The following is a 55,600-nucleotide window of genomic DNA, read 5'->3' as shown; positions in this document are numbered from 1 at the left end:
AATGGCATTGCCCACGCCCTGCGCGCCGCCGGTGACGATGGCGATGGTCTCACTGTGCCGCATGGAGGATCTCCGCGAAGTCCTGGTCGGGTCCGGTCAGGCGGATCGTCTGCCCGGTCTTGAGCGAGGCGGTCGCCGCCTCGGCGAGACAGGCCGCCATGTGCCCGTCGATGGCGTTCACCGGCATGTCGCGACCTTCCCGGGCGCAATCGAGGAACAGCCGTATCTCGGCGGAGTAGCTCGGCCCGTAGCGTTCCATGAAGAACTCGAGGATCGGTGCCGCAGTGCCCGGGCTTGCAGCCGAATAGGTGGTGAAGCCCGACTGGCGCGGATTGTCCGACAGGAGCATGCCGGTTTCCCCGAAGGCCTCGATCCGCTGGTCGAAGCCGAAGGCGCAGCGCCGCGAATTGAGAATGGTGACGATCACGCCCTCGGTCGTGACCATGGTCACCGAGGCAGTGTCGACATCGCCCAGCTCGCCCACCCGCGGGTCGATGATCGCCGAGCCATGGGCAGTGACGCTGGCGATCTCCTGCCGGGTGATCGAGCGGGCCATGTCGAAATCATGGATCATCATGTCCCGGAACAGCCCGCCGGAGCGCGGGACGTAGTCGAGCGGCGGCGGCGACGGATCGCGGCTCGTGATCACAAGCTGCTCCAGCCGCCCGATGGCCCCGGCATGAACGCCCTCGCGCACCGAGGCATGGCCGCGGTCGAAGCGGCGGTTGAATCCGAGGAACACCTTCCTGGCAGCGGCCTCGCCCACCGAGGCGATGAAGGCGCGGCTCTCCTCGTAGCTCGCCGCCAGCGGCTTCTCGCAGAGCACGGGCTTGGCCGTCGCCACCGCCTGGGCCAGCAGCGAGACATGCGTGTCCGAGGAGGTCGCGATCATGATCGCGTCGACATCCGCCAGCGCCATCGCCTGTTCCGGACTGGCGCAGACCTGCCCCCCGGTCTGCGCGGCCAGCGCCTCTGCCGCCGCGGTCACCGGATCGTAGATCGCCGCGACGCGCGCCCCGGCGCCTGCGATGGCGGCGGCATGGACCTTTGCCATGCGGCCGGCCCCCATGATGGCAATGCCGGTCATCGTCATTCTCCTGCCCTCAGCATTCCTTCGGCCCCGTGGCCGGTCCGTGTCCTGGTGCCGCTGGCGGCCGAGGCCTCCATCGCGGCGATGATCGACTGGTTCTCCAGCCCGAAGCGGAAGTCGGGGAAGCAGCCCTGCCCGGCGATGCCGTGGATCAGGTCGCGCACCTCGATGACCTTGACGTCGAAATAGCCCAGGCCGCCGCCCGCGAAGTCGAAGCCGAAGAAGCCGTTGAACTGCTCCACCTGGCTGCCCGCGAGGATCGTCTTGAAGCCGCGATCGGCCTTGGCCTCGGAATAGCGGGCGATCTTCAGCTCGTTGAAGCGCTCGCCATCCATGACGATGGTGCCTTCTGTCCCCGAGACCTCCCAGTAGATGCCGAAGACCTTGCCGGCGGCGATGCGCGAGGACTCGATGGTCCCGCCCGCGCCATTGGCGAAGGTGACGAGCGCCTGGAACTGGTCCTCGTTCTCGACCGCGAGACGCTTGCCCGATGCGTCCGCGGCCGCGCCGTAGCCCGATCCGCCGCCCGGTGCCGGGCGCGTGGCAAAGAAGGTCTGCTCCTGTCCCAGCACGCTCTCGACCGGTCCCATCAGGAACTGCGCGACCGACACGACATGGCTGCCGAGATCGCCGAGCGATCCCGATCCGGCCTCGGTCCGCGAGCAGCGCCAGGACCAGGGCATCTCGGGATCGTTGAAGAACCCCTGGTCGAACCAGCCGCGGAACCGCGTGGGGGTGCCGATCTCGCCTGCCTCGATCAGCTTCTTCGCCAGGAGCGCCGCGGGCGTCTTGATGTTGTTGAAGGCGACCATCGTCTTCACGCCCTTCGCCTCGGCAGCGGCGGTCAGGCGGCGGGCATCCTCCAGCGTGACGGTCAGCGGCTTCTCGCAATAGACGTGCTTGCCCGCCTCGATCGCCGCCAGCGCCATGTCCACATGCATGGCATTGGGCGTGGTGATGTCCACGAGGTCGATCTCGGGATCGGCAACCATGGCGCGCCAGTCGCCGGTCGACTTCGCGAAGCCGAAGCGCGCCGCGGCGCGCGCCGCAAGCTCCCCGGTGGCATCCGCGAGCGTGTGCAGGACCGGCAGCATGGGCAGGTCGCGATAGAGCAGGCCGGCACGGCGGAACGCGTCCGCATGGGCCTGCCCCATGAAGCCCGACCCGATCAGGCCGACATTCAGGGGTTTCGGTGTCATTGGGGATCCTCCGGCAGGCGTCAGACGGCCTGGGCCTGCAAAATCTGGTCGGTCACGAAGCGGAAGGCGCGGGAAACGGTCTCTGCCGGGGACGCCTTGGCAGGGTCCTGCTCGGCCTCGACCACTAGCCAGCCGCTGTACTGGCCGGAGGCGAGGAAGCGCGCGAGCGGGGCGAAATCGACCGAGCCGTCGCCCGGCACCGTGAACATGCCCATCCGCACGCCGTCATTGAAGCTGAGGCTTTCGGCGCGGACGCGGGCGAAGACATCGGCGCGGACATCCTTCAGATGGACATGCCCGATGCGCGGCCCGAATTCCGTGATCAGCGCGGCGTAATCGAAGCCGCCCGCCGCGGCATGGCCGGTGTCGAGCAGGAGCCCGACCGACGGGCCGGTCGCGGTCATGACGCTGCGTACCTCGTCCAGCGTCTCGGCCACCATCATCAGGTGATGGTGATAGACCAGCCGCAGCCCGAAATCCGCTTCCAGCCAGTCGGCGAATTCTGTCAGCCGGGCGCCATAAGCCGCAAAGTCACCAAGGGTCAGCCGCGCCGGAAGCGGCACGTCGAGCGCATCCTCCGCCATGTGCCCGCATTCGCCATAGACCAGGACCTCCGCGCCGAGCGCCTTCAGGAGCGCCGCATGCGGCCGGACCGCTTCCTTCTCGGCTTCGACGTCCCGCTCCGCCAGGAAGCCGGAATGCCAGCCGGAGACGAAGCTCAGCCCATGGCGCTTCAGGAGCGCCGCCAGCGCGCCCGCCTCTGCGGGAAAGGCGCGGCTCATCTCGACGCCCGCGAAGCCGGCGGCCTTCGCCTCGGCCAGGATGGTTTCGGCCGAGATGCCCTCGCCCAGATCGGCCAGCACCTCGTTCACCCAGGACAGCGGGCTGACGCCCAGCCTGATCCTGCCGCCCAGATGGGCGCTCCTGTCGTTCATCTGTGATCCTCCCATTCGTTGAGGAAGGTTTACCTGAACCAATCCCGTCAATGCAGCTTGCAAAAAGAAGGGATCCTTTCAAAATGGCGCCCATGACAAGCAAGACCACCCTCACCGCCATTGCCGAGGCTGCCGGCGTCAGCCTCTCCACCGTCGACCGGGTCATCAACCGCCGCGGCGGCGTCTCGCCGAAGGCCGAGGCCAGGGTGCTGGAATGGGCCTCGAAACTGGAGCTCGACCGCCGCCTGTTCCGCGCGCACCTGCCGCTCCTGCGGATCGCCGTGGTCATGTACCCGCCGGAGAACCCGTTCTTCGCGGCGCTGCGCGAGGCCTTCTCGGCACTCGACACCTCGATGGCCGATCTCAGGATGAGCCTCGCGGTCAGCTGCCTGCCCCCGACCGAGATCGAGGCGATCGAGCGCCGGATCGCCGAGGCGGCGGCCAGTCATGACGGGCTGGTGATCTGCTGCCCCGACCATCCGCGGCTGGCCGACGCGCTGCGCCGCGCCTCGCAGCGCATTCCGGTGGTGACGCTGGTGACGGATGTACCCGCGTCGGGGCGGATCGCCTATGTCGGGCCGGACAACCGCCAGATCGGCCGGGTCGCGGGCGAGCTGATGGGCCGGTTCCTCGGCCGCGAGGGCGGCAAGGTGCTGGTGATGCTCGGGCTGAGCCGCATCCAGGGCCACCAGGACCGCGAGATCGGCTTCCGCTCCGTGCTGCGCGAACGCTTTCCGGCCTGCCGCATCGTCGAGATCCTGGAAAGCGAGGAGGACCGCGACCGCGCCGGGCGGCTGGTGCGCCGCGCGCTGGCGGACGATTCTGAGATCCGCGGCATCTACAACGTCTCCGCCGGAAACCACGCGATGGCGCAGAGCCTGCGGGCGCTGGGACTGGAGGCGCAGGTGACCTTCATCACCCACGAGCTGACCCCGGTCAGGCGGCAACTCCTGCGCGACGGGCTGCTCGACGCGGTGATCGACCAGAACCCGCGGCTGGAGGCCATCCGTGCCGTCGACATCCTGGCTGACCATTTCCGCCGAAGCGAGAAGCCGCTGGCGGAAACCCCGTTCACGCCCTTCGAGATCTACCTGCGCGAGAACTGCCCAGGGGAATGACAAGGATGGCTGCGGCGGACCGTTTTTATGTGGTTGCTGGTCGGGCGCGCTGCGCCGCCGCATGTCCGCCTGCCGCGATGGCTCATCTTTGACACGTCGAGCCCGGCGCCGCCGCTACCGGCAGGAAAGGGGCTGAGCGCGGGCGCTCCAGGAGGCAGGCGCGACCGGCTGGTCTCGCCCTTCTGCTCGGCATCGTGAAATCCGATGAACCATCGGCGCCGTGGCCAGGCTTCCGCGCTGCCGCAAGGCTGGTCAGAGCCCCAAAGCGGTCATTTGGACGCTGTCGGAGCCAAGCTCATAGTGCGATTTCAGCACCCTGCCGAGCGACCGTTGCCACATCGAGGCTGAGTGCAAGTTCCTCTCCCTCCAGCGCGTTTAGCGGAAACCAACGAGCCTCCAAGGCATCATCACCGGCAATTGGCTCACCAGATACCCAAGCGCAGAGGACTGCCACAAGGACGTAGTGATGGCGCACTATTCCGTTCTCATCATGATCGAGTGCATCGACTGCCGTGAAAACGCGCTGCGCTGTCGCCCGTACTCCAGTTTCCTCGAAAAGTTCCCGGGTTGCGGCATCTTGGAGGCATTCCCCGAGGTCTACTTTTCCTCCGGGAAAGCCCCACTTACCTACATCTGGCGGATTGGCGCGGCGCACCAGCAGTACGTGACCATCCTTGAATACTGTAGCGATTGTCGCGACGACAGGCCGGACCGGAACAGGATCTATATTGGTCACGTCCGTTAGCATGCTGAATCCTTTGCTCTAGACCAAGCGGACCTTCCGCTAGCAAGGGAGAGAGGCCGACGCGCACAGAAACGCATTTGTTAATGAATGGCAAGTTTGTGGGCGCCCCATCGGCCAGCACGCCGGGTGCTGCGGGGCGGGCCGAGCGGCTGCTTCAGGGAAGGCCGCAGCGCGGCGGCGTCGAAATATGAACGACTGGACTGCAGTGTGGCCACGCGATCCTCGGGCTGGCTTGGGCAGTTCCCGAGCGACCGCTTCCTGCGCTCATCCGCCGGACAGGGGTGCGCCGGCGAACGGCAGGTCATGAGACGCGTGCAAAACGCCCAAGAATCTGGCATGGGCGAGGTCGAAAGATACCGCAATCAAGAAATCTGCGCCAAAGCGACCGCCTGTCAGTCTCCCGAGCGCTCTGCGCAGCTCAAAAATCTATATTGAGTCTTCTCCTCCGAATCATCGAATTTTTCGAACGTTGTCAGTCCTGTGTTCGTTCGTATAGAGAATTTAGAGGATATAGGATATACTTCCCGGGCTACGACGCGCGCGGCGCCGACCTGCCGCCCCCGCCGGTCTGCTGGGAGACCTGGCATGGCGCGGTGCTCGAGGAGATCGGTCCGGTCCCCCTGCGGCTCGTCATCGGCGGCTACGCGATCAAGCGGCATCTGGGGCTGAAGGGCCCGCTCTCCGGCATCGTCTCCGGCTGGCGCGCCCATGCGCCGGGCACCTTCGTGCTGCCGCATCCCTCCTGGCGGAACAACGCCTGGCTGAGGCGCAACCCCTGGTTCGAGGCCGAGCTCCTCCCCGCCCTGCGATCGGCCGTCCGGGACGCCCTCCGCGGCTAGATGCGGCCCTCCCCGCGGCATGCGGGAGCTTGCCGGACATCCGGTGGCCTCAATGTGCCGCCGGACGCAGCCGGGACATGCCCTTGACCTACCGGATGCCCGCGAACCGCAGCGTCGCAAATGCCTGGCCTTGCTGGAGTGCGGCGCACGGACCCGTCGCGGCGAACGGCTCGCGCCGAAGACAATCGCCGCCAAGATCTACCGCGTCTGCGCCATGTACGCATGGTTTGCCGAGAAGGGCTGGTTCCGCGGCGATCTTGGCCCCAGCGCGCTCCGCAAGCGCGGGTATCGCCGTGGCAGAGCGTCAGGCGGGGCTCACTCCCGCACGGGCGGCAACGAGGGAACGTTGCTCGGCCCCACCGGCTCTGCCTTGGCAGTGGTGCGGGGAAGGAGCTCGGCCGGACTCCCGCGAACCCTGACAGCATCCGATCTGCGCAAGCTGGAGGACACCCTCGCCAGGAGCATCGCCGCGGCGGATGAGGGCAGCGCGCGCCGCGACCAGCACATGCGCGACCAGCGCGTCTTCTCCGCCGGCCGTATCGCCGGGCTCCGCGTGTTGGAGATCCCGCGGCTGCGCCTCGAAAGAACCGGCCAGGACAGCTCGCCGAGATCGAGCCCCCCGTCGCATGACCCTTGGCGAGGATGAAAGAACGCGTCCGGCGCCGTCGCGACGGCATTGCATCGCGGACGTCCTCGACCGGGAGAAGAGCCGGGACGACGATCCCCGGGCACATGCCTGGATCGTGGAAGGGCCCGGCGGGGAGAGCCGGCTGCAGGCCCGCACACCGGAAGGCGGCACGGCCGGCGCGCAACCTCTCCTTCCTCGCGGGTCAGGGCCTGCGCGCTGTGTCCGGAGCCGGGCATCTGCACCACATGCGTGGCGATCCGGCATAAGGAGCAGCTGGTCATGTGGCCCGGGACAGGCGCGCTGCGCCCGGAACACGCGCGCCGGCCGAGCCCCCTCCGGTCTCTGGCAGGGGGCTGAAAAAGGACTCCAGTGCCTCGTCGTGGAGGAATTCGTTCCGGATCTGGTCAGGTGATTTCTTCAGGGATGGGCAAGTCCAGCCGATTTTAGGACGATTGTTCCAGTCTTGCCCCAGCTCATCGGCCAAACGGACCTTTTCAGCATCCTGCCAGGCAATCGCATTTGCCTCCGGGCCGCGCATCTCGGCAACGCCGGGCGCCGCGACGGTGCCCGGCGTGCCGCCCGGGTCTCGACGCGGCGGCCCTGAGCGGCAAGCTCGATCCGGGCAAAGCGAAGGCGGCCAGCGCCGTCCGCAACCTGCCGGTCCTCCGGACCCGGCCAAGTGCGGGTGCCGGCCCTCCGCGCCCCCCCGCCTTGGCGGCGACGGGAGCGGAAGAATTGCCGTCCGGCGCCCGGCTCATGGCCATATTGCGGGTGGCGGCGGAGATCATGGAATGTCACGGAGCGGCGGGATGCCGACCTGCACTGGGTTGCCGCGGCTGCCGAACGCCCGGACCCGGCAGAGCCGCCGCCCGCGTCCGAAGATCTGCGGGCCGGCCGGCGGAACACCATTGCCCGGACCGACGGGCGCCGTTCCAGTGCGCGGCGGGCGGCCGCCTCTGCAATCTGACGAGGCGGAGGCCCGGAGCGGCGGCCGGGCCGCATCGCCGGACGTGATGGCCGCGATCAGCAAATGGCATTTGACGGATCCCGGAAAGGGCGGCATTGCTGACCCATGACACGCGCCCCCCTCCTCACGCCGGTCCTGATCTCGGGCTGCATCATCATGCTCGTGAGCTTCGCCATCCGCGCGAGCTTCGGCGTCTTCCAGATCCCCATTGCCGAGGAATTCGGCTGGCTCAGGACGGATTTCTCGCTGGCCATCGCCATCCAGAACCTCGCCTGGGGCATCGGGCAGCCCTTCTTCGGCGCCATCGCCGAGAAGATCGGCGACCGCAAGGCGATCATCATGGGCGCCGTGCTCTACGCCTTCGGGCTCGTCGCCTCCTCGCTCTCGACCCTGCCGATCCAGCACCAGCTCTTGGAGGTGGCAGTCGGGTTCGGCATCGCCGGGACCGGCTTCGGCGTGATCCTGGCGGTCGTCGGCCGCGCCTCGGCGCCCGAGCACCGCTCCATGTCGCTGGCCATCGCCACCGCCGCGGGCAGCGCGGGCCAGGTCGTGGGCGCGCCGGTCGCCGAATGGCTCTTGTCGATGATGGCCTGGCAGCAGGTCTTCCTGGTCTTCGCCGCCGCGATCATCGCCGTGCTCGCCGCGCTGCCGCTGATGCGCGCGCCGGTGGCGCCGAAGGCGGAGATCGAGGAGAGCCTCGGCCAGATCCTCAAGCGCGCGCTGCGCGACCCGAGCTATGCGCTGATCTTCTTCGGCTTCTTCTCCTGCGGCTACCAGCTGGCCTTCATCACCGCGCATTTCCCGGCGCTCGTTGCCGAGATGTGCGGGCCGATCGCCGACGGCTCCCTGCTGGCCGCGATCGGGGTCAATACCACCTCGGCGCTCGGCGCGGTCTCGATCGCGGTGATCGGCCTGGCCAATATCGCGGGCACGCTGACCGCGGGCTGGCTCGGCAACCGCTTCCAGAAGAAGTACCTGCTCTCGGCGATCTATGTCGGGCGCACGGCGATCTCGGCCTGGTTCATCGCCATGCCGATCACGCCGACGACCGTGCTGGTCTTCTCGGTCATCATGGGCGCGCTGTGGCTTGCCACGGTGCCGCTGACCTCGGGGCTGGTCGCGCATCTCTACGGGCTGCGCTACATGGGGACGCTCTACGGGATCGTGTTCTTCTCCCACCAGCTCGGCAGCTTCCTCGGCGTCTGGCTGGGCGGGCGGATGTACGACCTGACCGGCGACTATACCGCCGTCTGGTGGGTGGGCGTGGGCGTCGGCGCCTTCAGCGCCATCGTGCACCTGCCGGTGCGCGAACGCCCCCTGCCCGTGCCGGCCTGATCTAGGCCGCCTCCGCCGCGCTCAGGAGCCCCTTGGCAACCAGGGTCTCCGCCCAGCCCTCGGGGCCGGTGAAGTGGTGCACCTGCCAGCCGCGCGCGGCGGCCGCGGCGATGTTGTCGGCGCGGTCATCGGCGAAGAGCAGGCGGCCGGGCGCCAGGCCGCAATCCTCCTCCACCATCTCGTAGATCCGCGGATCGGGCTTGATGACCTTCATGTGGCCCGAGATGTAGCGGCGGTCGAACTCGCCGAGGAACGGGTACTGGGTCGCGGCATAGTCGAAGCTGCCGATGCCGAAATTGGTCAGCGCGAAGACCGGCACGCCCTTGGCGCGCAGCGCCCGCAGGAGACGGACCGAGCGCGGGATCTCCGGGCTCGCCAGCTCGATCCAGTTGTCGTGCCATTGCCGGATCTCGGCGCGGAAGGCGGGATGGGCCTCGGCGGTCTCGTAGATCGTGGCGGTGAAATCCTCGCCGCGGTCGACCCGGTCGTTCATCGCGTGCAGATCGACCGCAGCGAACATCTCGCGCCGCCGCGCCTCGCCCGCCACGCGGTCGTAGTACCGCTCGGGCTGCCATTCGATCAGCACGTTGCCGATGTCGAAAATCACTGCATCCACCGTCATCGCCACCTCCTGCATCGTTCCGGCCGCTCCGTGATAGCGCGGCGCCGCCGCCGGGGCAGCGGGCATCGGGTCGCGGGGGCCGCAGCGGCTGCACGGTCCGATTGAACCAGGCAGTTCACTTCAACTCGCGAACCGGACATACTATCTGGAAGGAGCAGGCTCCGCCGGGGATGCCGGATGCCTGCCGAATAGCCGGAGGACCGAGCTTGAACGACATGAGCCACGAAGTGAAACGCGGGCGCAAATACGACCAGGTGGTCGCGGGCGCCCGCGAAATCTTCATGCAGCAGGGCTATGAAGGCGCCAGCGTCGATGCGATCGCGCGCGCTGCGGGAGTGTCGAAGGCGACGCTCTACAGCTATTTCGCCGACAAGCGGCAGCTTTTCCTGGAGATCGCCAGCTGCGAATGCCAGCGCCAGAGCGAACAGGCCCAGGCACTGGCCCAGAGCGGGCGGACGGTGCGCGAGACGCTGACCGACATCGCCGAACGGCTGACCGGCTTCGTGCTGTCGGAATTCGGCCAGAGCGTGTTCCGGCTCTGCGTTGCCGAATCCGAGCGCTTTCCCGAGCTCGGCCGCGCCTTCTACCGCTCGGGCCCCGAGCAGGCGCGCCGTTGCATCGCCGAATATTTCCGCAATGCGGTGGCGGCGGGCGATCTGGACATCGACGACTGCGAGTTTGCCGCAGAGCAGTTCACCGAGCTCTGCAAGGCGCATCTGTGGACCCGGCTGATGTTCAACATGGTCTCCGAGGTCACGCCGGAGGAGGTCGACCGGATCATCACCGCGGCGGTCGACATGTTCCTGGCGCGCTACGGCACCGGCAGCGCGCGCTGAGACCGGGGTGGCGCCTGCGCGGGGGCAGGCGCGGGACAGGGCCTGGCCCTGCCCTCCCGGCAGCGGGGCCGGACCGTCGGCCCCGCCGCAGGCGACCGGAACAGGCGCCCTAGTCGAGCGACTCGAAGAAGGCCCAGATGTCGCGGGCGTCCTCTTCCTTGCGCAGGCGGAAGGTCATCTTGCCGCGCGACTTGTGCCCGAGCACCTCCGACAGGAAAGCGCTGGGATCCTGGACATAGGTGACGAAGGCCTCCTCGTCCCAGGCCGTGCCGGCCGCATGCGCCTCTTCGAAGGCGTCGGAATAGGCGAAATCCTCCACCGAGCCCATCACCCGCCCCGGCAGCCCGTAGAGATTCGGACCGGTCCGGGCATTGCGCCCGGCCAGCACCTCGCCTGCGTCATTGCGGACCACATGGCAGGCCTGGCACTGCTTGAACGCGGCCTCGCCCGCGGCGGGATCGCCCTCGGCCAGGGCGGGCGCCGCGAGGAGCAGGAGCGCGGCAAGGGGGGAAACGGTACGGTAGGGCATGTCGGGCCTTTCCTGTCATGGGGAGATGGGGGATTGCGCGATCTACCGCGGCACGTTAGCCGGCCTGCCGCGCCGGGCCAGCGCAAACGGCGCGGCGGCCGCGAAAAAGCGACCAAAGCACCAGCCCGGCCGCTGCGGGCGCCACCTTGGTGGCGAAACCGGGCCGCTGGCAGGATATGCCGCAGGGGCAATGCCTTAGCCTGTGTCATGATGTCGGCGTGCAAACCCGGTGCAACCCCGCTTAGATTGCTGGCAGCCGGTTAGGCGACCAAGACCTCCGCCGCTCGCGGCTTTCCGGGCTGACGCCCTCCGACCAGTTAGAGTCCCGCAACCAAGACCGACCGCATGACAGACAAGATCCCGGCATGGGTCAATGGCAAGCTGACGCCTCTCGACAAGCTCGAGGTGCACCGCAACGGGCTGAAGCACCCGGCGGTGTCGGTCTTTGTCATGGACGGACAGAACGTGCTGATCCAGCGCCGCGCGATGTCGAAGTACCACACGCCGGGGCTCTGGGCGAATACCGTCTGCACCCATCCGAAATGGAACGAGAAATCCTCCGACTGCGCCGTCCGGCGGCTGCGCGAGGAGCTTGGCATCACCGGGCTCTACCCGGCGCTGCGCGACACGGTGGAATACCGCGCCGAGGTCGGCAACGGCATGATCGAGCACGAGGTGGTCGACATCTTCATCGCCCATGCCAACAAGCAGATCCCGGTGAAGCCCAATCCCGAGGAAGTGATGCAGGTCGAATGGATCGGCATCTACGACCTGGCCGCCGAAGTGGCCCGCCGTCCGGCGCGCTTCACCCCCTGGCTGCGGATCTACATGGACGAGCACAAGGACCGGATCTTCGGAACGCTGGTCAAGGTCTGAGAGGAGGACCGGCATGGACCGCCAGGCGATCGACGATCTCTATCACGCGCATCACCGCGACGGCTGGGGCTCGGTGGCCGAGGACGAGCTGGAATTCTTCCAGTCGGTCATCGCCGCCGACCGCCCCGGAAACTTCATCGAGGTCGGCACCGCCTCGGGGCTCTCGGGCGGGTTCCTCGCGCGCTTCCTGGCCGAGAATGGCGGCAGGCGCCTGGTCACGCTCGATTTCGAGGAGCAGTTCTTCGGCGACCGCAGCCGCCAGGTCGGGTTCCAGATCGACCCGGTGAAGGGCGACGCGGCAATCGAGGTGGCGCGCTACCGCGGCATCACGCTGCTCGACCTGCCCGAGGACGTCACGGGGTTCGACATGGGCTTCGTGGATGCCAACCACCAGCATCCCTGGCCGCTTCTCGACACGCTGCTGCTGCATCCGCGGATGCCCCGGGGCGGCAAGCTCTTCCATCACGACCTGAAGCTCTACCGCGATGACGGGCATTTCAACTCGATCGGGCCGAAGCACTGCTACGACCAGTTCCCCGACAGCCACCGCCATGTCTCGGCGGCGCGCGGCGGCAACAGCTACTGGCTGGATCTGTCGATGAGCCGGGAAGAGCTGGGCGCGCGGGGCGCGGCCGGGCTGCTGATCCCCTGGACGCTGATGGAGCCGCTGCCGGAGGCGCAGATCGAGGCGGCCGCGGCCCAGCTCGGGCGCCATTACGGCCCCGCTCTGCGCGACACGTTCCTGACGGCGGCGGCGCGGTTCAACTGGATCCGCATCTCGCGGCCGAAGCGCATCATCGGCAAGCTCAAGCGCCGCTTCGCGGCGGCGGGATGATCCCTCCCCGCCTGGTCTCCAGGCGGGGCCGGGACGGCATGGGACGCCGGGCCTACTGGCCGCAGCGGCGCTCCGCATCCTCGTAGGCAGCGGTGAAGCCCATCAGCGAGAACGTGTCGCGGGTGGTGGTGCCGGAGCGTTCCGACACGCCGGTCACGACCGCCTGCGCGCCGCCCTTCATGGCCTGGGCGATCTGCCGGTCCTGCTCGGCCGAGGTGGCCCAGGCGACCTCGCCCTCGGCGAAGAGATCGAACTTCGAATCACCGATTTCGACGGTCACCGGCTCGCCGTCGGCGAACTCGTATCCGCCCATGAACGACACCTCGCCCATGCCGCCGCCGCCATTGGCGTCCTTCGGCCAGAACGAGACGAACAGGAAGATGTCGCCGCGCCTCACCGCGACCGGACGTCCTTCGCGCGTGGCGGTGGATTTGCCCGCCTCCGGCGCCGCGACGACCCAGCACTGCTTGGGATCGTCCTCGACATAGATCGTCCAATCGGTCTTCGCTCCGACCGGATTGTTGGCAACCTGTGCCACGGCGGGCGTCAGCCACAGGCCGAGCCCCATCCACAGTCCGAGCACCAGACGATTGATCAATTCCGCCTCCTAAACCTCTTGCGCCCCTGGGCGGACCGCTCTTGGCGGCGGCCTGACCGGAGCATGCCTCAGTCGCCGCGACAGTAGCGCAGCTTTCCGACGATTCCAAATGCAGCCCCGGCCATATGAGGCCCGGCTGCAGCGCTCACAGCACGAAATCCGCCTTGGCATAGCCTTGCAGATAGAGCAAGGCCGTCAAATCTCCGTGATTGATGCGGAGATCGGCCTGGGCGGCCACGGAGGGCTTCGCATGGAGTGCAACGCCTGCCCCCGCACCGTGCAACATGCCCAGATCATTGGCACCGTCGCCAACCGCGATCACGTCTTCGGGGCCGATTCCGAGCCGCGCGCTGATCTGGTGGAGCGCCTCGACCTTGGCCTCGCGGCCGAGGATCGGGCGGCCGACCTCGCCGGTCAGCTTGCCGCCCGCGGCGATCAGCGTGTTGGCGCGGTGCTCGTCGAAGCCGAGCTCGGCCGCGACGCGTTCGGTGAAGGCGGTGAAGCCGCCCGAGACCAGCGCGGCATGCCCGCCCGCGGCCTTCATCGTGGCGATCAGCACCTTGCCGCCCGGCGCCATGGTGATGCGCGCGTCATAGACCTCGGCGATCACGCTTTCCGGCAGCCCGGCCAGCAGCCCGACCCGCTCGGTCAGGGCGCCCTCGAAATCCAGCTCGCCATTCATCGCCCGCGCAGTGATGTCCTTCACCCGCGCGCCGACGCCCGCCATGTCCGCCAGCTCGTCGATGCATTCCTGGCCGATCATCGTGCTGTCCATGTCCGCCAGCAGCATCTTGCGGCGGCGCCCCTCGGCGGGCTGCAGGGCCAGGTCGATGCCCTCGGCCTGCAGCGCCGACCAGCGCTCCCAGAGATCCGCGGGCCGTTCGGCAAGGGAGAATTCCGCCGCCTCGCCCGGCGCCAGCCAGCGCAGCGCGCCTCCGCCCCAGGCTTCTGCCAGCGCTCCGGCTGTCGCCGCGTCGAGACAGGGCGCGGCTGGGTTGGTCAGGAGCGTGGCGGTGAACATGGGAAGGCCTCCGGATCGGTTCGGCGCCCCTATCCCATGGCTGGCAGCGAAAAACCAGTCCCGCCATGCGGCCCGGCCGGAGGCCCGGATCCGCCGGATCCGGCCGCATTTTAACCAGTTCCGGTCTGCAGGCCTGGCCAGAATTGGCAAATGATTAGACAATTAGCATTACGTAAGCAACTTTGGTATAATTGACGTCGATAGAGTCGAAACTTTATTTCTCATTAACGGTTCAGAAAAATAACAGCCGACACGTGACAGAAGGAAATAGTTCCATGCCCATTCCCCGCATCACCTACGACGCGCTCGTCCGCATCTTCGGCGAAGAGCTGATCAGCCGTTTCTACACGCCGATCTCGATCGTGCGCCACTGAGGGGGCGCCGGTTCCGGCGCTCTCCCCTGCCTGCCCGCGCCTGCCGCCCCGGTCGGCGCCTGTCGCAAAACCGCTAGCGCCCGGGCCTTCGCCGCATGGCCGCCCGGACCAAGGACAGGAGATTTGCGACACGCCGCGCCCCCGGCCAATAGACCGGGAACGCGCGCGCTGCCCCTGCATGCAAGGCCCCTGCCCGCCGCCCGCCGTCCCGCCGGCGCGGCCGCAACCGGCGCGCCCGCCGGCCGGAAGGGAATTTCCGCGACAGTCCGGAACCGACGCATTTTGCCACTTGCCCGACTCCCCGGACTGGCGTAGAGGCGGCCTCGGGACACGCTGCCCCAACGCAGCGCGCTTATCTGGAAGGGTACCACCAATGGCTATCACCGCCCCGGCAACGCGTCCGGCCAATCCGCGTTTTTCGTCTGGCCCCTGCGCCAAGATCCCCGGCTTCGAGCTGACCATGCTCGCCGACGCCGCCCTGGGCCGCTCGCACCGCGCGAAGATCGGCAAGGACAAGCTGAAAGCCGCGATCGAGACCACCCGTGACATTCTGGGCGTGCCCGCGGATTACCGCATCGGCATCGTCCCCGCCTCCGACACCGGCGCCGTGGAAATGGCGCTCTGGTCGCTGCTCGGCGCCCGCAAGGCCACCATGGTCGCCTGGGAATCCTTCGGCGCCGGCTGGGTCACCGACGTCGTCAAGCAGCTGAAGATCGACGCCGAAGTGAAGACCGCCGAGTACGGCGAAATCGTCGACTTCGCGACGCTCGATTTCGACACCGATGTCGTCTTCACCTGGAACGGCACCACCTCGGGCGTGCGCCTGCCGAATGGCGACGCGATCCCCGCCGACCGCGCCGGCCTGACCATCTGCGACGCGACCTCCGCGGCCTTCGCGCAGGACCTGCCCTTCGACAAGCTCGATGTCGTCACCTTCTCCTGGCAGAAAGTGCTGGGCGGCGAAGCGGCGCACGGCATCCTGATCCTCAGCCCCCGCGCCGTCGAGCGGCTGGAGACCTACACCCCCGCCTGGCCGCTGCCGAAGATCTTCCGCATGACCAAGGGCGGCAAGCTGATCGAGGGCATCTTCGTCGGCGAGACGATCAACACCCCGTCGATGCTCTGCGTCGAGGACTACCTGGTCGCGCTCGACTGGGCCAAGTCGGTGGGCGGGCTGAAGGGCCTGCAGGACCGCGCCAACGCGAATGCCCAGGCGATCTGGGACTTCTGCGCGGCACGCGACTGGATCGACAACCTGGCCGTCGACCCGGCGACCCGCTCGAACACCTCGGTCTGCCTGAAATTCACCGATCCGCGCATCACCGACGGCGCCGTCTTCGCCAAAGCCGTGCAGAAGCGCCTGGAAGCCGAGGGCGTCGCCCTTGACGTCGGCGCCTATCGCGACGCGCCCGCGGGCCTGCGCATCTGGTGCGGCGGCACGATCGAGACCTCGGATATCGAGGCGATGCTGCCCTGGCTGGAATACGCCTTCGAGGCGGAAATCGCCGCGCTGGCCGAAACCGCCTGACCGGGTTCCCGGGGCGCCCCCTGCCCCGGACGCTTTCCCCTGACACAGCGCCCCGCCGCCAGAGGCGGGGTCCCGCTCCGGACAGCCGGACGGCGGCCCGATGCCCCGTATCCGGCACCTGCCACAAGGACTAAGACCATGCCCAAGGTTCTCGTCTCCGACGCCCTCTCCGAAACCGCCGTCCAGATCTTCCGCGACCGCGGGGTCGAGGTCGACTTCATGCCGAAGCTCGGCAAGGACAAGGCGAAGCTGCTGGAAATCATCGGCGAGTATGACGGCCTGGCGATCCGCTCGGCCACCAAGGTGACCGCCGACGTGCTGGACGCCGCGACCAACCTGAAGGTCATCGGCCGCGCCGGGATCGGCGTCGACAACGTCGACATCCCGCTTGCCTCCAAGAAGGGCGTGATCGTGATGAACACGCCGTTCGGCAACTCGATCACCACCGCCGAGCACGCCATCGCGATGATGTTCGCCGTGGCCCGCCAGATCCCCGCCGCCGACGCCTCCACCCAGGCCGGCAAATGGGAGAAGTCGCGCTTCATGGGCGTCGAGATCACCGGCAAGACCCTCGGCCTGATCGGCTGCGGCAATATCGGCTCGATCGTCGCCTCCCGCGCGCTCGGCCTGCGGATGAAGGTCCTGGCCTACGACCCGTTCCTCTCCGAAGAGCGCGCCGCCGATCTGGGCGTGACCAAGGTGGAGCTGGACGAGGCCCTGGCCAAGGCCGACTTCATCACCCTGCACGTGCCGAAGACCGAGAAGACCGCCAACATCCTGTCGGCCGAGAACCTCGCCAAGACCAAGAAGGGCGTGCGGATCGTCAACTGCGCCCGCGGCGGCCTGGTCGACGAGGCCGCCCTGGCCGAGCTGCTGAAATCCGGCCATGTCGCCGGCGCCGCCTTCGACGTCTTCTCCGTCGAGCCCGCGACCGAGAACGTGCTCTTCGGCCTCGACAATGTCGTCTGCACCCCGCATCTGGGCGCGGCCACGACCGAGGCGCAGGAGAACGTCGCCCTGCAGGTCGCCGAGCAGATGTCCGACTACCTGATGACCGGCGCCGTGCAGAACTCGCTGAACATGCCCGCGGTGACCGCCGAGGAAGCCAAGGTCATGGGCCCCTGGATCAAGCTGGCCGAGCATCTGGGCAGCTTCGTCGGCCAGCTGACCGACGAGCCGGTGAAGTCGATCAACATCGTCTATGACGGCGTCGCCTCCGAGATGAACCTCAAGGCGCTGGACTGCGCCGTGCTGGCGGGCTTCCTGAAGCCGACCACGCCGGACGTGAACCTCGTCTCCGCCCCGATCATGTTCAAGGAGAAGGGCGTCCATGTCTCGCAGACCAAGCAAGACAAGTCCGGCGCCTTCGACGGCTACATCAAGCTGACCGTCGAGCTGGAGAGCCGCACCCGCACCGTCGCCGGGACCGTGTTCTCCGACGGCAAGCCGCGCTTCATCCAGATCAAGGGCATCAACATCGATGCCGAAGTGGCGCCCTACATGCTCTACACGACCAACAAGGACGTGCCGGGCGTGATCGGCTCGCTGGGCATGACCGTGGGCGAGGCCGGCTACAACATCGCCAACTTCACCCTCGGCCGGACCGGCAACGGCGCCGACGCGATCGCGCTGATCCATCTCGACGAGGCGGTGAAGCCCGAGCTGGTCTCGAAGCTCGAGGCCCTGGGCAAGTTCCAGATGGTCAAGCCCCTGGCCTTCGACCTGGCCTGACGACAGCCGGCCGGACGGCAAGTTGACAGGGCCCCGGGCCCCCGCGGGACATCCCACCGCGGGGGGCCGGGGCCCTCTTGTCTTCCGCTGCGGGAAGGCAGATGGTCCCGGTCATCGAGCAGAAGGTTCCTTCATGACCCGCCGCAGCCGCCCGGCCCGCGGATGGTTCGCCATCCGCCGCCTGCCCCGTACCGTGACCTACGAGGTCGCGGATCCCCGCTGGACCCTGCCGCGGATGCGCGCGGCGGTAATCTCGGATCTGCATGTCGGCGCCCCCTGGGTGACGCTGGATCTGGTCGCGCGGATCGTCGAGCAGGTGAATGCACTCGCCCCCGACATCGTCCTGCTGCCGGGCGACCTGCTGCTCGACCGCAACATGTGGGCCTTCTCGCGCTTCGTCCCGGCCACCGACATCCTGCCGCTGCTGGCGGGGCTCCGCGCGCCGCTCGGCGTCTGGTCGATCCTCGGCAATCACGACTGGGCCGATTGCGACCTCGCCCGCGACACCGACCACCTGCGCAATTCGGTGATCGAGGCGCATGCCGCCGCCGGCCTGCCGCTCCTGCGCAACGAGGCGCGGCACATCCCCCATGGCGACACCGGCTTCTGGCTGGTCGGCAGCGACAGCCAGCGTGCCCGCCGCCATCGCCGCTCCGGCGGCCAGGGCCCGGCCTTCACCAGCTATCTCGACGCCGAAGCGGCCTTTGCCGCCGTGCCCGAGGGCGCCCCAGCGATCCACCTGGCGCATGAGCCCGACTATTTCGCCGAAGCCGACCCCCGCGCCTTCCTGCAGATCAGCGGCCATACCCATGGCGGGCAGATCAAGCTCTTCGGCCGCACCCCGTCGGTGCCCTCCGTCTACGGAAGCCGCTATGTCGGCGGCCATATCCGCGAAAACGGCAACCACCTGGTCGTCTGCCGCGGCATCGGCTATTCCGGCATCCCCTTGAGGATTGGCGTGCCCCCCGAAATCGCTATCGTGACCGTGGGGTAAACGGGAGGAGCACCCATGGAAGAGATCGTCATCCTGGGCGGGGCGCGCACCGCCATCGGCGGCTTCGGCGGCAGCCTGGCGGGCACCGCGCCGATCAAGCTCGGCGCCATTGCCGCCAGCGCCGCGATGGAGCGCGCGGGCGTGGAGCCGGGGCAGATCGGCCATGTGGCCATGGGCCATGTCATCAATACCGAGGCCCGCGACATGTACCTGTCGCGCGCCGCCGCGATGGAGGCGGGCATTCCCGAGGGCACGCCGGCGATGAACGTCAACCGGCTCTGCGGCTCGGGGCTGCAGGCGGCGGTCTCGGTGATCCAGTCGATTGCCCTGGGCGACGCCGAATTCGGCCTGGCGGGCGGCGCCGAGAGCATGAGCCGCGCGCCCTATTCCAGCCAGGCGGTGCGCTGGGGACAGAAGATGGGCGACATGGCCATGCAGGACATGATGGTCGGCGCCCTCACCTGCCCCTTCGGCACCGGCCATATGGGCATCACCGCCGAGAATGTCGCCGCAGAGCACCAGATCAGCCGCGAGGACCAGGACGCCTTCGCGCTGGAAAGCCAGGAGCGCGCGGGCCGCGCCATCGCCGAGGGCCGGTTCCGCGAGCAGATCGTGCCGGTCAAGGTGAAGGTCAGGCGCGAGGAAATCGCCTTCGACACCGACGAGCATCCAAAGGCGACCACGCTGGAGAAGCTGGCCGGGCTGCGGCCGGCCTTCCGCAAGGACGGGTCGGTGACGGCCGGGAATGCCTCGGGGCTCAATGACGGCGCGGGCGCGGTGGTGCTGGCCTCGGCGGAGGCGGCGGCGAAGGCCGGGCTGATGCCGAAGGCGCGGATCCTCGGCTATGCCCATGCCGGCGTGCGCCCCGAGGTGATGGGCATCGGCCCGGTCCCGGCGGTGGAGAAGCTGCTGGCGCGCACCGGGCTCTCGGCCGCGGATTTCGACGTGATCGAATCGAACGAGGCCTTTGCCGCCCAGGCGCTGGCGGTCAGCCGCGGGCTGGGCTTCGACGCGGCGAAGGTGAACCCCAATGGCGGCGCCATCGCGCTCGGCCATCCGGTGGGCGCGACCGGGGCGATCATCCTCGTCAAGCTGCTCTACGAGCTGGAGCGCACCGGCGGCACGCGCGGCCTGGCCACGATGTGCATCGGCGGCGGCCAGGGCATCGCGCTGGCGATCGAGCGCATCGCCGCCTGATTTCCGGGCGGGCGGGGCCGCTCCCCGCCCTGCCCCCGCTGCCGTTCAGCCTCTGTTCATCCCCCGCGATTAAGGATTTCCGCCGGAAGCCCCCGAGGATGCGGATGAAGAAGGCCCCGAATCCCAGCTTGCAGGAAATGCTGGCTACCGAGCGGCGCGCTCGGCTGGCCGCCGAACAGCTGCTCGAGTCGAAGCATGCCGAACTGACCCGCGCCAACCGGCGCCTCGGGATGCATGCCCGCCAGCTGACCGACGAGATCCTGCAGCAGCGCCGCGAAGTGCGCGAGGTCCGCTCGGAGGCGGCGGCGCTGAAGGGCCAGGCCAGCCAGGCACAGAAGGACCTGGAACGCGCCCACCGCCAGGCGACCGTCGCCGAACGGCGGCTCTGGGACGCGCTGGAAACCATCCAGGACGGGTTCGCCGTCTTCAACCGCCGCGACCAGCTGCTGATCGCCAACCGCGCCTACCTGTCGCTTTTCGACGGGCTCGACGGCATCCGCCCGGGCATCACCTATGGCGAGCTATTGCAGCTGCTGGTCGACGAGGGCGTGGTCGATATCGGCGCCGAGACGCCGGGAAGCTGGCTCGACATGATGCTGGAACGCTGGCACGGCGACCGGATCGAGCCGATGGTGCTGCGGCTGTGGAACGACACCTATGTGAAGCTGATGGACCGGCGCGGCCAGGATGGCGACCTGGTCAGCCTGGTGCTCGATATCACCGACACGATCCGCTACGAGCGCGAGATCGAGGATGCCCGCCAGCGCGCCGAGGCCGCGGCGCGGGCCAAGGCCGCCTTCCTGGCCAATATGAGCCACGAGATCCGCACGCCGATGAATGGCGTCGTCGGCATGTCGGACCTGCTGATCGAAAGCGATCTCGACGAGGAGCAGCGGCTCTATGCCGAGACCATCAAGAACTCGGCCGAGGCGCTTCTGGTCATCATCAACGACGTGCTCGACTATTCCAAGATCGAAGCGGAGAAGCTGGTCCTGCACCCCGAGCCCTTCGACCTGGAGCGCGCGATCCACGAGATCCTGGTGCTGCTGCAATCCTCCGCCGGAGAGAAGGGGCTCGACCTGCTGGTCGATTACGACATGTTCCTGCCGACCCGCTTCGTCGCCGATCCCGGCCGGATCCGGCAGATCCTGACCAACCTGATCGGCAATGCCGTCAAGTTCACCGTCACCGGCCATGTGCTGGTCCGCGTCACCGGCTACCATCAGGAGGACGGGCCGTTCTTCAACCTGCATGTCACGGTGGAGGATACCGGCATCGGCATCGCCGCGGACAAGCTGGGGCTGATCTTCGGCGAGTTCAGCCAGGTCGAGGACGAGCGGAACCGCAAGTTCGAGGGCACCGGGCTGGGCCTCGCGATCACCCAGCAGCTGGTCGGCATGATGGGCGGCGAGATCTGGGTCGACTCGGTCCCCGGCGAGGGCAGCTGCTTCGGCTTCCAGCTGACCATCCCCGAGGTCGAGCCGCCGGTGGCAACGGATTTCTCCCTGCCCGGCGGGCTGCACTCGGCGATGGTGGTGGACGACCTGCCGATCAACCGGATGATCCTGGAGAAGCAGCTGACCGCGATGGGGCTGCGGGTCGCGACCTACCGCTCGGCCATGGCCGCGCTGAACGACGATCCCGGCCGCTTCGACCTGGTGCTCTTCGACAATGACATGGCCGAGATGGACGGGCTGGCCTTCGCCGCGCGGCTGCGCGCCAAGGGCGGCGCCAATCCGGTGATCCTGATGACCGCCAATCCCTCGCATCTCGACGCCCACGAGGCCGATCTGCAGGGCATCTTCGCCGTGGTGCAGAAGCCGATGCTGCGGCGCGACCTGCATCTGCGGCTGCACGAGCTCGCCGATGCGATCAGCGCCGCCGCCGCGCGCCCGGCCCCGGCAGCGCGGCCGCGGATGCGCCTCCTGGCCGCCGAGGACAACAAGACCAATCAGCTCGTCTTCTCGAAGATGATCAAGCAGCTCGATCTCGACGTGACCTTCGCCAATGACGGCATCGAGGCGGTGGAGCTCTTCCGCAGCGTCGCGCCGCATCTGGTCTTCATGGACATCTCCATGCCGCAGATGGACGGCAAGGAGGCGACCCGCAGGATCCGCGAGATCGAGGCCAGGGACGGGCTGGAGCGCACGCCGATCTGTGCGCTGACCGCCCATGCGATGGAGGGCGACGACCAGGGCATCCTGGAGGCGGGGCTGGATTTCTACCTGACGAAGCCGCTGCGCCGGCAGGAGATCCTGGACCGCATCCGCGCCCATGTGCCCGAGGGGATCGAGATCGACCGCCCCGAAGAGGCGCCCGGCTGATCAGGCCGCCGCGGCCGCCTCGGCGGCACGCAGGAAGACCGGTCGCTCCGCCGTGCTCTCGCCCGGCTGGAAGCGGTAGCCGCCGGTGTCGAAGGCCGTCAGCCCCTCGAGGCTGTCGATGCGGTTCTCCATGACATAGCGGGCCATCGCGCCACGGGCGCGCTTGGCGTGGAAGCTGATCACCTGCGCCGCGCCGTTCTTCTCCTCGAGGAAGACCGGCGTCACCACCGGAAGCGCCAGCGCCTGCGTGTCGACCGCGCTGAAATACTCGACCGAGGCGCAGTTCACGAGCATCTTCGCGCCTGCCTCCTCGGCATCGGCATTCAGCGCCTCGGCGATCCGCGGACCCCAGTATTCGTAGAGGTTCTTCCCGGCCCTGGTCTTCAGCCGGCTGCCCATTTCCAGCCGGTAGGGCTGGATCAGGTCGAAGGGGCGCAAGAGGCCGTAGAGCCCCGACAGCAGCCGCAGATGGCCGCGCGCCCAGTGCTGCGCATCGGCGTCGAGCGTCTTCGCCTCGAGCCCCTGATAGGTGTCCCCGGCAAAGGCGCGGACCGCCGGGCGGGCATCCTCCGGCGTCTCCGCGCGGTAGCTGCGGAACCGGTCGCGGTTCAGCTTGGCCAGCGGCTCGCTGATCGACATCAGCTTGCGCAGCTCGGCCACCGACAGCTCCGCCGCCACGCCCGCCAGATAGGCCGCATCCTCCAGGAAGCGCGGCTCCGTCACCTCGGCGATGCCCGGATCTGTCCAGTCGAGCTTCTTTGCGGGGGAGACGGTGACGAGCATGGGATTCTCCATATCTTGCGGGACACGTGACTATACCCACATCAGATAGGGTGTCCAGAGCGCGCTAGTCCAGCTCGCGCGCCTCGTCGATCAGCATGATCGGAATGCCGTTGCGGATCGGGAAGGCAAGCCCGGCCGCGCGCGAGATCAGCTCCTGCCGCTCGGCATCGTAGATCAGCGTCGCCTGGGTGCGCGGGCAGACCAGCGCCTCCAGAACCCGCCGGTCAAGCAGCGGCTGCGGATCCTTCGGCGCCTCGCTCACTGCATCAGCTCCTCGCCGCCGCCGCCGCCGCGCAGCGCGAATTCGATCAGCGTCACCAGCGTCTCGCGCCGGGTGGTCAGCGAGGGCGCCTCGAGCAGCGCCTGCTTGTCCTCGGAATCGAACGGGCAGAGCATCGAGAGCGAGTTGATCAGAAGCTCGTTCTCGGCCTCCTTCAGGCTGCCCCAGTCGGTGGAGAGCCCGGCCTGGTCGAAATACCGCCCCAGGAGCGCCAGGAAGCTCGGCCGGTCGAAGCGCAGGTCGGTCTCGGCCGGGCCGAGGTCGCGGTCGAAGCCGCCCCAGCTGACATCCATGCGGCGATAGGCGGTGAAGCCCGAGGCCTCTTTCAGGATGCGGAAGCGCGAGATCCCCGAGAGGGTGATCATGTAGCGCCCGTCCTCGGTCTCGGAGAAGCCGGTGACGCGCCCGGCGCAGCCGATCGCGTGCAGGCTCTTCTCCTTGCCGCCCGGCGCCTCGGCCGGCTGGATCATCCCGATCAGCCGGTGCGACGTCTTGAGAGTGTCGTCGAGCATCGCCAGGTAGCGCGGCTCGAAGATATGCAGCGGAAGCCGCGCCCGGGGCAGCAGCAGCGCCCCGGGCAGCGGGAAGACCGGGATCGTGGACGGCAGGTCAGCAGCTGAAAACATGATCCGATGATAGTCCCGAGCGCGGCTCAGGCAAATATCATCGAGGAAAGTTTCCGCCGGCCGTTCAGCGCGACCGGATCCTGCGGCTTGAGCGCCTCGAAGATGGTGAAGAGCTGCGCCTTGGCGGCGCCGTCATTCCATTCGCGGTCGCGGCGGAAGAGATCCAGGAGCTCGTCCACCGCCCCCTGCACATCGCCCGAGGCATGCAGCGCCGTCGCCAGGTCGAAGCGCGCCTGCAGATCGGACGGATCCGCCTCGACCTGCGCGCGCAGCTCGGCGACGGGACCGGCATCGGCCGCCTGGCGCGCCAGTTCCAGCGCGGCGCGGGCGGTCTCGATCTCGGGCGCCTTCGACAGCTCGGCGGGCACTGCGTCCAGCAGCCCCTGGGCATGGTCGAGCTCGCCCATCGCGACATGGGCCCGCACCAGACCGCCATAGGCCGGCGCATTCGCCGCATCCTCGGCCAGGACGGCGGCGAAGGTCTGCGCGGCATCGACCGCGGCGCCCTCGCCCAGCATTTCCTCGGCGGCGGCCACGGCCTCGCCCAGCCCGCCATCGCCCGTCAGGTCGGTCAGGCGCTTGACGAAGGCCTTGATCTCGGAGCCCGCAACCGCGCCCTGGAAGCCGTCGACCGGCTGGCCCTGGTAGAAGGCGTAGACGGTCGGGATCGATTGCACGCGCAGCTGGCCGGCGATCATCTGGTTCTCGTCGACATTGACCTTGACCATCTTGACCTTGCCGCCGGCCGCGGTGACTTCGGCCTCCAGCATCGGGCCCAGGGTCTTGCACGGACCGCACCAGGGGGCCCAGAAATCGACGATGACCGGGACGTCCTGGCTTGCCTCCACGACATCGGCCATGAAGGTCGCCTCGGACACGTCCTTGATGAGATCGCCCGCAGCAGCGGCAGGCGCGTCGGATTTGGTGCCGAATTCAAGCATTGGTGGTCCCCAGCTTTCGCGTTGTTGGGCACTATATGCGCAGAATGCCGCGCGAGTCCAAGGGGCGGCTCGCGCGGATTTTCGACGCTGCGCCTCAGCCGTCGATGCGCGCGAAGACCGGTGCGTGGTCCGAGGGCTGCTCCCAGCCGCGGGCCTCGCGCAGCACCTCGCTGCCGCCCATCGCGGGCGCCAGGTCGGCCGTCGCCCAGACATGGTCGAGCCTGCGGCCCTTGTCCGCCGCCGACCAGTCGCGGGCGCGGTAGGACCACCAGGAATAGAGCTTGCCCTCGGGGATGTCCTGGCGCGTGACGTCGACCCAGTCCCCGGCCGCCATCAGATCGGCCAGCATCGAGGTCTCCACCGGCGTGTGGCTGACGATCTTCAAGAGCTGCTTGTGGCTCCAGACGTCATCCTCGCGCGGGGCGATGTTCAGATCGCCCACCAGGATGGATTTCTGCGGCTTGTGATCCACGAACCAGGCCGTCAGGTCCGACAGGAAGTCGAGCTTGTGGCCGAATTTCTCGTTCACCTCGCGGTCCGGCACGTCGCCGCCCGCGGGGATGTAGAAATTGTGGATCGTCACGCCGTTCGGCAGCTTCGCCGCCACGTGGCGGGTGTCGCCGCGGTCGAGCACGTCGCGATGCGGCACCGGCTCCAGCGGCAGGCGCGACAGGATGGCGACGCCGTTATAGCCCTTCTCGCCGCGCACCGCGGCATGCGACCAGCCCATTTCGGCGAAGGCCTCGTAGGGGAATTTGTCTTCCGGGCATTTGCATTCCTGCAGGCACAGCACGTCGGGCGCGTGTTCCGACAGCAGGCGCTGCACCAGCCCCTGCCGGAGCCGGACCGAGTTGATGTTCCAGGTGGCGATCTTGATGCTCATGGGTGCACTCCGTGTTGCCTCCTCCCTAGCGGCTCGGCCCGGCGGAAGCCAGCCAATGCCGGCCCTGCGTCACGGAGCCTGCGCCCGGCCAGCTTGCCCCCCGGCGGGGCTTTGGCTAGCTTCCGCCCAACCGACCCCCTGCAGGAGCCAGTCCGTCATGCGCCTTTCCGTCCTTCTCGCCGCCGCCCTCGCCTGTTTCGCCGGGCTGGCCCAAGCCGAGCGCGCACCGAGCGCGGAGGAGCTGAAGAGCCTCCAGAAGGACGCCACCGCCTTCGCCCGCAACACCGAGAAGAACCGCGCCGCCCGGGTGATCGACGCCCTGCCCGAGCGGGTGATCCCCAGCGTCGCGCAGCAGGCGATGACCCCGCCGAAGCTGATCCGCGACACGCTGGTCGAGCAGACCAAGGCCTTCGGCAAGACCTCGCAGCCCAAGGACGTGGCCGCGGATGTCTCGGGCGTGATGCTCGACGATGCCGGCGGGCTGACCTGGGGCGTGGTGCGGCTGACCGGCACCTCGATCTATTCCGGCCAGCGCGTGCGATTCGATACCCGCACCATCGCCATCCTGGAAGACGGCGACTGGCATTTCGCCCGCATCGACACCGACGCCCAGGCGGACCTGATCCGCGCCGCCTATCCCGAGATCACGGAGATCGACCCCGGTCGCTGAGCATGGCCAAGCGCTCCCCCCTGCAGAAGCGCCTGCGCCGCCTGGAGGTCCGCATCCAGCGCAATCCCCGCGTCCAGCGGGCGGTGCGCAACGGCTATGCCCGCTACATCCGCTTCGTCGAGCGCACGACGCGCTGGCAGTATCTCGGGCTCGACGCCTGGGGGCCCGAGGGCAACCGCGATCCGATGATCTTCTGCGCCTGGCACGCGCGGCTGGCCTGCACGCCCTTCGTCGGGCCGCTGATCGGCCGCAAGGCCAAGGTGCTGGTTTCGGACCATGCCGACGGGCAGATCATCGCCGAGCTCCTGCGCGCCGTCGGCTTCGAGCCGATCCTGCTGCAGACCTCGCGCAGCAAGACCGGCTCGCTGCGCGCCGCGCTGCACGAGCTGCGCGCAGGCGGCACGCTGGGCATGACGCCGGACGGTCCGATGGGCCCGCCGGAGCGCTCGAAGCCCGGCGCCATCATCCTCGCGGGGCTCTCGGGCGTGCCGATCGTGCCCCTGGGCTATGCCGCGCGCCCGGCGATCCGGCTGCCGAGCTGGGACCGTTTCGTGCTGCCCCTGCCCTGGGGCCGCGGCGTGATGTCGGCCGGGCCGCCGCTCTCCATCGGCCGGGACGAGCTCGGCGAGGAGGCGGTCGAGGCCGCCTGCCGCAGGCTCGACGCCGCGCTCGATGCCGAGGTGGCGCGCTGCGAGGCGGCGCTGAAGCGCTGAGCGCGGCCGCTCGCCTTGAAGACCTCCAGCTGCGGTCGGCATGGCGCCCGAAGCTGGCCCCTTGTTCTCCTGCGCGGCCGAAGAAACCCGGTCTCGAAGCGCCGTCGGCCGGTACCGGAAATTTCCTCCTCGATCCCAGGGCCCGCGGACATGCCGGCGGGTTCGCCAGCGCAACCGGCTCCCCCTGGGCAGTCCCGGCAGAACGCGATCAGGGCGCACAGCGGCAGCGGGGCGCGCGATCCGGGCATCGCCCGCGCGGCGTCCGCCCGGGCGGGACCAAGGCGTACCCGCAGGCTCGGGCCCGGGCGCGCTGGAGGTGAACCGCAGACGCATTGGCCGCTCCCGCCGGACCGCCCGGACGGCGCTTGGCGATCTGGCGCAGGCCGATGCCGGACACGGCCGGGGCGGCGATGATCGACGGCCCCGCCCCTGTCCGGCTGCGCCGCGCCCGATCCGGCGGAGCCCGTCCGGCTGGTGGATGGCATCCTCGGGCACCCGGGGCGGCGGTGAGGGCTCCTGGAGTAAGAAAAAGGCGCCCCGCCGACAGCCCGTCCCGGGGCGGTCATCGGAGGCTATTGCCCCGCGGCGCGGGCCGGGGGGCCCGGCGCTCGCCCGGCTGACCGGACGGGCGCCGCCAGGCGTCGCGAAGCTGCCGGACGGCGGTCCCGGGCGCGGCGCTCAGCTGCCCGAGCTCGGCCGCCTTTCGCCGTCGGTGATCCCGTGGATCAGGTAGTGATGGTAGGGCTTTAGGTCCTCGAAGCCGTTGAACGGCGTCGCCCAGATATCCGTCCGCCGCTTCAGATAGGTGATGTGGTCGAAATCCGCCGGGCTCGGGATGGCGAAGCAGGCCCCGCGCACGATCTCGGCGCGCACCTCCGGATCGTCGAGCTGGTGCAGCCGCCCGATCAGCGGCTCGATCCGGGCGCGGCGTTCCTCCGGCATGTCCGAGCGCACCGCCGCGAGGAGCGAATTGACCAGATGGTCGCGGTCGCCCTGCAGGAGCACGCCCAGCGGCTCCTCCTCGGCGGCGGCGGCCTCGACCAGGGCGGCGGTCTTCTGCTCCAGCCGGGTCTCGAGCTCGGCGAGCTTGCCGTCGGTCATGTTGAAGCGGTGCTCCATGATCCGCGCCAGATGCGCCTGCGCGAGCACCGTCGAGACGCTCGCCGGCAGGCGGTCGTCGCGGATCAGGTCGTTGACCACCACCGGGAAGTACTCGGCATGGACCGAGCGGCCGCCGATCACGCTGTTCTGGTAGACGCCGGTGACCGAGGCGCCAGTGCCCACGTCGCGATGGTGGTAGTAGGACAGGTACTCGTCGATGAAGCCGATATTGGCCCGCGCCAGGAACTCGATGTTGAAGCGCCAGTCGCCCAGCACCGGCAGCTTCTCGTGATAGCCGCCGATATCGTCGAAGATGCTGCGGCGGTAGACGAAGCTGATCGGCGCGAAGAAGTTGCCGATCGCCATCTGGAACAGGGTGACGTCGTTGACCCAGGGCTGGAACGGCGTCTGGCCGTGCTGGATCACCTCGCCGTCGCGGATCTCCTCGGAGACGCGCCAGGCGCGGGTCAGCACCCCCTGGAAACCCGCCGACTGCGCCGGGCGCGATTCAAGGAAGCCGACGCAGCGCGACAGGAAATCGGGATGCCAGCTGTCGTCGTCGTCATGGATCACCACGAATTCGGTATCGACGGCGCGCACGCCCAGATTCGAGGCCGCCTCCATCCCGACGCTGCGGTCGTTCGAGACCAGCGTGATCCGCCGCCGGTCGATCGGCGCGGCCTCGATGATTTCCTCGACCAGCTCGCGGTTGCCGCCGTCATTGACGATGACCCAGTGGTAGTTGCGGTAGCTCTGGTCGGCGACCGAGCGCATGGCCCGCTCCAGCAGGACCGGGCGGTCCTTGGTGCGGGTGACGATCGCGACCGAGCCCTCCCAGGCGAACTCGCCGCGCGGCTCCTCCGCCTCGGCCCCGCCGCCGGTATAGCCCGAGAAGTAGTTGGCCTGGCTGCCCAGCCCGACCACCCGCGCCTGGAAGTCGCGGGCGACGGAGGCGGGATATTCCAGCGCGATCTGCCCCGGCTGCCACAGCGAGCGCGAGACCCGCATCTCGGGGCTGGTGCCGTCGTCGAGATCGCGGATCACCGGCACGAAGCCCTCGCGGCCGAAATCGGCGCTGCGCGGCTTGCCCTGGAAATCCGCCACCTCGCCCGGCTCGGGGAAGAGGATGATCCGCTCCAGCTCGGCCATCGCGGCGTGCGACTTCTCGTAGATGCGGTCGAGCGGGTCGCTGCGGTGGATCTCGGTATAGTCGAGCACGTCGAGGAAGATCTGGTCGCTGCGCGCGCCCTTGGCGGGATCCTCCCCCATCACCGCGGCCATCTGGCGGGCGGCGATCTCGGCGCAGGGGCCGCCCTCTATCTCCTCGACGCTGGGCGCGAGCGGCTCGTAGAGGCTCTCGATCAGGTGGCGGTGGACGGCCAGAGCGGTCTCGGGATGGCCCTTGCGGTACCCGGTGGCGTCGAACATCACGCTGTAGCGCTCGGCCATCGGCGCGTCGTCCATGACGCCGAAATAGACCCCGGCGAAGCGCTCCTCGGGGAAGGTCGCCTGCAGCATCCGCTGGATCGAGCCCTTCCAGCCGGTATCGACCAGCACGAGCTGCGACTTGTCCCCCTTCAGCGCCTCGATCTGGCGGCACAGGGCGTCGTGGCTCTTCTCGAAATAGTCGCGGAACCAGCGCGAGGCCTCGTCATTGGCGGCCAGCAGCACGCGGAAATTGTCGCCGCGGAACTCGCCGCGCAGCGCCTTGAGCTCCTGCAGGCGCGGGTCGTGGGGCGCGGCGAAGTTTTTCAGGAAGGCGGCGCAGACATCGCCCATCGGCGTCCCGCCGAAGCTTTCCTGCGAGACCCGGAAGGCCAGGTCGAAATCCTTCAGGTAGCCCAGCCCCGCCTTCACGGCGGAGATGCGCGAAATGCCGAAATCGGCGGCCTCATAGGCCAGGTCCGGCCCGGCATAGAGGTCGAGCTGCTGCTTGATGCGCTTGCCGGCGCGGGTGCAGAACAGGACCTTGGCAGGGTCGCGCGCGTCGAGGAAACGCAGCTTGCGGTCAAGCTGGGCGATCCAGTGGAGCAGGATCGGGCCCAGCACGTCGACAGGTTTGGTCATCATTTCCTCACAGGACAGGCGCGCCGATCGGCAGCGGCAGGGGATCTTCCCCGGCCAGGCCGGCCAGCATGCTGCGATGGCTTTCCAGCCGCTTCTGCATCAGCGCCCGCGGCACCGGCAGGTGGATGGCCTCGAGGCCCCGGCGCTTGGCGGCGATGAAGTCGCCCTCCAGCGAGTCGCCCAGATGCAGCATCTTGCCGGGCGCCACCTCCAGCTCGGCGCAGACATGGTCGTAGAGCAGGCCCGAGCGCTTGGAGACCACGGTATCGGCGCTGGAGAAGATCCGCGCCACCTTGCCCGTGCCGATGCCGCAGGCCTCGACCAGCCGCGCGATATCCTCGCCGGGCAGGTACATGTCGGAGATGAAGATCACCGTCTTGCCGCGCGCCACCGCCAGGTCGATCAGGTTCTCGATGAAGGGCGCGCCGCGCAGCTGCGCCGCCTCGATCTCGAATTCCGCCTCGCGCCAGAGCCGCTCGTAGGGATCGCCCGGCAGCGACAGCGACGCCACCAGGTTCTGCACGATCTCGGGAAAGCGGCCCTCGCGGCAGCCCTTGACCGGCGGGCTCATCTGGTAGGCGGTGGAGGCGGAGAGCACCCGCGCCGAAAGGCAGGTGCGCTGGCTCAGCCGCAGCTCCGGATCCTCGCGCCCCGCGCGGCGCACGAATTCCGCGGCGACGTCGCCGAACCGCTCCAGCTCGGAGCGCCCGTCGCGCTGCAGCACGGTGTCGAACACGTCGAAGGAGCAGACATCGACGCGCTCCAGCAGGGTCTCGAACCGCTCGACCAGACGCTCCGTCCGCGGCGATCCGTAGTAGCTGTCATAGTCGGGGGCGTCGTAGATCTCGCGCTCTTCGCGGCCGTAGGTTGCTATCTCCGTCGCCAAATTCTGTCCCCCAGAGGTTCTTGCGAGTAAATCTATAGTTGCACAGCCGGGGCCGTTCAAGGCTTCCCGCCCGCGCCGTCCCGAGTGAAATTGAGCAAAATCATGCACTTGGAAAATAGGACCTTTGGCCACGGGGAAACCTGCATAGGGCGCGCGCGAAAGCCGCGCGGGGCCGCGGGCGCGCGACCTGCCGACCTCTTGCCTTTCTGCGCCGCCGCGGCCTAACTCCCGCCATGATGACCCAGACCGACGCCCTCCCCGCCCTTGTCACCGGTGCCTCCCGCGGGCTCGGTTTCGCCATCGCCCGCGCGCTTGCCGCCAAGGGGCACCATGTCATGGCCGTGGCCCGCACCATCGGCGGGCTCGAGGAGCTCGACGACGCGATCAAGGCCGAAGGCGGCGCGGCGACGCTGGCGCCGATGGACATCACCGAGGACGGCGCGATGCAGCATCTGTGCCGCTCGATCCACGACCGCTGGGGCGGGCTGTCGCTGTGGGTGCATGCCGCCATCCATGCCGCGCCGCTGACGCCGGCGAACATGATCGCCGCCAAGGACTGGGACAAGAGCCTGGCCATCAACGTCGACGCGACGCGGCGGCTGATCGTCTATGTCGCGCCGCTTCTGGGCGAGACCGGCCAGGCGCTGTTCTTCGACGATCCCGGCGTTCAGGGCAAGAAGTTCCACGGCAGCTACGGCGCCACCAAGGCCGGGCAGATCGCGCTGGCGCAGTCCTGGGCGGCGGAAACGGTGCGGACCGGGCCGAAGGTGCAGATCCTGACCCCGCCGCCGATGCCGACCGCGACCCGCGCCCGGTTCTTCCCGACCGAGCGCCCCGACGGGCTGGCGACGATCCACGAGGGCGCCGCCGCGATCCTGGCCGAAGCCGGGCTCTAGCGGCGGCGGTAGCGTTCCGCCAGCCGCTCGGGATCCGCGCCCGCGAGATAGCGCGCCAGTAGGCCCAGGTTCTTCGTCCCGCGGACCGTCCAGCCCTCGGCCTCGTAGCGCGCGGCGCTGGTCTCGGCGAGCCCGTCGAGCGCCCGCAGCCGCCCGCGGAGCCGCCGCGCCATCGCCACGTCCTCCATCAGCGGGATCGCGGGATAGCCGCCCGCCTCGTCATAGAGCCGCCGCGACACGAAGAGCCCCTGGTCGCCATAGGGCAGCCCGAGCACCCGCGAGCGCCAGTTCGCCCAGCCCGCGACCAGCGCCGGCGCAGGCCCGGAGGCACGGAAGCGCAGCGGAAAATACCCCGCCCGGTCCCAGCCGCCCGCCATGTGCGCCTCGAGCCCGCGGCACCAGTCGCCCGACAGTTGGGTGTCCGCATGCAGCACCAGGAGCCAGGGCGCGGCCGCCGCCTGCACGCCCCGTGCCAGCTGCGCGCCCCGTCCCGGCGGGCCCGAAATCACCGTCGCGCCCACCTCATCGGCTATCTCAAGGGTCGAATCCGCCGATCCGCCGTCGGAAAAGACCAATTCCCGGAACAATCCCGCGGTCAGGCCGGGCAGGATCGCGTGCAGCATGCCCGGAAGAGCATCACCAGCATTCAATGTCGGTATCACCACCGTGATCGGCGCCGCCATGGCCTTCCCTTTCCCGAGCGTTTACGTCATCTTTGTCGGGAACGCGCGCCCCTTACCGGGAGACCTAAATTGGTGCCAGACGAAACTCAACGGCCGCGGACGGTGCTGCGCATCGCCGGGCCCGACGGGAGGTCCTTCCTGCAGGGCCTCGTCACCAACGACACGAAGCGGCTCGACGCCGGCGCGGTCTATTCCGCGCTGCTGACGCCGCAGGGCAAGTACATCTCGGATTTCTTCCTGATCCCCGAGGGTCCGGAGGCGATCCTGATGGATCTGCCCGCCGAACATGCCGAAGCCGTGATGAAGAAGCTAGCGCTCTACAAGCTGCGCGCCAAGGTGACGATCGCGGAATCGGGCCTGAGCGTGGAGCGCGGGCTGGGCCCGGTCCCCGCCGATGGCTGGGCCGATCCGCGCCATGCCGACTTGGGCTGGCGGCGCTACGGCACCGATCTGGCCGAGGCGCCGGAAGTGGCCCGTGCGATCGAGGCCAAGCGGGTGGAGCTTGCCGTCCCCGAGGCCGGGGTCGAGCTGATCCCCGGCGACACCTACATCCTCGAGGTCGGGCTCGACCGGCTCAACGGCGTCGATTTCCGCAAGGGCTGCTTCGTCGGCCAGGAGATCGTCGCGCGGATGAAGCACAAGCTGGAGCTGCGCAAGGGGCTGAAGCGGGTCTCGGTCTCCGAACCGGTGCCGGTCGGCACCGAGATCGTCTCGGACGGGGTCGCCGCCGGAACGCTCTACACCCAGGCCGGGGGCGCCGGGCTGGCCTTCCTGCGCTTCGACCGGCTGGGCGACGCGATGACCGCGGGCCCCGCCTCGGTCGCGGTGCTGGAAGAGGCGTGAGCCGCGCCGCCGGGCTGGCCCGCGCCCTGCCCGGCGCCGAGCTCGCCCGGCTGCTGCCGCTTTCGGGCGGCGACCTTTCCGAGATTTCCCGGGCCGATCTGGCCGACGGGCGCAGCGTCGTGCTGAAAACCGGTCCGCTCGCCCGGGCCGAGGCCCGCATGCTCAGTGCCCTGGCCGGGGCCGGCGCCCGGGTGCCGCGGGTCCTCGGCACCGATGACGGCCTGCTGGTGCTGGAGTGGCTGGAGCCCGCCCCGGCCAGCGCCCCCGCCTGGGAAGACTGCGGCGCGATGCTGCGACGGCTGCATGACCGCCACGGCGCGGCCTATGGCTGGGAGGAGGACTTCGCCTTCGGCCCGGTCGCCATCGCCAATGCGCCCCTGCCGGACTGGCCGTCCTTCTGGGCGGAACGGCGGCTGGCCCCCGCCCTGCCGCATCTGCCCGCCCGCCTGGCCCGGCGGGTGGAGGCGCTCTGCACCCGCCTGCCCGAGCGTCTGCCCGCGCGCCCGGCGGCGTCGCTCCTGCATGGCGATCTCTGGTCGGGCAATCTCCATTTCACCGCCCCCGGCGCCGCGCTGATCGACCCGGCCTGCTATCACGGCGATGCCGAGGCGGACCTCGCGATGCTCGCCCTGTTCGGCCGTATCCCCGCCGCCTTCCTCGAGGGCTACGGCCCGCTCGCCCCCGGCTGGGAGACGCGCCGCCCGCTCTACCAGCTCTGGCCCGCCCTGGTGCATGTCCAGCTCTTCGGTGCAGGCTATCTCGGCCTGGCCGGAACCCTGCTGGAGCGCTGCCAAGCTTAACGCGGCATTAGCCCAAACATCAGGACTCATTTGAAAAAATCGCGCGGTTCAGGCTTCTTGCACGCAGAAACCTTCCCCCAGAGGATCCCTGCATGACCAGCCACCGCAACCTGTTCGCGGCGCTTGCCGCCTACCTCTCCGCTTCCGCCAGCATGTCCGTCGCCGCCGAGTTCGTCCCGGCCGATCCCGGCTATTCCGTGCTGCGTCTCGGCCAGCATGACGCGGCGCATCCCGCCGCCTATGCCGCGCTCAGGACCGCCCGCGCCGCGTAGCGCCGCCGGGCCCCGTCACGCGGTGACACCGGCGCCGCGCCCGCCGCACGGACGGGCCCGGCAGCGCCGATCCTGACGGAACCGTCGCAGCGAAGGCGCCCTCCGCCGGGCGCCGCGTCCCTGCAAGAACTCGGCGGGTCAGGCTTCGGCGAGAATGTCGAGGAAGGCGGGGCCGAAACGCTCCGCCCGCCGCTCGTCGAGGATCGCGGCCATCGTGCCCAGATCGCGCGGCCGGATCTCGGCCAGCTTGGCGATCTGCCCCGCCGAGCAGGTCAGCGGCTTCAGCGTGCCGCAATCGCCGCGGCTGAGCTGCGCCTGCGCTGCCAGCAGACGGTCGTAGAGCGAGCCCGACTCGCGCCCCGCCAGCTTGCGCCGCGCCGGATGCAGCCGTTCCGACTCGCCCGCGATCACCTCCAGGAAGGTCTCGCCGAAGCTGGCCAGCTTCTTGGCGCCGACGCCGCCGATCCGCGCCATCTCGTCGAGGCTCTGCGGCCGCCGCTCGGCCATCTCGATCAGCGTGCGGTCGGGGAAGATGACATAGGCCGGCACCTGCTGCGCCTCGGCCAGCGCGCGGCGCTTGGCCTTCAGCGCCGAGAGCAGCGGCGCATCCTCGTCCGAGACCATCGCCTTGACCGCCGGGCGCCGCTCGGTCTTCGACATCACGTCTTTGCGCAGATCGACCTGCACCTCGCCCTTCAGCACCGGCCGCGCGGCATCGGTCATGTAGAGCGCGCCATGGCGTTCGGTATCCGGGCGCAGGAGGTCGCGGCCCATCATCTGCCGGATCAGCCCCTGCCACTGGGTCTTGGAGAATTCGCCGCCGCAGCCGAAGGTCGGCAGCCGGTCATGGCCGCGCTGCCGGACCTTCTCGGTCTCGCTGCCGGTGAGGATGTCGATCAGATGGCCCGCGCCGAAGCTCTCGCCGGTGCGCAGCGCCGCCGAGAGCACCTTCTGCACCGCCACCGTGCCGTCGATCACCTCGGGCGGCGACTGGCAGAGATCGCAATGGCCGCAGGGTTCCGACGCCTCGCCAAAATAGCCCAGCAGCACCTGGCGGCGGCATCCCAGCGCCTCGGCAAGGCCCAGAAGCGCGTTCAGCCGGCCATGGTCGGCATCCTTGCGCTCGGCCGGGGCCGCGCTTTCGTCGATCTGGGCGCGGCGCAGGCGGATGTCGTCCTGGCCGTAGAGCGTCATGGTCTCGGCCGGAGCGCCGTCGCGGCCCGCGCGGCCGATCTCCTGGTAGTAGGCCTCGATCGATTTCGGCAGGTCGGCATGCGCCACCCAGCGGATGTCGGGCTTGTCGACCCCCATGCCGAAGGCGACGGTGGCAACGACGATCAGCCCGTCCTCGCGGCTGAAGCGGGTCTCCACCTCGCGCCGGCCCTCGGGATCCATGCCGCCGTGATAGGAAACCGCCGCATGGCCGTCCTTGCGCAGCGCCTCGGCGATCTGCTCGGTCTTGGCGCGGGTGCCGCAATAGACGATGCCCGACTGGCCGCGGCGGGCGGCGGCGAAGCCCAGGATCTGCTCGCGCGGGCGGTCCTTGGGCTGGAAGGCGAGATGGATGTTCGGCCGGTCGAAGCCGCGCAGGAAGGTTTCCGGCTGCACGCCGTCGAACAGCCGGGTGACGATCTCGGCCTGGGTCTCGGCATCGGCCGTGGCGGTGAAGGCGGCGACCGGCACGCCCAGATCGCCGCGCAGCGCGCCGATCCGCAGGTAGTCGGGGCGGAAGTCATGGCCCCACTGGCTGACGCAATGCGCCTCGTCCACGGCGATGAGCCCGACGCCCAGCCGCTGCATCAGCTGCCGCGTGCCCGAGGCGGCCAGCCGTTCCGGCGCCATGTAGAGAAGCTTCAGCCGGCCCTCGTCGATCGCCCGGAAGACCTCTTCGGTCTCCTCTTCGGTATTGCCCGAGGTCAGCGCCCCGGCCTCCACCCCCACGGCCTTCAGCGCGCGGACCTGGTCGCGCATCAGCGCGATCAGCGGGGAGATGACGACGGTGACGCCCTCGCGGCAGAGCGCCGGAAGCTGGTAGCACAGCGATTTCCCGCCGCCTGTGGGCATGATCGCCAGGGTGTCCCGCCCCTGGATGACAGCGTCGACGATCTCTTCCTGCCCGGGGCGGAAGGCGTCAAAGCCGAAAATCTCCGACAGCAAGCTGCCGGGGGACCGGAATAGCCCGTCAGGCATGGATGGAAAGGCCTGTTCTTGTCTGCTGCTCGTTATGCCATAACTTTGGCACATCAAGCCCGGGTTAACAAGCAAGGGACCGATGCTTCCCCCGTTCGACCGCTATGTCGCGCCGGCCCGCCCAAGAAGCGGGCTCTGGCGCACGATCCTCGGGATCGTGCTGATCCTCGCTCTCGGCCTTGCGTTGCAGGCCGGGGCCATCGCGCTGGGGCTGGGCCTGCATCGCGGCGACCGCGCCGAGACGCTGGCCATGCTCTCCTCGGGCGCCACCCCGGCCTCGGTGCTGGTGCTGCTGGCCAGCTTCCTGCCCTTCGTGGTGGCGGTGGTGCTGGTGACCTGGCTCCTGATGCGCCGCGGCCCCGGGACGCTCTGGGGGCCCGACTGGGTGCCGGATTTCCTGCGCGCCGTCCTGGTGCTCGGCCTGGCGACGGCGGCGCTGCTGTGGTTCGGCCCCGCGGGAAGCGGCCCGGCGCCGGTGCGGCAGGTGCCGCTCGGGCTCTGGCTGGCGCTCCTGCCGCTGGCGCTGCTGCTCGTCGCGGGGCAGACCCTGGCGGAGGAGCTGATGTTCCGCGGCTTCCTGCTGCAGCAGCTCGCCGCGCGCTTCCCGCGCTGGCCGGTCATCTGGTTCTGGCTGCCGCCGGTCGTCTTCGGCGCCGCGCACTGGGCGCCCGGAATGGGGTTCATGTCGCCCCTGGCGATGGGCTACGCGCTGGCCTTCGGGCTGGTGGCGGCCGACCTGACCCGGCGCAGCGGCAATATCGGCACCGCCTGGGGGCTGCATTTCGTCAATAACTGCACCGCCATTCTGGTCTTCTCCAGCCAGGAGCAGCTCTCGGGCCTCGCGCTGTGGCACCTGGCGAACCCGGTGGAGACCCTGTTCGAGCGGCCCTGGCTGGCGCTTCTCGACCTCCTGCCGCTGGCCCTGGCCTGGGCGATCCTCTCCCGCCCGGCCGCACGCTGATTGCATTTCCCCTGCGGCCTGACTATCTGGGGCGCACCCGAGACACAGGCAGGCCCATGAACTGGATTTCGAACTACGTCCGTCCCAAGATCAACTCGCTCTTCTCCCGCCGGGAGATGCCCGAGAACCTGTGGACCAAGTGCGACGAGTGCGGCACCATGCTGTTCCACCGGGAGCTGCGCGACAGCCTGAATGTCTGCACCAATTGCGGCCATCACATGGTGATCACGCCGCGCGACCGTTTCATCTCGCTTTTCGACGGCGGCCTCTTCCAGGAAGTGAAGATCCCCGCCCCGACGCCGGACCCGCTGCATTTCCGCGACCAGAAGCGCTATCCCGACCGGATGAAGGCGGCGCAGCGCGCCACCCAGGAGCACGAGGCGATGCTGGTCGCCACCGGCGAGATCGGCCGCACCCCGGTCGTCGCGGCGGCCCAGGATTTCAGCTTCATGGCCGGCTCCATGGGCATGTATGTCGGCAATGCGATCATCGCCGCCGCCGAGACCGCGGTGAAGACCGGCCGGCCGCTGATCCTGTTCTCCGCCGCGGGCGGCGCGCGCATGCAGGAGGGCATCCTCAGCCTGATGCAGATGCCGCGCACCACCGTCGCCGTGCAGATGCTGAAGGAAGCGGGCCTGCCCTATATCGTCGTGCTGACCCATCCGACCACGGGCGGCGTGACGGCAAGCTACGCGATGCTGGGCGACGTGCAGATCGCCGAGCCGAACGCGCTGATCTGCTTCGCCGGCCCCCGCGTGATCGAGCAGACCATCCGCGAGAAGCTGCCCGAGGGATTCCAGCGCGCCGAGTACCTGCTGGAGCACGGCATGCTCGACCGCGTCACCCCGCGCGGCCAGATGCGCGACGAACTGATTACCATCACCCGCATGCTGATGGGCCTTCCCCCGGCGATCAAGGGCGAGCTGCCCGCGCCGGGCGAGCCCTCGGCGGAGACCCCGGCCGAAGAATGACCCAGAGCTCCGACGCGCTGCTCGAGCGCATGATGACGCTGCACCCCAAGGTGATCGACCTGACGCTCGACCGGGTGGAGCGGCTGCTGGCTGCGCTCGGCCATCCCGAAGAGCAGCTGCCGCCGGTCGTCCATATCGCCGGCACCAACGGCAAGGGCTCGACCCTGGCGATGATCCGCGCCGGGCTCGAGGCCGCGGGCGGCAGGGTCCATGCCTATACCTCGCCGCATCTGGTGCGTTTCCACGAGCGCATCCGGCTTGCCGGAGAGCTGATTTCCGAGGACGCGCTGAGCACCCTGCTCGACGACTGCCTGGCCGCCAACGGCCCCGATCCGATCACCTATTTCGAGATCACCACCTGCGCCGCCTTCCTGGGCTTCGCGCGGACCCCGGCCGACTGGTGCCTGCTGGAGACCGGCCTGGGCGGACGGCTCGACGCGACCAACATGGTGGCCAGGCCGCGGCTGACGGTCATCACGCCGGTCAGCCTCGACCACCAGCAGTACCTGGGCGAGACCCTGGGCGAGATCGCCGGCGAGAAGGCCGGCATCCTGAAGCCGGGCGTGCCCTGCATCGTCGCGCGCCAGCCCGAAGAGGCGATGGCGGCGATCGAGGCCCGCGCCGAGGCGATCGGCGCGCCGCTGATCGTCTGCGGCCGCGATTTCGACGCCTGGGAAGAGATGGGCAAGCTGGTCTACCAGGACAAGTCGGGGCTTCTCGACCTGCCCAAGCCCGTGCTGCGCGGCCGCCACCAGATCGAGAATGCCGGCATGGCCGTGGCCGCGCTGCGCCAGCTCGGCATTGACGCGGCGGGCTGCGAGGGGGCGCTTGCCTCCGCCGACTGGCCCGCGCGGATGCAGCCGCTGGTCGGCACCAAGCTGAACGCGCTGGTCCCGAATGCCGAGCTCTGGCTCGATGGCGGGCACAACCCCTCGGCCGGAGAGGCGCTGGCGGCGACGCTGGCGACCATGCCGCAGAAGGAGACGATCCTGATCTGCGGGATGCTCAACACCAAGGATCCGCTGGGCTACCTGAAGCCGCTGGCGGCGCATGTGCGCAACCTGATCGCGGTCAGCATCCCCGATTCCGACGCGACGCTGCGCGCCGAGGAGACCGCGGCCGCCGCCGAAGCCGCCGGGATGAAGGCCAATGCCGCCGAGTCGGTTCCCGCCGCGCTCTCGGCGCTGAATGACGTGGCGCCGAAGGCCCGCATCCTGATCTGCGGCTCGCTCTACCTGGCCGGATCGGTGCTGCGCGACGCGTGACGCCCGGACGGTCCGGCCGGCGAAAGGCGATGCCCCCCGCCGCCGAAACGCGCTAGCATCCGGGGGCAGGAGGTCCCCGATGCTGCGCTGTCTCTGCCTTTTCCTGCTCCTCGCGGGCGCTGCCCGCGCCGAGAGCACCGAGAACCTGCTGGCGCTGAGCTGGCAGCCGGCCTTCTGCGACCTGGCGCAGAACGGGCGGAAGCCCGAATGCGCCAAGCTCAATGGCGGCGAGCTGCCCTGGACCGAAGAGGGCTTCACCCTCCACGGGCTCTGGCCGCAGCCGCGCTCGGCGGAATACTGCGGCATCTCCACGACCGAGGAGGCCTCCGACCGCGCGGGCGACTGGGACGCGCTGCCGAAGATCGCGCTCGACCGCGAGACGGCGGCGGCGCTCATCCGGCTGATGCCCGGCGTGCGCAGCCAGCTCGAGCGGCACGAATGGACCAGGCACGGCAGCTGCTACGGGGACGAGGCGGGCCAGCTCGGCTATTTCCGCGACGCGCTCTGGCTGACGGCGGAGGTCAATGCCGCGCTCGGGCCCCTGATGTCTGAACGGCTCGGCGGGCAGGTCGCCCTGGCCGAGCTGCGCGACGCGCTAGACGCGCAATTCGGCGCGGGCACCGGCAATGCGCTGGAGATGGACTGCCGCCGCGACGGCGACCGCTGGCTGGTCTCGGAGATCCGGCTGCACCTGACGGGCGAGATCGACCCGTCGCGACCTCTGTCCCCCCTCCTCGCCCGCCCCTCCCCGGTGCCCTCCGACTGCGACACAGCCGAGGTCGACGCCGCCGGAGCGCGGTAACTCGGGGCTTGCCCCATGGGCAGCGGCCAGGCCGGAGCGGGTTGCGCATACCGGCGAGAGGGACCCAGCTCGGGAACCCTGAGAGTTGGACCGGGCGCATGCCGAAGCCCGCCTCGCCCCGCTGCCGCAGGGCGCACTCGTCCGTCGAGCGCATCAATGGTTCGGGCAGGTGCCAAGTGGTCCGGGCGCAGCTGGCGACGGCGCGCGCTTCGCTGCGGCCCCGCGGGTCGCTGCCGATCTGATCCGATCCCGAGAGGGATTGGCGGGTGCATGGCCTGGGCAAACGGGGCCGCCCCGAAGCCTTTTCCGACTGAGGAGGATCGCGAAACGGTCCGGGGCACGGGTTCCCCGACGACCGCGATACGGACCTGCCTGACCTTGAAGATCCTGTTCGGCCTGCCGCAGTGCCAGACGGTCGGCCCCGTCGCGCGCCGGATCGAGATGGCCGGGCGCCACGGGCCAGTGCCGCATTGCCCGACGCTCTGCCGCTGCCAGGCCCGGATCGCGGTGCAGCTCCCATGCCGCTGGTCCGGCCGCCCTGGACCTGCGGATCGGCAATAAGGCGCAAGCGCCCTGGTCCGGGCGCCGCGTCGAATGGGCATCCGCTTCCGCGGCGATGGAGCATGGCTCGCGCGCAAGCATGGCCCGATGCGCAGGCGTGCATGGCGCAAGGTGCATCCGGCGATGGCCACCGCCACCGGAGTTATCCGCGCGGTCGCATTCACCTCCTGCCGTCAGGATGACAGCCCCGTCCTGCCGGAGCTGCTGTCGCAGCCCCCTCCGGGGAAGAGATCGGGAGCGTTGCCGCAGAATTGCCAGCGGATGCGCCATCGGTTCGAGCGCCGCTGCCATGCCGCGATCCTCGCGCGTGGCGCTGACCCGATCATTCCGGTCCGCCGGAACGGCCAGGCCTGGCAAACCGACGGCTCCGATGCGGCCTGTCCGGCGTCTGGGCCGGACGCTCTGAACGATGTGGGTCGGCCACAATGCGCGGTGTCGCGTCGACGTCCGGATGAATCACCACAAGCTCTCAGGCGTTCGGATCATGTCACGCGACCCCAATCGCCAAACCGCCGCGATCCGGAACCGCGTCCTTCGGGATGTGCGGACCAATGACGCGTCCCGCTCCAACATGAACCAATGCGCGGCCCTCCGAAGCGCCGAGAGCGCAGTCCTGACCTGACGCAAACCGGGCAAGGAGCAGCGATGTCCAATCGGAGATTGGCGCAACTAGGTCGCCTCGCATCGTCGTGGATGACCATGGTCCGTTCCCCTCTTTTCCCCCGCTGAACGGCGTCTTCGATTTCCTGTCCTATGGCGTCAAGCTGGGCCTCTTCGGTCTCGCGCGCGCGGATGCTCTGGACGCAGCCTCTGGCCCTCGCCGCTGCGGTCATCTTCCTCGGGCTCGGCTGCGCGCTGATCCTCTGCGTCGAGCTGATGAACCGGCTCTCCGGCGTCGCCTTCTTCGATTTCACCGAGATGGCGCAGGCCTTCCGGGCGGGCGAGACCGGGCGCGACTGGTGGGTGCCGGCGATGGTCTTCTCCACCGTGCTGCCGACCGGGCTGCATCTGGGCCATGCGCTGCTGAGCACGCTGCTTCAGCCCGTGCCGCTGGCCGCGCGGGCATTGGAAGACGCGGTCGGCCGGGCTGCCTACCCCCCCTGGGCGATGGTCGGCGCGCCGCTCCTCGTGACGGGGGCAGTTCTGGCCTATGCGGCGATGCTCTATGCGGTGATCTGGGTGCCCGCCGTCACGGTCTTCGAAGGCACCAGCGCGCTCTGGGGCCCCGCGGCAGAGGCGATGACCCGCTGCCTGTCGCTTTTTGAGCGCTGGCAGGCCGTCGTTTCGGGCTGGCTCAGCTGACCGGGCGGCGCAGGCTCTCGGCAAGCTGCGCGAGGCTGTCGAGATTGTGGCAAGCGTGGAAGCTGTCGACCTGCGGCAGGAGCGCCCTGATGCCGCCGGCCTTCGGCTCGAACCCGTCGAACCTGAGCAATGGATTGAGCCAGATGATCCGGCGGCAGGACTTGCGCAGCCGCTCCGCCTCGGCCGCCAGCCCGTCGGGGTCCTCGCGCTCCAGCCCGTCGGTGATCAGCAGCACCACCGCCCCCTGCCCCAGCACCCGGCGCGACCAGTCGCGGTTGAAGCGGTGGAGCGCCGCGCCGATCCGCGTGCCGCCCTGCCAGTCCTGCGCCTCGGCGCCCGCGCGGGCCAGCGCCGCATCCGGGTCGCGCCGCGCCAGCGCGCGGGTCACGTTGGTCAGCCGCGTGCCGAAGGTGAAGGCATGGACCGGACCCCAGTTGCCCTCGGGCGCATGCATCAGCCCGTGCAGGAAATGCATCATGATCCGCGAATAGACCGCCATCGAGCCGGAGATGTCGCAGAGCGCCACCAGCGCGGGCGGCCGCTCCCGCGGGCCGCGGCGCATCAGCCGGTCGACCTCGCCGCCGCGGCGCATCGAGCGGCGCAGGGTCGCCCGCAGGTCGGGGCGCGGCCCGTGCACCTTCGGCACCAGCCGGCGGGTCTTCAGCGGCGCCACCGGCAGGCGCAGGCGGCGGATCGCGGCCTGGGCCTCGCGGGTCTCGGCCAGGCTCATCTGCTCGAAATCCATGGCGCGCAGCCGCTCGTTCGCCGACCAGCTGAGCGAGGCCTCGATCTGCAGCTCCTCGCGCTCCTGCGGCTGCCGCTTCGGCTCGGGCGCGTCGGTCAGCGCCTCGGCCGCGCGGCGCTCCGCGCTTTTCGGCTTCGGTTTCTCCTCGTCCCTGCGGATCGCGGGCGAGAGCATGTGGATCATGTTCTCGAGGAATTCCGGGTCGCGCCAGAACATCGCGAAGACCTGGTCGTAGAGCTCCAGATGCTCGGCCCGGGTGATCAGGCAGGCGCGCAGCACGTGGTAGAAGTCCCGCTTCGAGGTGAAGCCCGCCACCGCCACGGCGCGCACCGCATCCTCCACCTGGGCGGTGCCGATCTTCACCCCGGCCTTGCGCAGCGCGCGGGTGAAATGGACGATGTTGTCGGGCAGCCGCCCCGGTATCTCGGGCAGCGCGCTCACGCCATTTCCCTGAGCCTGGCCTTCGCCTCCTCGAGGATGCGCGCGGCCTCGGACCCGGCGATGCGGGCGATGTCGTCCTGGTATTTCAGCACCGCGCCCAGCGTTTCCGAGATCAGCTCTGGCGTCAGCGCCACGGTGTCGAGCGCGATCAGGCAGCGCGCCCAGTCGATGGTCTCGGCGACGCCCGGCGACTTGAAGAGGTCCTCGTCGCGCAGCCCCTGCACGAAGGCCACCACCTCGGCGGAGAGCTGCGCCGAGACGCCGGGAATGCGCGCCTGCAGGATCTCCATCTCGCGCGCGAAGTCCGGATAGTCGACCCAGTGGTAGAGGCAGCGCCGCTTCAGCGCGTCATGCACCTCGCGGGTGCGGTTCGAGGTCAGGACGACGATCGGCGGCTCGGGCGCGCGGATCGTGCCGAGCTCGGGCACCGTCACCTGGAAATCGCTGAGCGCCTCCAGCAGGAACGCCTCGAAGGGCTCGTCGGTGCGGTCGACCTCGTCGATCAGGAGCACCGGCGCCCCCGCCGGATCGGGCGACATCGCCTGCAGGAGCGGACGCCGCACCAGGAACTCCTCGGAGAAGAGCTCTGCCTGAAGCGCCTTGCGGTCCGCCTGGCCTGCCGCCTCGGCGGTGCGGATGGCGATCATCTGGGCGGCGAAATTCCATTCGTAGATCGCCGAGGCGCTGTCGAGCCCCTCGTAGCATTGCAGCCGGATCAGGCTACGGCCGAGCCCGGCGGCCAGCGCCTTGGCGATCTCGGTCTTGCCGGTTCCGGCCTCGCCCTCGAGAAAGAGCGGCTTGCCCAGCGTCAGGCCCAGGAAGGCCACCGTTCCCAGCGCGCGGCCGCAGACATAGTCCTGCGCCGCGAGCATCGCCTGCGTCCCGTCGATCGAGCCCGGTATCCCTGCCACTTTCGTCCTCCCCGCCAGCGGTCCTCTTCCGTGGTACCGTTCCGCCCGGCCTCTGTCCACGCAAGGACCTTGCCATCCGGCGCGCGCGGACCGACATAGGACCATAGCAGCATGGAAGGGCCGGCTATGAACTTTCTCAACCCGACCTCCGTCCTGGCCCGCGACCCGATCGAGGCCCTGGCCAGCGGCAGCGAGGAGGCGGTGCTTGCCGTCATCACCGGCGTGGAGGGCCCCTCCTACCGCCCGGTCGGCGCGGCGATGGCACTGTTCGGCACGGGCGAGCGCGCGGGGACGCTGTCCTCGGGCTGCATCGAATCCGACATCATGATCCACGCGATGGAGGTGCTGGAGAGCGGCCGGCCGGTCTCGATCCGCTATGGCCGCGGCTCGCCCTTCATCGACATCCAACTGCCCTGCGGCGGCGGGCTCGACATCCTGCTGGTGCCCCGCCCGCCGCGCGAGCTGATGCACCGCGTCTCGGCACGTCGCAGCGCGCGGGTGCCCTGCGTGCTGCGGATCGACCGCGAGACGGGCGCGATGGCGCTGGCCGACGAGGGCGCGACCGGCTGGGACGGGGCGGCATTCTGCGTGCGCTACGACCCGCCGCTGAAATTCCTGGTCTTCGGCAAGGGCCCCGAGGCCTGCACCTTCGCCGCGCTGGTGCAGTCGGCGGGCTATCCGAACCTGCTGCTTTCGCCCGATCCCGAGACGCTGGATCTGGGCCGCGGCGCGGGCTGCCCGACCGAGCAGCTGCTGCGGAAGGCCGTGCCCGAGGGCGTGGCGGCCGATCCCTGGACCGCGGCGGTGCTGTTCTTCCACGACCATGACTGGGAGCCCGATATCCTGCGCGACCTGCTGGCCAGCCCGGCCTTCTACATCGGCTCGCAAGGGTCCCAGCGGGCGCGCGACGCGCGGATGCTGCAGCTCGAGGCGATGGGGGTAAGCGAGGCCGACCGGGCGCGGCTCCACGGTCCGGTCGGCCTGATCCCCTCGGCCCGGGACGCCGGCACGCTGGCGGTCTCGGTGCTGGCCGAGATCCTCGCCGAGGCCAAGGCCATCGCCGCCTAGCAGGCGGCCCGATGCCGGGCGCCCGGATGCCGGAAAGCGGCACGCCGAGCTGCATGTCCCGGCGCGCTGAACCGCGAACAATCCCAGCCCGGCCCACTGCCTGCGCCAGGATGGTCTGCTTGGAGAAAACCCGTCGCACTCGGCTGCACTGGTCGCGAGAACGGGACAGCCACCGGCTCCACGACCGATCCTGCGCAAGGCAGTAGCCAGAGATCTCGAGGCAGGAGGCTGCGCCCTCTGCGCACCGGAGCGTCCCGCCCGGGCCCGAACGCGCCCCATGGGAGCCGAGTCCGCAAATCCATCGCCGGTGCCCGCTCCGGCATGTCCCGTGGAAGGCCGCTGGCCCCGCCGGCAGCCTGCGCCCCCACGGCAACGCGAGCGGGGCCGCATCTCGGCCAAGCTGGCGACAGGAGCCGAACTGATGCCGATCGTGCGGGGACCGGTACAGTTCGCCGTCCTCTTCGCGCCTTGCCAGCCGACCGGCGCGCACGGCCCGGACGGGCAGCGATGTTCGGCAAATTCGGCAAGCACGCCCGACAGACCGGACGGCATCGCGGCGAATGCGAACCGCACTGCATTGATCGCGCCATGCGGGCGGGGTCGGCTCCCTGGGCAGCCGCGCGGCACAAGGAGCCTGTGCTCGCCGCTTCGGCAAGGGTGCCCCTGTTCCGCCAGCTGCGCCCTGCTAACGCCGGTGAGCCACGCGGAGACTGGACTTTCCCGTCCAGCCCCGTACGTGGCTGGCACCGCTTCGAAAGCCGCAGCCCGGTCCCTGAACTGTCCGGGCGCCATCACGGCACTGTTCCCGACGGTCGGAGACGTCCCGAAGTCCCTCGACGCCATATCCGTCGACGCGGAATTCCAGACAGTCTTTGCGCGCAGAGGCCAAAGACACGGCCGTGGCACATCGCCTATGGGGCAAAGTCGGCACGTCACCGCCACCGGTCCAGTACCATAGTGCCGCCGCGTGCGGGACCTGCCCTCCGGACGCCCGGCGGTCGAGAGCCTGGCCACATCCGGTCGATGCTCACGCTCGCAACGGGCCATGTTCAAGAGAAGCAGACGCCGAGCGGTCTCGTCCCCGCGCAAATGCGGCCCGGGCTGGCCGGGCGTCTTGTCCCGTTTGGCGCCACCATTGGACCCAGTTGGCCACGGGCTCCGGCTCCGGCTTCGGCTTCGGCTTCGGCTTCGGCTTCGGCTTCGGCTTCGGCTTCGGCTTCGGCTTCGGCTTCGGCTTCGGCTTCGGCTTCGAGGAAGGGCTCGATGGCGGCCAGCGCAAGGTCCGCAGGACCGCAGAACGACCGGCGCGCCACTTTTGACAGCACGGCTCTCCCGTCGTCCCGAACCGGCCTGGCTCCGGGAACGCGGCCGGGACCGGGATAACGCGCGTCAGGCCCCGCTTTGCCTGCACGTCCTCGGGGGGCGCCCGGGAACGCTACTGGAACCAGCCGGCCTCGACCTCAGAGGGGGCGATGCCGGTCAGGACCAGCTCCGTGCCGTTCGAGAAGGTGACCATCGAGCCGCCCGCGACCCGGTCGATCTGCCAGCTGTCGAACCCGGCCGCGGTCTCTCCGACCAGGTCGATCCGGTCGCCTTCTGCCGCGTCGAAATCGAGGATCACGCAGCGCCCGGAGCGCGCGCCGCCCGCGCCCGAGACGGTGAAGACGAAGACATCCGCCCCGTAGCCGCCCCAGCAGGTGTCGCTGCCCGCGCCGGTGCCGCCGTCGAGCGTGTCGTCGCCATTGCCGCCGTCGAGATAGTCCGAGCCCGCCCCGCCCTCGAGCCAGTCGAAGCCGCGCAGCCCGTAGAGCGAGTCGTTGCCGCCGCCGCCCGAAAGCCTATCGAAGCCGGCATTGCCCTCCAGCCGGTTGGCGCCGTCGTCGCCGGTCAGCCGGTCATTGCCGCTGGAGCCGCTGATCCCCTCGATATTGCGCAGCACGTCGGCGCCGCGGCCGGTCTCCTGCGCGTGCACGCGGGCGAGGCTGACCGTGACCGCCGTCTCGCCGGCATAGGAGACCATGTCAAACCCGTCGCCGCCGTCGAGCACGTCGTCGCCGTCGCCGCCGCGCAGGTAGTCGTCCCCCGTCCCGCCGCGCAGCGTGTCGTCGCCGCCGCGCCCCAGGAGCGTGTCGTCGCCGCCCAGACCCTCGAAGATGTTGGCGACATGGTCGCCGGTGAAATGGTCGTTGCCGCTCCAGCCGCGCAGGTTCTCCACCGACTCGAAGAAGTCGATCCCCTGCCCGGTCACCTGGCCGCGGTCGATGGTCAGGTCGACCCTGAGCGCCGCGGCCTGCAGGACGGCCCAGTCCGAGCCTTCGCCGCCGTAGAAGGCGTCGTCCCCCTCACCGCCGTCCAGCGTGTCGTCGCCGGCCTCCCCCATCAGCAGGTCGTCGCCGCCGCCGCCATGCAGGACGTCGTTGCCGTCGCGCGCGAAGGCCCGGTCGTCGCCCTCGCGGCACTCCATCACGTCGTCATAGGCGGTGCCGATGAAGGTGTCGTCGGTCGAGTCGCCCTCGTAGCCCGGGGTGGCCAGGTCGCCGCTGGCCGCGCCGGTGATCCGGTCATAGAGCCCGAGCAGCCCGCTGGCCGCGCCGAGCTGGCCGGTATCGGCATTGTAGAGCAGGAATTGCGGCTGCCCGCCATTGACCGAGACGGTGATGCGCAGCTCGCGGTCCTCGGCGCAGATCGCCAGGACCGTGCCGATGCCGAGAAGCCGCAGCTCCGTCACTTCGCCGCTGCGCAGGCTCATCACCGACAGGATGCCGGTCTGCCCGACCGCGAAGGCGAAGCCGCCGACCCGCGCGATCCCGCCCTGGATGCCGTCGGCGAACTGGCCGATATCGCTGAGCCTTCCGTCGCGCTCCTGCCGCCAGACCTGGCCCGAGGCCGTGCCGATCAGCAGCCGGTCGGAGCCGTCCACGTCGATCCCCTCGATCCCGCCGCCCGAGGAGACCAGCGCCAGCGTCCGGGGCGCCGCGCCGGGATCGGAAATGTCGAGCCGGTAGACGCGGGTTTCCGTCGCGCCCAGCAGCCCCCCCGAGGAGGTGATCGCGAGCCCGGTCAGCGGCCGCCCGAAATCCGCCATCTCCACCGCGCGGCGGTCCTCGAAACGGGCAAGCAGGACATGTCCGTCATCGGTCGAGAGGAAGACAGGCATGGAACACCTCGGCTGGTTCGGTCGGGGGCCGGTCCGGTCGGGATCCGGCCCGGTCAGGGCGCGCTCGCGGCGTGGTATACGCCCAATTCACCATAGCCGCCTTAACGCCGCGCCTGCAGAATGTTCTGCATTTATCCTTAATGCCGCGGATTCCGCGCTCCGCCGCGACAGGCAGGCGGACGGGCCGCGACGGGTTGACCCCGGCCGCGGCATCGGGCAGGAGGCGGCCACGACCAAATACCCGCAACCGGGCGTTCCGTGGGCGCCAGACCGACGAGGAGGACCTCAGATGTCCCAGATCACCCTCACCTTCCCCGATGGCAATTCGCGCGAGTTTCCGGCCGGCATCACCGCCGCCGATGTCGCTGCGGACATCTCTCCCTCGCTTGCGAAAAAGGCGATCTCGGCGCAGCTTGACGGCGCGCACTGGGATCTGGCCTGGCCGATCGAGGCAGACGGCGCCATCGCCATCAACACCCTCAAGGACGACGCCCCGGCGCTGGAGCTGATCCGCCACGACCTGGCGCATGTCATGGCCCGCGCGGTGCAGGAGCTGTGGCCCGACGTCAAGGTCACGATCGGCCCGGTCCGCGACCATGGCTGGTTCTACGATTTCGACCGTGCCGAGCCCTTCACGCCCGAGGATCTGGGCGCCATCGAGGCGAAGATGAAGGACATCATCAACGCCCGCGAACCCGTGCGCACCGAGGTGTGGTCGCGGGCGGACGCGCTGGCGCATTACGAGAAGACCGGCGAGCCCTACAAGGTCGAGCTGGTCAACCGCATCCCCGAGGACCAGCAGATCCGCATGTACTGGCATGGCGGCTGGCAGGATCTGTGCCGCGGTCCGCACCTGCAGAATACCGGGCAGCTGCCCGCCGACGCCTTCAAGCTGACCCATGTGGCCGGCGCCTACTGGCTGGGCGACTCGACGCGGCCGATGCTGCAGCGGATCTACGGCGTGGCGTTCAGGAACCGCAACGACCTGAAGGCCCATATGCAGATGCTGGAGGAGGCCGCCAAGCGCGACCACCGCAAGCTCGGCCGCGAAATGGACCTGTTCCACATGCAGGAAGAGGCGCCGGGCCAGATCTTCTGGCACCCGAACGGCTGGACCATCTACACCACGCTGCAGGACTACATGCGCCGCAAGCAGCGCGTCGACGGCTATGTCGAGGTCAACACCCCCCAGGTGGTGAACCGCGTGCTGTGGGAGAAATCCGGGCACTGGGACAACTACCAGGAGAACATGTTCATCGTCGAAGTGGACGAGGAGCATGCCCGGGAGAAGACCGTCAACGCGCTGAAGCCGATGAACTGCCCCTGCCATGTGCAGGTGTTCAACCAGGGCCTGAAATCCTACCGCGACCTGCCGCTGCGCATGGCCGAGTTCGGCTCGTGCAACCGCTACGAGCCCTCGGGCGCCCTGCACGGGATCATGCGGGTCCGCGGCTTCACCCAGGATGACGCGCATATCTTCTGCACCGAAGAGCAGATCGAGGCGGAAACGAAGAAGTTCATCGAGTTCCTCGCGGCGATCTATGCCGATCTCGGCTTCCACGACTGGTCGATCAAGCTCTCCACCCGCCCCGAGAAGCGGATCGGGACCGAGGAGAGCTGGGACCATGCCGAGGAGTCGCTGGGCAATGCCTGCAAGGCGGCCGGGTACGACTTCGAGCTCCAGGAGGGCGAAGGCGCCTTCTACGGTCCGAAGCTGGAATTCGTGCTGCGCGACGCGATCGGCCGGGACTGGCAATGCGGCACGCTGCAAGTCGACCCGAACCTGCCGGAGCGGCTGGACGCGAACTTCATCGCCGCGGATGGCGCCAAGCACCGACCGATCATGCTGCACCGCGCGGTGCTCGGCTCCTTCGAGCGCTTCATCGGCATCCTGATCGAGGAGCACGCCGGCAAGCTGCCCTTCTGGCTGGCCCCGCGCCAGGTGGTCGTGGCCTCGATCGTCTCGGATGCGGACGGCTACGTGAACGAAGTCGTCGCCGCGCTGCGGGCCAAGGGCATCCGTGCCGAGGCCGACACCCGCAACGAGAAGATCAACTACAAGGTCCGCGAGCATTCCGTCGGCAAGGTCCCGGTGATCCTGGCCTGCGGCATGAAGGAGGTCGAGGAGCGCACGGTCACCGTCCGCCGCCTCGGCGAGAAGCAGACCGCGATGAAGACGCTGGAGGAGATCGCCGCAGAGCTGGCGCTCGACGCCACCGCGCCGGATCTGCGCTGACGTGATGATCGGCACCGACGCCACCGGCCTTCTGTCCGCCGAGCGCTTCCTGCGCTTCGGCGGACTCGCCGCGGGACCGGAATTCGACACGGTCACGCTCTGGGTGGACTCCGCCGAGATCGCGGAAGGCGGCGACAGCGGCGGCTCCGGCAGCGCGCTGATCGACAGCCTGATCGGCATCCCGAAGGAGATCGACACCCTCCCGGGCTGCCTGCGCTACTCGATCGTGTTCCGCGACTGCGTGACCTACGCCTGGCGGGACGAGGGGTTTGCCATGTCCGACGAGGACGAGGACGAGGACCAGTCCTCGCCGATCAGGCGCCATGACAGCTCGGCCTTCCTCGACTACATTGCCCGCGCGACCGATGCGCTGGACGCGCTCGAGGCCCCGCTGCTGCATTTCTCGGTGTCCACGCTGGATGCCGTGCTGGACGTCGCCTGCCCGGCGCCGCCCGAAGTGTCGGCCGAGATGATCGGCCCGGACGATCCCGGACCGAAGCCCGGATCCGCCCGCCGCCGCTGACGGGCTAGAGCAGCGCCGCCTGCACGTCCTTGCCCCAGCCGAGATGGAGCGCGTCGCCCGCCTCGATCACCGGGCGCTTGACCAGTGCCGGATGGGCCAGCATCAGATCCACCGGATCGCCGGCCCGTTCGTCTTCGGAAAGGCCCCGCCAGGTGGTCGAGCGGGTGTTCATCAGCGCCGGTCCCAGCCGCTCCAGCCAGGTCTCGAGCTGCGCCCGGGCGGGCGGCGTCTCGCGCAGATCGACGAAATCCGGCTCCTGCCCGGCCTCGGACAGAGCGCGCCTAGCTTTTCGGCATGTGTCACAGGTCTTCAGACCGTAGAGAACCATGTTTCCCTCTTTCCTTCACAATTGCTGCTTAGCAGCGAAAGATTATCCAATAATTCTTGCCTTTTTCGGGCGTTCCTTAACCCTTTATTCAGGGAATTCATCCCGGCCCGGTAAGCGCGACCACCGGGTCATCGACAGCGGGGCCAGTCCGCGCGGCCCCACAAGTGCAAGGAGATACCGGATGCCCACTGGCACCGTAAAATGGTTCAACACCACCAAGGGATACGGCTTCATCGCCCCCGACGACGGCGGCAAGGACATTTTCGTCCATATTTCAGCCGTCGAAAGGGCCGGCATGACCGGCCTCGCCGACAATCAGCGGCTCGAATACGAGCTGCGCGAAGGCCGGGACGGCCGGGCCTCGGCCACAGAACTCAAGAACGCCTGATCCCCCGGGCCTTCCGCTTCAGGCGCGTCAGTCCCTGATCAGCGCCTGAAACTCCCGCCACTCCCCGGCGCTCATGCCAGAGCTTTCCTGGCTCACCTCCTCGCCCTTGAGCATGCGGCGGAGGCTGTCCATCCCCTTGCCCGAGAATTGCGCGGCGTTCAGGCGGTAATCCTCGAAGGCGGCATAGGCGGCGGGCACCCAGTCCTTGACCATCTCGCAGATGATGTCCGCATAGACGCGGATCTCGTATTGCGCATGGGCATCCGCGCGCAGGCGCAGGAAGTGGAACAGGTTGTGGAGATCCACCTTCCAGTACCACTGGGTGTAGATATTCGCCGGCAGGTTCATCCGCGCCAGCTCGCGCGCCAGCCCCTGCTGGCCGTCCTGGCTCAGCATCGCCTCGTAGCTGTCATAGGCGCGCATCGAATCGTGGCGCAGGATCTCCAGCACGCGCTGCGCCTCCTCGCCCTCCAGCACCTGGCCGCGGCCCTGGTTGTTGCTGGTCGACTGCGCGGCCAGCTGCTCCGGCGCGGGGATGTAGAATTCCCGGTCGAGGATCGAGTAGCGGGCGGAGTACTCGTTGACGTTGGCGGTGCGGTGGCGGATCCACTGGCGGGCGACGAAGACCGGCAGCTTGACGTGCAGCTTCAGCTCGCACATCTCGAAGGGAGTCGAGTGCCAGTGGCGCATCAGGTAGCGGATCAGCCCCGCATCGTCGCGCGCCTTCTTGGTGCCTGCGCCGTAGCTGACCCGCGCGGCCTGCACGATCGCGCTGTCATCGCCCATGTAGTCGACGACGCGCACGAAGCCGTGGTCGAGCACGGGATGGATCTTGTAGAGCCGGTCCTCCATCGCGGGCACGGTGGCGCGCAGCGTCTGGCGCGGGGTGGCGCGGCTCTCGGCGATGGCTTCCGAAATCGGATCGGTCACGGCATGGTCCTTCATCTGGCGCCCCCTTCAGCATCTGGCGGATCGATACCGCACCAGCACTATATGCAGTAGGAAAGCGGGGAGTCGCAACCTTATAGCGCAGCGCGGCGGCGATTTCTTCCCCTGACGCAGGGGTGGCAATTTCCCGGCGGACCGTTACCTGTCTAGGCGCAAACACCGCGAAACGGGACGACGCCCATGCAAGTCAAATATCTGCACACCATGGTCCGGGTGAAGGACCTCGACAAGTCGATCGAATTCTACAAGCTGCTCGGGCTGGAGGAGACCCGCCGGACCGAAAGCGAGAAGGGCCGCTTCACCCTGGTCTTCCTGGCGCCTCCGGGCCAGCCGGAATGCCCGGTGGAGCTGACCTACAACTGGGACGGCGACGAGGGCCTGCCCTCGGACAGCCGCCATTTCGGCCATCTCGCCTACGGGGTGGAGAACATCTACGACATGTGCGCCCGGCTGCAGGCGGCGGGCGTGACCATCAACCGGCCGCCGCGCGACGGGCACATGGCCTTCGTGCGCTCGCCCGACAATGTCTCGATCGAGCTGCTGCAGATCGGCGACGCGCTGCCCGCGGCAGAGCCCTGGGCGAGCATGGAGAATACCGGCCACTGGTAGGCCCCTCTTCGCCGGTGCCTCCCCGGGCGCCGGCGGACCGGCGGAGACATCGCCGCCGCCCTCCGCCCCGGGCGGAGGGGACAGTCGGCGTCGCGGCGCATGCCCGGACGGCTTCGGCGCATGGCCAGACCCGTCGCGGCTATCGCCGGACCCCGACGACCCCGCTCCGGCTCGACACAGATGCCCTTCGCGATCCGTGTCCGCCCTGCGCTGAAGGCGCGGCACGCAGTTTCAAGCATCGCGGCCCCTGTCCGGTCCGACGCGCCCGCGAGATCAGTGCCGTTGCCTGTCCCGTGCAGTCATGCGCCCGGCTGGATGCCTCGCGACGGCTGCCCGGCCCCGGGTAGATGGGCGAGAGCGCTCGGGGATGCGCTTCGCAACCGCTATCAGCCTCTCACGGTCACACGCATGGCTGTCGCCGGCCCCGGAAGCACGCGCGCCTTCAGGCAGATATGCACGCCGCGACCACCGTCTGTCCCGCACGGAAGGATACCGGCCCACCGTCAGACGCCTCGCGTCTAGTACCTGGCCCAGAACGGACGCTCGCCGGCGGGCACGGATGCGCCCCACGGCCTCTGACCGCCCAGGGCGGACCGGTATCGGCGCAAGGGCGCCCCCCCCCACGACTGGAGCCCATCCCTGTGCAGACGGGAGGCCGTGGGCACGGATATGCTTCGCGACCACACCCTGCCCTGGGCGGATCGGCATTGGCGCAGGCCCAACGCATCGCGCCTGGCGCCTGGCCCATAGCGAACGCTCCCCGTCGGGTGTGGGCGTTGCCGCCTCTGTCCGTCCCGGGCGGACAGGTGTCGGCGCATGAGTGACGCCCTTACGGCCAGAGCCCGTCCCTATGCCGACGGCAGGCAGTGGACGCGGATACGGCTTCGCAACTGCTCCCAGCCCTGGGCCTATGCGCTTCGGCACTCCGTGAGACGCATTGTTCCTAGTGCCTAGCCACCTGGAACTAAAGTTTGTATCATTATTCTGCCTGATGCGGGAGGATGTGATGGGTGGCCGTGTTGCTGTTCCAATTGATCTCAGCGACGAGGAACGCTCATTCCTCGAAGCCCAGCTTCGCAGGCACAGGGCGGCCCGATCACTTTCGGACCGCTGCCGCATCGTCCTGCGATGCGCCGAAGGGATGTCCAACAAGGAGATCGCCGCCTCACTCGGCCACAGCCAGCACACGGTGGGCAAATGGCGCCGCCGCTTTGCGGAGCAGAGGCTCGAGGGGCTTTCCGATGAATACCGTGAAGGCCGTCCACGCACGGTTTCGGACGAACAGGTGGCGGAGGTCATCAAGAGGACGCTGGAAAGCACGCCCCGGGACGCGACACACTGGTCGATCCGGTCGATGGCTGCGAAGACCGGGCTGTCGCACGCCACGGTCCGCCGGATCTGGAACGCGTTCGGCCTGCAGCCGCATCGC

General features: G+C 69.1%; 52 protein-coding genes and 1 pseudogene (1 of these 53 cut by a window edge). 30 read left to right on the top strand and 23 right to left on the bottom strand.

The features are described from left to right. The 4 genes in view from FGX59_RS17480 to iolE are tightly spaced (at most 20 nt apart) and all read right to left on the bottom strand, a layout consistent with a single transcriptional unit that may run on beyond the window. Positions 1-63 carry the start of an SDR family oxidoreductase gene (locus tag FGX59_RS17480; RefSeq protein ID WP_138468427.1) on the bottom strand. 717 nt of this gene lie to the left of the window's left edge, so 63 of the gene's 780 nt are visible here — the first part of the coding sequence; its start codon is at positions 61-63; its stop codon lies beyond the left edge, outside the window. After that, a complete protein-coding gene (gene iolG, locus FGX59_RS17475) occupies positions 50-1,087 on the bottom strand; it encodes an inositol 2-dehydrogenase (protein ID WP_138468426.1) in 1,038 nt (345 codons plus the stop codon). The genes FGX59_RS17480 and iolG overlap by 14 nt, the downstream gene beginning before the upstream one ends. Before the next feature lie 2 nt (positions 1,088-1,089). Next, on the bottom strand, positions 1,090-2,289 hold the full coding sequence (locus FGX59_RS17470; RefSeq protein WP_138468425.1) for a Gfo/Idh/MocA family protein: 1,200 nt from the start codon (positions 2,287-2,289) through the stop codon (positions 1,090-1,092). A gap of 20 nt (positions 2,290-2,309) precedes the next feature. Then, positions 2,310-3,224 (bottom strand): myo-inosose-2 dehydratase, encoded by a 915-nt coding sequence (gene iolE, locus FGX59_RS17465; protein WP_138468424.1) that lies wholly within the window; start codon positions 3,222-3,224, stop codon positions 2,310-2,312. A gap of 92 nt (positions 3,225-3,316) precedes the next feature. On the opposite strand from iolE, the gene FGX59_RS17460 reads away from it, so the two are divergent. Then, positions 3,317-4,342, top strand: a complete 1,026-nt coding sequence (locus tag FGX59_RS17460; protein ID WP_171060689.1) for a LacI family DNA-binding transcriptional regulator — start codon at positions 3,317-3,319, stop codon at positions 4,340-4,342. A gap of 295 nt (positions 4,343-4,637) precedes the next feature. Here FGX59_RS17460 and FGX59_RS17455 read toward each other — a convergent pair whose 3' ends face one another. Further along, a complete protein-coding gene (locus FGX59_RS17455; protein WP_138468422.1) occupies positions 4,638-5,090 on the bottom strand; it encodes an NUDIX hydrolase in 453 nt (150 codons plus the stop codon). Positions 5,091-5,680: 590 nt separating this feature from the next. Between FGX59_RS17455 and FGX59_RS38155 the strand changes: the two genes are divergently transcribed. Together FGX59_RS38155 and FGX59_RS17445 are read left to right on the top strand one after the other, a co-directional pair. After that, positions 5,681-5,926 (top strand): uracil-DNA glycosylase family protein, encoded by a 246-nt coding sequence (locus FGX59_RS38155; RefSeq protein ID WP_206078376.1) that lies wholly within the window; start codon positions 5,681-5,683, stop codon positions 5,924-5,926. A gap of 1,700 nt (positions 5,927-7,626) precedes the next feature. After that, the gene (locus FGX59_RS17445; protein WP_138468420.1) at positions 7,627-8,856 is read left to right on the top strand and encodes an MFS transporter; all 1,230 of its coding nucleotides are present in this window, start codon (positions 7,627-7,629) and stop codon (positions 8,854-8,856) included. Position 8,857: 1 nt separating this feature from the next. Here FGX59_RS17445 and FGX59_RS17440 read toward each other — a convergent pair whose 3' ends face one another. Beyond that, positions 8,858-9,478 (bottom strand): HAD-IA family hydrolase, encoded by a 621-nt coding sequence (locus tag FGX59_RS17440; RefSeq protein WP_138468419.1) that lies wholly within the window; start codon positions 9,476-9,478, stop codon positions 8,858-8,860. A 215-nt stretch (positions 9,479-9,693) separates the two neighbouring features. Here FGX59_RS17440 and FGX59_RS17435 point away from each other — a divergent pair, with 215 nt between their 5' ends. Then, complete coding sequence (locus FGX59_RS17435; protein WP_138468478.1) at positions 9,694-10,314, top strand: TetR/AcrR family transcriptional regulator; 621 nt, start codon at positions 9,694-9,696, stop codon at positions 10,312-10,314. Between the two features lie 109 nt (positions 10,315-10,423). Here the strand turns inward: FGX59_RS17435 and FGX59_RS17430 are convergent, their stop codons facing one another. Next, on the bottom strand, positions 10,424-10,843 hold the full coding sequence (locus FGX59_RS17430) for a cytochrome c family protein (protein WP_138468418.1): 420 nt from the start codon (positions 10,841-10,843) through the stop codon (positions 10,424-10,426). Positions 10,844-11,188: 345 nt separating this feature from the next. Between FGX59_RS17430 and idi the strand changes: the two genes are divergently transcribed. Together idi and FGX59_RS17420 are read left to right on the top strand one after the other, a co-directional pair. Further along, positions 11,189-11,719, top strand: coding sequence for an isopentenyl-diphosphate Delta-isomerase (gene idi, locus FGX59_RS17425; protein WP_138468417.1), 531 nt, complete (start codon positions 11,189-11,191; stop codon positions 11,717-11,719). A gap of 13 nt (positions 11,720-11,732) precedes the next feature. Continuing rightward, positions 11,733-12,554 carry a class I SAM-dependent methyltransferase gene (locus FGX59_RS17420; protein WP_138468416.1) on the top strand — a complete coding sequence of 274 codons (822 nt, stop codon included), beginning with the start codon at positions 11,733-11,735 and terminating at the stop codon, positions 12,552-12,554. A gap of 52 nt (positions 12,555-12,606) precedes the next feature. Here the strand turns inward: FGX59_RS17420 and FGX59_RS17415 are convergent, their stop codons facing one another. Both FGX59_RS17415 and serB read right to left on the bottom strand, forming a co-directional pair. After that, on the bottom strand, positions 12,607-13,122 hold the full coding sequence (locus FGX59_RS17415) for an invasion associated locus B family protein (RefSeq protein WP_138468477.1): 516 nt from the start codon (positions 13,120-13,122) through the stop codon (positions 12,607-12,609). A gap of 175 nt (positions 13,123-13,297) precedes the next feature. Continuing rightward, on the bottom strand, positions 13,298-14,173 hold the full coding sequence (gene serB, locus FGX59_RS17410; RefSeq protein ID WP_138468415.1) for a phosphoserine phosphatase SerB: 876 nt from the start codon (positions 14,171-14,173) through the stop codon (positions 13,298-13,300). A gap of 747 nt (positions 14,174-14,920) precedes the next feature. On the opposite strand from serB, the gene FGX59_RS17405 reads away from it, so the two are divergent. The 5 genes from FGX59_RS17405 to FGX59_RS17385 all read left to right on the top strand — a co-directional run bounded on the left by FGX59_RS17405 (position 14,921) and on the right by FGX59_RS17385 (position 22,321). After that, positions 14,921-16,075, top strand: coding sequence for a phosphoserine transaminase (locus FGX59_RS17405; RefSeq protein ID WP_138468414.1), 1,155 nt, complete (start codon positions 14,921-14,923; stop codon positions 16,073-16,075). 138 nt (positions 16,076-16,213) lie between these two features. Beyond that, complete coding sequence (gene serA, locus FGX59_RS17400; protein WP_138468413.1) at positions 16,214-17,806, top strand: phosphoglycerate dehydrogenase; 1,593 nt, start codon at positions 16,214-16,216, stop codon at positions 17,804-17,806. Positions 17,807-17,939: 133 nt separating this feature from the next. After that, complete coding sequence (locus tag FGX59_RS17395; RefSeq protein ID WP_138468412.1) at positions 17,940-18,800, top strand: metallophosphoesterase; 861 nt, start codon at positions 17,940-17,942, stop codon at positions 18,798-18,800. Between the two features lie 15 nt (positions 18,801-18,815). After that, positions 18,816-19,997, top strand: coding sequence for an acetyl-CoA C-acyltransferase family protein (locus tag FGX59_RS17390; protein WP_138468411.1), 1,182 nt, complete (start codon positions 18,816-18,818; stop codon positions 19,995-19,997). 104 nt (positions 19,998-20,101) lie between these two features. Continuing rightward, a complete protein-coding gene (locus FGX59_RS17385) occupies positions 20,102-22,321 on the top strand; it encodes a response regulator (RefSeq protein ID WP_138468410.1) in 2,220 nt (739 codons plus the stop codon). Here FGX59_RS17385 and yaaA read toward each other — a convergent pair whose 3' ends face one another. From yaaA to FGX59_RS17360, 5 genes are all read right to left on the bottom strand, one after another. After that, on the bottom strand, positions 22,322-23,104 hold the full coding sequence (yaaA, locus tag FGX59_RS17380) for a peroxide stress protein YaaA (RefSeq protein ID WP_138468409.1): 783 nt from the start codon (positions 23,102-23,104) through the stop codon (positions 22,322-22,324). Positions 23,105-23,168: 64 nt separating this feature from the next. Further along, entirely contained in the window at positions 23,169-23,366 is a 198-nt protein-coding gene (locus tag FGX59_RS17375) for a Trm112 family protein (protein ID WP_171060688.1), read from the bottom strand. Then, a complete protein-coding gene (locus tag FGX59_RS17370; protein ID WP_138468408.1) occupies positions 23,363-24,010 on the bottom strand; it encodes an LON peptidase substrate-binding domain-containing protein in 648 nt (215 codons plus the stop codon). Before FGX59_RS17370 ends, FGX59_RS17375 begins: the two co-directional genes overlap by 4 nt. Positions 24,011-24,036: 26 nt before the next feature. After that, on the bottom strand, positions 24,037-24,951 hold the full coding sequence (locus FGX59_RS17365; protein ID WP_138468407.1) for a co-chaperone YbbN: 915 nt from the start codon (positions 24,949-24,951) through the stop codon (positions 24,037-24,039). Positions 24,952-25,045: 94 nt separating this feature from the next. Further along, complete coding sequence (locus tag FGX59_RS17360) at positions 25,046-25,834, bottom strand: exodeoxyribonuclease III (RefSeq protein ID WP_138468406.1); 789 nt, start codon at positions 25,832-25,834, stop codon at positions 25,046-25,048. A 157-nt stretch (positions 25,835-25,991) separates the two neighbouring features. Between FGX59_RS17360 and FGX59_RS17355 the strand changes: the two genes are divergently transcribed. Beyond that, on the top strand, positions 25,992-26,504 hold the full coding sequence (locus tag FGX59_RS17355; protein ID WP_138468405.1) for a hypothetical protein: 513 nt from the start codon (positions 25,992-25,994) through the stop codon (positions 26,502-26,504). Positions 26,505-26,506: 2 nt separating this feature from the next. Beyond that, complete coding sequence (locus tag FGX59_RS17350; RefSeq protein ID WP_138468404.1) at positions 26,507-27,217, top strand: lysophospholipid acyltransferase family protein; 711 nt, start codon at positions 26,507-26,509, stop codon at positions 27,215-27,217. Positions 27,218-27,895: 678 nt separating this feature from the next. On the opposite strand, the gene FGX59_RS17345 is transcribed toward FGX59_RS17350, so the two are convergent. Together FGX59_RS17345 and FGX59_RS17340 are read right to left on the bottom strand one after the other, a co-directional pair. Next, positions 27,896-30,385, bottom strand: coding sequence for a glycosyltransferase family A protein (locus tag FGX59_RS17345; protein ID WP_138468403.1), 2,490 nt, complete (start codon positions 30,383-30,385; stop codon positions 27,896-27,898). 7 nt (positions 30,386-30,392) lie between these two features. Next, complete coding sequence (locus FGX59_RS17340) at positions 30,393-31,271, bottom strand: HAD family hydrolase (protein WP_138468402.1); 879 nt, start codon at positions 31,269-31,271, stop codon at positions 30,393-30,395. A 233-nt stretch (positions 31,272-31,504) separates the two neighbouring features. Between FGX59_RS17340 and FGX59_RS17335 the strand changes: the two genes are divergently transcribed. Then, entirely contained in the window at positions 31,505-32,167 is a 663-nt protein-coding gene (locus FGX59_RS17335; RefSeq protein ID WP_370296099.1) for an SDR family NAD(P)-dependent oxidoreductase, read from the top strand. On the opposite strand, the gene FGX59_RS17330 is transcribed toward FGX59_RS17335, so the two are convergent. Beyond that, on the bottom strand, positions 32,164-32,850 hold the full coding sequence (locus tag FGX59_RS17330) for a TIGR04283 family arsenosugar biosynthesis glycosyltransferase (RefSeq protein ID WP_138468401.1): 687 nt from the start codon (positions 32,848-32,850) through the stop codon (positions 32,164-32,166). The genes FGX59_RS17335 and FGX59_RS17330 overlap by 4 nt on opposite strands. Positions 32,851-32,922: 72 nt before the next feature. Here FGX59_RS17330 and FGX59_RS17325 point away from each other — a divergent pair, with 72 nt between their 5' ends. From FGX59_RS17325 to FGX59_RS17315, 3 genes are all read left to right on the top strand, one after another. Further along, positions 32,923-33,693 (top strand): folate-binding protein YgfZ, encoded by a 771-nt coding sequence (locus FGX59_RS17325; RefSeq protein ID WP_138468400.1) that lies wholly within the window; start codon positions 32,923-32,925, stop codon positions 33,691-33,693. Next, a complete protein-coding gene (locus tag FGX59_RS17320; RefSeq protein WP_138468399.1) occupies positions 33,690-34,493 on the top strand; it encodes a fructosamine kinase family protein in 804 nt (267 codons plus the stop codon). Before FGX59_RS17325 ends, FGX59_RS17320 begins: the two co-directional genes overlap by 4 nt. Before the next feature lie 92 nt (positions 34,494-34,585). Beyond that, positions 34,586-34,765: a hypothetical protein gene (locus FGX59_RS17315; protein WP_138468398.1), complete on the top strand. Its 180-nt coding sequence runs from the start codon at positions 34,586-34,588 to the stop codon at positions 34,763-34,765. Between the two features lie 138 nt (positions 34,766-34,903). On the opposite strand, the gene recQ is transcribed toward FGX59_RS17315, so the two are convergent. After that, complete coding sequence (recQ, locus tag FGX59_RS17310) at positions 34,904-36,955, bottom strand: DNA helicase RecQ (RefSeq protein ID WP_138468397.1); 2,052 nt, start codon at positions 36,953-36,955, stop codon at positions 34,904-34,906. Between the two features lie 82 nt (positions 36,956-37,037). On the opposite strand from recQ, the gene FGX59_RS17305 reads away from it, so the two are divergent. The 6 genes and pseudogenes from FGX59_RS17305 (at position 37,038) to FGX59_RS17280 (ending at position 42,817) form a co-directional block, all read left to right on the top strand. Beyond that, entirely contained in the window at positions 37,038-37,916 is an 879-nt protein-coding gene (locus FGX59_RS17305; protein WP_138468396.1) for a CPBP family intramembrane glutamic endopeptidase, read from the top strand. Between the two features lie 56 nt (positions 37,917-37,972). Further along, positions 37,973-38,887, top strand: a complete 915-nt coding sequence (accD, locus tag FGX59_RS17300; RefSeq protein WP_138468395.1) for an acetyl-CoA carboxylase, carboxyltransferase subunit beta — start codon at positions 37,973-37,975, stop codon at positions 38,885-38,887. Beyond that, positions 38,884-40,152 carry a folylpolyglutamate synthase/dihydrofolate synthase family protein gene (locus FGX59_RS17295; protein WP_138468394.1) on the top strand — a complete coding sequence of 423 codons (1,269 nt, stop codon included), beginning with the start codon at positions 38,884-38,886 and terminating at the stop codon, positions 40,150-40,152. Before accD ends, FGX59_RS17295 begins: the two co-directional genes overlap by 4 nt. A 79-nt stretch (positions 40,153-40,231) precedes the next feature. Beyond that, positions 40,232-40,954, top strand: a complete 723-nt coding sequence (locus FGX59_RS17290) for a ribonuclease T (RefSeq protein ID WP_138468393.1) — start codon at positions 40,232-40,234, stop codon at positions 40,952-40,954. A 98-nt stretch (positions 40,955-41,052) separates the two neighbouring features. Then, positions 41,053-42,137: pseudogene (locus tag FGX59_RS17285) on the top strand (transposase). A gap of 131 nt (positions 42,138-42,268) precedes the next feature. After that, the gene (locus tag FGX59_RS17280) at positions 42,269-42,817 is read left to right on the top strand and encodes a hypothetical protein (protein ID WP_138468392.1); all 549 of its coding nucleotides are present in this window, start codon (positions 42,269-42,271) and stop codon (positions 42,815-42,817) included. On the opposite strand, the gene FGX59_RS17275 is transcribed toward FGX59_RS17280, so the two are convergent. Together FGX59_RS17275 and FGX59_RS17270 are read right to left on the bottom strand one after the other, a co-directional pair. After that, the gene (locus FGX59_RS17275) at positions 42,810-44,003 is read right to left on the bottom strand and encodes a VWA domain-containing protein (RefSeq protein WP_138468391.1); all 1,194 of its coding nucleotides are present in this window, start codon (positions 44,001-44,003) and stop codon (positions 42,810-42,812) included. The two genes, FGX59_RS17280 and FGX59_RS17275, sit on opposite strands and share 8 nt — an antisense overlap. Further along, positions 44,000-44,875 (bottom strand): MoxR family ATPase, encoded by an 876-nt coding sequence (locus FGX59_RS17270; protein ID WP_171060694.1) that lies wholly within the window; start codon positions 44,873-44,875, stop codon positions 44,000-44,002. Before FGX59_RS17270 ends, FGX59_RS17275 begins: the two co-directional genes overlap by 4 nt. Positions 44,876-45,040: 165 nt before the next feature. On the opposite strand from FGX59_RS17270, the gene FGX59_RS17265 reads away from it, so the two are divergent. Continuing rightward, positions 45,041-45,982 carry an XdhC family protein gene (locus tag FGX59_RS17265; protein ID WP_171060687.1) on the top strand — a complete coding sequence of 314 codons (942 nt, stop codon included), beginning with the start codon at positions 45,041-45,043 and terminating at the stop codon, positions 45,980-45,982. Positions 45,983-47,127: 1,145 nt separating this feature from the next. Continuing rightward, complete coding sequence (locus FGX59_RS37600) at positions 47,128-47,301, top strand: hypothetical protein (RefSeq protein WP_171060686.1); 174 nt, start codon at positions 47,128-47,130, stop codon at positions 47,299-47,301. 116 nt (positions 47,302-47,417) lie between these two features. Here FGX59_RS37600 and FGX59_RS17260 read toward each other — a convergent pair whose 3' ends face one another. Further along, positions 47,418-49,139: a calcium-binding protein gene (locus tag FGX59_RS17260; protein ID WP_138468388.1), complete on the bottom strand. Its 1,722-nt coding sequence runs from the start codon at positions 49,137-49,139 to the stop codon at positions 47,418-47,420. A gap of 289 nt (positions 49,140-49,428) precedes the next feature. Between FGX59_RS17260 and thrS the strand changes: the two genes are divergently transcribed. Both thrS and FGX59_RS17250 read left to right on the top strand, forming a co-directional pair. Beyond that, positions 49,429-51,375: a threonine--tRNA ligase gene (gene thrS / locus FGX59_RS17255; RefSeq protein ID WP_138468387.1), complete on the top strand. Its 1,947-nt coding sequence runs from the start codon at positions 49,429-49,431 to the stop codon at positions 51,373-51,375. A gap of 4 nt (positions 51,376-51,379) precedes the next feature. After that, entirely contained in the window at positions 51,380-51,898 is a 519-nt protein-coding gene (locus FGX59_RS17250; RefSeq protein ID WP_138468386.1) for a hypothetical protein, read from the top strand. Positions 51,899-51,902: 4 nt separating this feature from the next. Here FGX59_RS17250 and FGX59_RS17245 read toward each other — a convergent pair whose 3' ends face one another. Continuing rightward, positions 51,903-52,226 carry an arsenate reductase family protein gene (locus FGX59_RS17245; RefSeq protein ID WP_138468385.1) on the bottom strand — a complete coding sequence of 108 codons (324 nt, stop codon included), beginning with the start codon at positions 52,224-52,226 and terminating at the stop codon, positions 51,903-51,905. A 181-nt stretch (positions 52,227-52,407) separates the two neighbouring features. Between FGX59_RS17245 and FGX59_RS17240 the strand changes: the two genes are divergently transcribed. Continuing rightward, complete coding sequence (locus FGX59_RS17240) at positions 52,408-52,614, top strand: cold-shock protein (RefSeq protein WP_108258023.1); 207 nt, start codon at positions 52,408-52,410, stop codon at positions 52,612-52,614. A 27-nt stretch (positions 52,615-52,641) separates the two neighbouring features. On the opposite strand, the gene thyX is transcribed toward FGX59_RS17240, so the two are convergent. Further along, a complete protein-coding gene (gene thyX / locus FGX59_RS17235; RefSeq protein ID WP_138468384.1) occupies positions 52,642-53,559 on the bottom strand; it encodes an FAD-dependent thymidylate synthase in 918 nt (305 codons plus the stop codon). A 183-nt stretch (positions 53,560-53,742) separates the two neighbouring features. Here thyX and FGX59_RS17230 point away from each other — a divergent pair, with 183 nt between their 5' ends. Then, a complete protein-coding gene (locus tag FGX59_RS17230; RefSeq protein ID WP_138468383.1) occupies positions 53,743-54,171 on the top strand; it encodes a VOC family protein in 429 nt (142 codons plus the stop codon). A 1,006-nt stretch (positions 54,172-55,177) separates the two neighbouring features. After that, a partial coding sequence (locus tag FGX59_RS17225; RefSeq protein WP_138468382.1) for a helix-turn-helix domain-containing protein occupies positions 55,178-55,600 on the top strand: 423 nt, incomplete at its 3' end.

This window comes from Poseidonocella sp. HB161398, assembly GCF_005870025.1.
Classification (GTDB): domain Bacteria; phylum Pseudomonadota; class Alphaproteobacteria; order Rhodobacterales; family Rhodobacteraceae; genus Mangrovicoccus.
This window is presented reverse-complemented; position numbering and strand designations above follow the sequence as displayed.

Excerpts from the sequence above, each read along its gene's own strand:
- iolG (WP_138468426.1), bottom strand. The coding sequence starts at position 1,087 with ATGACCGGCATTGCCATCATGGGGGCCGGCCGCATGGCAAAGGTCCAT.
- FGX59_RS17470 (WP_138468425.1), bottom strand. The coding sequence starts at position 2,289 with ATGACACCGAAACCCCTGAATGTCGGCCTGATCGGGTCGGGCTTCATG.
- iolE (WP_138468424.1), bottom strand. The coding sequence starts at position 3,224 with ATGAACGACAGGAGCGCCCATCTGGGCGGCAGGATCAGGCTGGGCGTC.
- FGX59_RS17460 (WP_171060689.1), top strand. The coding sequence starts at position 3,317 with ATGACAAGCAAGACCACCCTCACCGCCATTGCCGAGGCTGCCGGCGTC.
- FGX59_RS17455 (WP_138468422.1), bottom strand. The coding sequence starts at position 5,090 with ATGCTAACGGACGTGACCAATATAGATCCTGTTCCGGTCCGGCCTGTC.
- FGX59_RS17445 (WP_138468420.1), top strand. The coding sequence starts at position 7,627 with ATGACACGCGCCCCCCTCCTCACGCCGGTCCTGATCTCGGGCTGCATC.
- FGX59_RS17440 (WP_138468419.1), bottom strand. The coding sequence starts at position 9,478 with ATGACGGTGGATGCAGTGATTTTCGACATCGGCAACGTGCTGATCGAA.
- FGX59_RS17435 (WP_138468478.1), top strand. The coding sequence starts at position 9,694 with ATGAGCCACGAAGTGAAACGCGGGCGCAAATACGACCAGGTGGTCGCG.
- FGX59_RS17430 (WP_138468418.1), bottom strand. The coding sequence starts at position 10,843 with ATGCCCTACCGTACCGTTTCCCCCCTTGCCGCGCTCCTGCTCCTCGCG.
- idi (WP_138468417.1), top strand. The coding sequence starts at position 11,189 with ATGACAGACAAGATCCCGGCATGGGTCAATGGCAAGCTGACGCCTCTC.
- FGX59_RS17420 (WP_138468416.1), top strand. The coding sequence starts at position 11,733 with ATGGACCGCCAGGCGATCGACGATCTCTATCACGCGCATCACCGCGAC.
- FGX59_RS17415 (WP_138468477.1), bottom strand. The coding sequence starts at position 13,122 with ATGGGGCTCGGCCTGTGGCTGACGCCCGCCGTGGCACAGGTTGCCAAC.
- serB (WP_138468415.1), bottom strand. The coding sequence starts at position 14,173 with ATGTTCACCGCCACGCTCCTGACCAACCCAGCCGCGCCCTGTCTCGAC.
- FGX59_RS17405 (WP_138468414.1), top strand. The coding sequence starts at position 14,921 with ATGGCTATCACCGCCCCGGCAACGCGTCCGGCCAATCCGCGTTTTTCG.
- serA (WP_138468413.1), top strand. The coding sequence starts at position 16,214 with ATGCCCAAGGTTCTCGTCTCCGACGCCCTCTCCGAAACCGCCGTCCAG.
- FGX59_RS17395 (WP_138468412.1), top strand. The coding sequence starts at position 17,940 with ATGACCCGCCGCAGCCGCCCGGCCCGCGGATGGTTCGCCATCCGCCGC.
- FGX59_RS17390 (WP_138468411.1), top strand. The coding sequence starts at position 18,816 with ATGGAAGAGATCGTCATCCTGGGCGGGGCGCGCACCGCCATCGGCGGC.
- FGX59_RS17385 (WP_138468410.1), top strand. The coding sequence starts at position 20,102 with ATGAAGAAGGCCCCGAATCCCAGCTTGCAGGAAATGCTGGCTACCGAG.
- yaaA (WP_138468409.1), bottom strand. The coding sequence starts at position 23,104 with ATGCTCGTCACCGTCTCCCCCGCAAAGAAGCTCGACTGGACAGATCCG.
- FGX59_RS17370 (WP_138468408.1), bottom strand. The coding sequence starts at position 24,010 with ATGTTTTCAGCTGCTGACCTGCCGTCCACGATCCCGGTCTTCCCGCTG.
- FGX59_RS17365 (WP_138468407.1), bottom strand. The coding sequence starts at position 24,951 with ATGCTTGAATTCGGCACCAAATCCGACGCGCCTGCCGCTGCTGCGGGC.
- FGX59_RS17360 (WP_138468406.1), bottom strand. The coding sequence starts at position 25,834 with ATGAGCATCAAGATCGCCACCTGGAACATCAACTCGGTCCGGCTCCGG.
- FGX59_RS17355 (WP_138468405.1), top strand. The coding sequence starts at position 25,992 with ATGCGCCTTTCCGTCCTTCTCGCCGCCGCCCTCGCCTGTTTCGCCGGG.
- FGX59_RS17350 (WP_138468404.1), top strand. The coding sequence starts at position 26,507 with ATGGCCAAGCGCTCCCCCCTGCAGAAGCGCCTGCGCCGCCTGGAGGTC.
- FGX59_RS17345 (WP_138468403.1), bottom strand. The coding sequence starts at position 30,385 with ATGACCAAACCTGTCGACGTGCTGGGCCCGATCCTGCTCCACTGGATC.
- FGX59_RS17335 (WP_370296099.1), top strand. The coding sequence starts at position 31,505 with ATGATGACCCAGACCGACGCCCTCCCCGCCCTTGTCACCGGTGCCTCC.
- FGX59_RS17330 (WP_138468401.1), bottom strand. The coding sequence starts at position 32,850 with ATGGCGGCGCCGATCACGGTGGTGATACCGACATTGAATGCTGGTGAT.
- FGX59_RS17315 (WP_138468398.1), top strand. The coding sequence starts at position 34,586 with ATGACCAGCCACCGCAACCTGTTCGCGGCGCTTGCCGCCTACCTCTCC.
- recQ (WP_138468397.1), bottom strand. The coding sequence starts at position 36,955 with ATGCCTGACGGGCTATTCCGGTCCCCCGGCAGCTTGCTGTCGGAGATT.
- FGX59_RS17305 (WP_138468396.1), top strand. The coding sequence starts at position 37,038 with ATGCTTCCCCCGTTCGACCGCTATGTCGCGCCGGCCCGCCCAAGAAGC.
- accD (WP_138468395.1), top strand. The coding sequence starts at position 37,973 with ATGAACTGGATTTCGAACTACGTCCGTCCCAAGATCAACTCGCTCTTC.
- FGX59_RS17295 (WP_138468394.1), top strand. The coding sequence starts at position 38,884 with ATGACCCAGAGCTCCGACGCGCTGCTCGAGCGCATGATGACGCTGCAC.
- FGX59_RS17290 (WP_138468393.1), top strand. The coding sequence starts at position 40,232 with ATGCTGCGCTGTCTCTGCCTTTTCCTGCTCCTCGCGGGCGCTGCCCGC.
- FGX59_RS17280 (WP_138468392.1), top strand. The coding sequence starts at position 42,269 with ATGGCGTCAAGCTGGGCCTCTTCGGTCTCGCGCGCGCGGATGCTCTGG.
- FGX59_RS17270 (WP_171060694.1), bottom strand. The coding sequence starts at position 44,875 with ATGCTCGCGGCGCAGGACTATGTCTGCGGCCGCGCGCTGGGAACGGTG.
- FGX59_RS17265 (WP_171060687.1), top strand. The coding sequence starts at position 45,041 with ATGAACTTTCTCAACCCGACCTCCGTCCTGGCCCGCGACCCGATCGAG.
- FGX59_RS17260 (WP_138468388.1), bottom strand. The coding sequence starts at position 49,139 with ATGCCTGTCTTCCTCTCGACCGATGACGGACATGTCCTGCTTGCCCGT.
- thrS (WP_138468387.1), top strand. The coding sequence starts at position 49,429 with ATGTCCCAGATCACCCTCACCTTCCCCGATGGCAATTCGCGCGAGTTT.
- FGX59_RS17250 (WP_138468386.1), top strand. The coding sequence starts at position 51,380 with ATGATCGGCACCGACGCCACCGGCCTTCTGTCCGCCGAGCGCTTCCTG.
- FGX59_RS17245 (WP_138468385.1), bottom strand. The coding sequence starts at position 52,226 with ATGGTTCTCTACGGTCTGAAGACCTGTGACACATGCCGAAAAGCTAGG.
- FGX59_RS17240 (WP_108258023.1), top strand. The coding sequence starts at position 52,408 with ATGCCCACTGGCACCGTAAAATGGTTCAACACCACCAAGGGATACGGC.
- thyX (WP_138468384.1), bottom strand. The coding sequence starts at position 53,559 with ATGAAGGACCATGCCGTGACCGATCCGATTTCGGAAGCCATCGCCGAG.
- FGX59_RS17230 (WP_138468383.1), top strand. The coding sequence starts at position 53,743 with ATGCAAGTCAAATATCTGCACACCATGGTCCGGGTGAAGGACCTCGAC.